Raw genomic sequence first — 57,671 nt, forward strand, 5'->3', positions numbered from 1 at the left:
CTGCAAAGCTCTGTCAGTCAATCCTCAACGGCAATTACTCAAGGGAAAACCGACGTCGATAAAACAGCCAATACGTTCCAGGAAGCCTCTTCCGTGTTTGATGAAATCAGATCATCATCACGCCGCGTAAACGACATGGCGATTCAAACAGCTGCCGCTACAGAAGAGCAAACGGCTGTAGCTGAAGATATCAGTAAAAACCTGCATGGTTTAAACCAGCAGACTGAGTCAGCTCAACAAGTGTCTAAAACAGGTGATGAGATTTCGAAAAAAATCACCAATTTCTCAGAAAACATGATGAACTTGATGGGCCGTTTCAAAGTGTAAGACCTCACAAAAAAAGAACCAGATCATCATGATCTGGTTCTTTTTTAATGCAGAAATAAGAGAATTTCCAGTGCAATCAGGATAATGATAATCCATTCCAGCGTAGAAGAATGTTTGTGGTTCTGTTCATTAGCCAGCATATCCAAAAGCTCATGAATACTTTCCAGCTTCTTATTCAACACATTAATCCGTGCCACCACATCCAGATAGCGTGAAACGATGGTATACAAAGGTTCAAGCTCAGGATAATCCCAGAAAAACTCTGGCGTATCCAGCAGACTATAGTTCAGCAAAATATCACCACGTGCACCAAACAACACACCCCGCGATTTCGCTATAGCTTTTCTGCTCATGGCCACTTTTCCTGTTTTGGCTAATGAGACAGGAATATGGGCATGAGCCTGAATCACTTCCTGTGCCAGTCGTTCAAATTCGGCCAGCTTCACGGATTGTGCTAAAGCGTGCGACACCGCTAACCTCTCCATGCTGTCCTGATTGGCAAAGCTGATTTTATCAGCATGCATTTTGATGGTGTCGGTATGGCTATCAAACGTATACTGCTCAAAATCTGGTACTATTTTGCTATCTAAAACAAATGTTTGAATTTTAGTCAGCAAGGATTGTTTGGTATTTTCAGTCACGCCCCAGAAAACGACAACGCCATAATCAAACAGAAAAGCCTCGCCGGAGTCGAGTTCCAGTTGCATGGCATCGTGCATGCGTATGAAGCGATCATTCTCTTTGAGAAAATGCTCTAAATCGGGCAACACAAATGAACGTCCAATCGCTAACGATTCAATCGATGCTGTGGCAAATTGTGTCATCTTGTACCCCTCAAAAAGTGTTGGCGTACTCTACGCCGAAACGATTGATTTGGGTAGTAAAAACTGTGTTCAAAGACATAAAAATTTACATAGTGATAGCGACCTTTAACACCCCATCACGTTGATGTGAAAATAAGTCATAAGCCTCAACGATATCATCCAGTTTATAACGGTGTGTCACCATGTCCTGCAGATTGACTCGACTGGACTCAATGACACTCATTAAGCGCCGCATACGTTCTTTGCCACCCGGACATAAACTGGTGATAATTTTGTGATCCCCAAGACCGGCACTAAAAGCATCAAGTGGAATAGTTAAGTCGCTTGAATACACACCTAAGCTAGATAGTGTGCCCCCCGGTTTTAAAACCCTTAACGCCGACTCAAAGGTTTGCTGTGTTCCCAATGCTTCAATCACCGCATCCACACCGCGACCTCCTGTGATTTTCATGATTTCCTGGATAACATCCACTTGACGGTAATCGAGTGTGATATCTGCACCTAACTGTCTAGCATAGGCCAGACGTTCATCAATGCCATCAATGGCAATAATCAGACTGGCCCCTTTTAATCTGGCGCCAGCTGTCGCACATAAGCCAATCGGCCCTTGAGCAAATATGGCCACAATATCACCAATCTTAATATTGGCTGACTCAGCACCGGCAAAACCGGTAGACATAATGTCAGGACACATTAATACCTGTTCGTCACTCAAGCCATCCGGTACGGGAGCTAGATTGGCTTGAGCATCCGGTACGACTAAAAATTCAGCCTGTGCACCATCTATCGTATTGCCAAAACGCCAGCCGCCCATGGGCTTATAACCATGATGATGACACCCACCGTCTTGTGCTGGCAGGCCATCCTGACAGGCATAGGAATAGAAGCTTGGACATATTGCGCCAGCAATCACGCGCTGTCCTTCTTCATAACCTTGTACATTTTTGCCCAGCTTTTCGATTGTGCCGACAGGTTCATGGCCAATCGTTAAGCCTTGTTCAACTGGATATTCACCTTTAAGAATATGGACGTCCGTACCACAAATTGTGGTGGTTGTTATACGTATCAAAGCATCGTTATCACCAATATCTGGTATCGGCTTTTCAACGATTTCAATTCGTCCTTTTTCAATAAAGGCGGCTGCTTTCATCTTGCCAGACATATCGACGCTCCTTACATAAGTTGTTCTAAGCTTAGCTATGAGTTATGACATTATCACTATCATCAACAACGTGTTATGACCTGGATCAAGCTAATGAATGTTCGCGTAAACCGTCTCAATAAAGCACCTGACTGACCTACATCAATGTGCATCTATATCCTGTTTTAGAATAGGTCTACATAGAAAAGCCTCAATAGTGACGCTAAGCAATAATTACGTTACTGAACCTAACATCATGAAAAAAAGGACTTAATCACATTAGCACGTGGCAAATCATTGGCTTTGTCTTCTTTAGTATTGTGCTTAATCAGCCAGCGCTAGCACAAAATAACTTATCTAAAAAACCAGTTATTCCTGACTCGATTGTCGGTAAGTACCTGATCTATAAAAGTGGCTCTGTTACCTCTTTTGCACAGAAGAAAACATGGTTAATCACCTATAAAGATGAATTTTATGTGTATAGCCGGAAAGGGACTTCAGGCACCAGTGCCAGAGAGACATACAATTGTCGTGTTATGTTGACCATGAGCGACAAACGTTAGCTAACTTGATATCGAAAAACCGTATCTATAAATGCTGTCGTGGTGACATTCTCAAACCGCCGGTAGATTATGCTATTCAAGCGATTAAAGATTCTAAAACAGGCTTGTTTTACACCGATCGTTGTACTGTCAAACAAAAATGTGTGATTTGGTGAATGTACACCACCATTCCAGTGATAATCGCTGTGCGACTGTGTGAAATATTTAAAAGGTTATGCCCCTGACTTTCTCGATATGTACTTATATTCGTCGAAGAATGCTGCATTTACTGACTCCCGTGGGAGATGATAAGCCAGTAGCATGACATATTTATTTGTCTCATTCGCACGTGAGTACACAGTAAGCGTCGCTTTTTCCCTCGCTGAAATTAGCGTTTTTAGCCTGTCTTATTTATGCATCAACACCGTGACCACTTAATGTATGCAGTTTCGACACAGCCAGTGAAGCAGCTGCGGTTCGGGTTTCAACACCAAGTTTCACAAAGACATGTTCCATATGTTTATTCACTGTACGAGGGCTGGTACCCAAGATTTCACCAATACTTTTATCGGTTTTACCCAATATGACCCAATGCAACACTTCTGCTTCACGTTTAGTCAGATTAAACACCGCTTTTAGAGCTTCAACCTGCGCTGCTTCAGACTCTTCACGTAACAAAATAAGCCATTGTTCCTCATTACGGATATCTGCCGGCGTAAAAATTAAGCGTCCAGTAGGATGATTAATCATCAGTGGTCTTAAACGCTTTTTGCCGCCCTCACTTAGTTGCTGAATCCATTGTTGCAGTTGTTCAGCATGTTTACCTTCATCACTTTTATCATTGAGGTATTTATCGACCAAATCACGAGCGAGCGGGGTTTGCCAGATGATTTTATCGGTGCCGGGCAGTACCGCAATCGCCGCCTGACCAAAAGCATCCAGCGCACCTTGGGTATGACTCATCATTCTTGAGTTTTTGAGATGGGTATTTAAGCGAGCAATGACTTCTATCGGGCTTAAAGGTTTGGTGACGTAATCAATACCGCCGGCAGAAAATCCGGCAACCACATCTTCTGACTCCGTTAATCCGGTCATGAAGATCACCGGTATATGACGTGTATTAATATCCTGTTTCAATCGACGACACACATCAAAGCCACCCAGCTCAGGCATCACCGCATCCAGTAACACAATATCCGGGTAGGCTTCATTACAAATACGAATCGCATCATTGCCATTATTTGCCACCAGTACGGTGTAACCCGACTCGACAAGAGAAGCATGTAAAAGTGCTAATGTTTCAGGCGCATCATCGACCACTAGTACCACAGCATTTTGATTCGCTTCAGTCATTTTGCAGTTTCTCTTTAATAAATTGTTTCATATTCTCCAATTGAAATGTTTCTGCCATTTGACGCATTTCATTAATAAATGATTGACTCGCCATCCCTTGTGATTCGAGCTCATCAATGATTTCTCTCACCCCCATAATGTAGCCCAAATCCAGCATTTCAAGCAGTGATTCTAATACATGTGTTTCAGGGATTATCTTCTCACTATCAATAGACTCATCTGTTTCAGGCACTGTCTCGTCGGCCTGAATCCATTCTAAATGGAGCCTCTCACCAATCCAATTAATCAGCTCCATCAAATTGACAGGTTTAAGGACAAAATCACTCGGTAAGATACCCGATGAATTTTCCAAGTTCCGGTCAAACGCATTGGCAGAAATAATACAGATATGCACATCAGACTGATGCACATTTCGAATCAGATGACAGGTTTCCCAACCATCCATTTCAGGCATCGCCAGATCCATGAAAATGATATCGGGTTTAAAATCAGGGTAGATACGTAAACACTCGGGGCCTGACGCTGCCTCTTTGACTTCAAAGCCTAATGGCGTCAATACATTCATCAACAACTCTCTGTCGATGGGTTCATTATCAACAACCAGTAATTTACGACGTGGCCCTTTGTAACCGACAGGCATACGCATTGCCAGCGAAGGTAATGCTTCATCAAGACGCACAGTTGGTAAAAATAAGCGAATGTAAAAGGTGGTCCCCTCACCCACTTTGCTTTCCAAATCCAATACACCGCCCATCAATTGAGTCAGTAATTTACAAATGGTCAAGCCCAGTCCCGTGCCACCAACCCCCGTTGCGGTATTGCCTCTGACAAAAGGCTGAAAAATATTTTCAATATCTTTTTCATCAATGCCGGGCCCCGTATCTGCCACCTCAATGGATAAGAATTCACGTGCATAACTAAAGTGAATATCGATACCGCCTTCGCGAGTATATTTGACGGCATTACCGATAATATTAATCAGAATCTGGCTGAGGCGTTTATGGTCGGCTCGCACAACCGGAGGTAAGTCATCAGGTATGGTGTAATGAAATCGTAAGCCTTTATTCTTAGCCTGAATTTCAAACATACTGACGATTTGCTGAATATATTCGGGAAAGCGTAAGGATTTAATATCAAACTGCAACTTACCACTTTCAATTCGGGCAATATCCAAGGTGCCCTCAATTAATGACAATAAGTGTTCACCACTGCGTAAAATCACTTTAGTGGCATGTTTATTATTGCCAACGATATCGTCATTATTATCCAGTAACTGTGCATAACCAAGAATGCTATTGAGTGGTGTGCGTAACTCATGACTAATGCCGGTAATATAACGGCTCTTCGCCTGATTCGCCTGCTCTGCTACGACTCGTGCTTGTTGTAATTCAGCATCGGTTTGTTTATGCAGAATGATTTCACGCTGTAATAAATTATTTTGGTTGTTCGATTCCTGCTGAGCCACATTCCGGCTTTGTGAGGTCAATACCAGCCACCACACAATAATGCCGCTCACTAAGACCAGTGTCGAAAATGCTTTGATAAAGCCAAGCTGTATCGCTGGCATGATATGCGCTGAGTATTCTGTGACGGTCAGGGAAATATGGACATAGATAAGACCGAAAATAGACGCCAGAATCAATACCGTCAAAGACATCAATAATAAATAGTGCCCAACACCGCTATGAATATTGCCTGACCAGGCTTTCGGTAATACTTTGCAGATGATGTTTTCCCACTGTGAGGTCAAGCGCCCATGTGGTTTACAAGCATCATTACATCGGGCATCCAAACAGCAGCATAAAGAACAGATTGGCCCCTGATAGGCTGGGCAATAAGCCACATCTTGTATTTCATAGTCACGCCCACAAATACTGCATGTTTCCTTGGTTTTACTCGGGTGAAAGGTAAAAGGTTGGCGGGCAAGATAGTATTTACCCTTGGTATACCAAGCAATTAAAGGTGAAGCGACTAAAGCCGTGAACATAGCAATAAAGGATGAAAATGCCTGCGCCTCTAAACCAAACACACCCAAAAAGGCAGTGACGGAGATCAGTGATGCTATACCCATCGCCCCTACACCAACAGGATTGATGTCGTATAAATAGGCTCGACGGAATTCGACGCCCTTGGGACTCAATCCTAAAGGTTTATTAATCACCAGATCGGCTACCACTGCTGTAATCCAGGAAATTGCTATATTGGAATACAACCCCAGAATTTGCTCGAGCGCCTGAAACACATCAAGTAACATGAGCATAGTAGCTATCAGTACATTGAATAATAGCCAGACAACCCGTCCAGGGTGACTATGCGTCAGGCGGGCAAAAAAGTTAGACCAAGCCAAAGAGCCGGCATAGGCATTGGTAATATTAATTTTAATTTGTGACAGCACCACAAAAAAGACGGTGACCGCCAATAACACATCGGTATTAGCAAACACATAGCTAAACCCCACGTAGTACATATGGGTAGGATTAATGGCTTCTTCGATACTCATCCCTGCCATCAGGGCGAGATAGGCCAATAAGGCGCCAATAAACATTTTGGCCATGCCCATTGAAATCCAGCCTGGGCCTGCCATTAACACACCCAGATGCCATTGGAAGGAGTTCTTTTTTGTCCGTTCCGGCATAAACCGCAAGAAGTCGACCTGCTCCCCGACTTGTGGAATTAATGCCATACCGATAGCGACAGCGGTACCAAACATATAAATATTAAAGTCACTGTCATATCCGGATTCACCGGCAAAGTTCATCAAACCAGAAAAGGCATCAGGTTGCTTTATAAAGATAAATACCAACGGCAAAATCATCATAAACAGCCATAAAGGCTGAGTGAGCATTTGGATACGACTGATTAAAGTGACGCCATGTGTGACGAGGGGGATCACAACCACAGCACAGATGAGATAACTGACATAGAGCGGGATGGTGAAATACAAACTCAAGGCATAGGCCATGATCACCGCTTCGAGAGCAAATAATATGAAGGTGAAGGTGGCATAGACAAAAGATGAAATCGTCGAACCGATATACCCAAAACCAGCGCCACGCGTCAGCAAGTCCATATCCAGACCATATTTAGCGGCGTAATGACTGATCGGTAAGCTGGTTAAGAAAATAATTAAACTAACGGTTAATATTGCCCAAAAAGCATTGGTAAAGCCATAGTTGACGGCAATAGTACCGCCGATAGCTTCTAGAACCAGAAACGATATCGCCCCCAACGCAGTATTTGAGACACGAAAAATGGGCCATTTTCGGAACGAATTTGGCGTAAACCTTAAGGCATAATCTTCCAGAGTCTCGTTAGCTACCCAGGTATTGTAATCACGCCGTATTTTAACAATACGTTGTGGTGCTTCATTCTCAGCAGAAGGAGTGATGGCATCATTCGGTGTCAAATTCATATCCTGACGTTGGGAAGATGCTTTTGCCTGTCCGTTAAACAAACAGCAACTTGGTACAACAAACGATTCAACATCTTAACTGATGCTCATAGTCATTTTATCTACGTAATTCTACGTAGGTAAAAAAACGTCCTGACAATGTCAGGACATTTTTATGGTCAATATAAACAGGCGTGTTTTAAGCTATTAGGAAAAAGGCGCCTGCCACGGCTAATACAGATATTAGCAGGCTTTGTAGATACTGGCCTATACGATCTTTCTGACGGCCCAACAAGAAACCTGTAGCTAACAAACCGGCTGTTGTCAGTGTTAACCCCAGAATAGCCATAAAGCCATGCTCGGCCAGGACTAATTCTTGTCCATGCACAAAACCATGCATCAAACCAAACATACTTGTCAGCATCAGTTGCCATAACGCACTGATTCTGGCACTCAAGAAGAGAATGAGCCCCATTGCCAGCACACTCACAGCTATACCTAGCTCAACCATACTAGACGTAGTCATGAAGGCCCCCATCGTCAGGCCGATCAATAGAAAGATGATAAATAAGGTCGGTATTTGAAAGCGATTTTCAGTGGGTGCACGTGCTGCCCAGAACCCGATTGCTAACATCACTAATAAATGATCTAAACCGGTTAACGGATGCAAAAACCCACTCATAAACCCGACTGCGTCATGGCCTGGGTGTGCCATCGCCGTCAACGGAAATCCGACTAATGCCATTAAAATTAAAAGGCTTTTTTTCATTATCAATTCCTCATCTAAAAATTAGTGCAGCATTAAGCCTTGTTTTTCAATAAACAGGATAATGTCATCCAGACCTTGCTCATCTTTCAGGTTGGTAAAAAAGAACGGACGTTCCCCACGCATACGTTTGGCATCTTCATCCATCACGTCTAAGGAAGCGCCTACCAGTGGCGCTAAGTCTGTTTTATTAATAATCAGCAAATCAGATTTGGTAATTCCCGGCCCACCTTTACGCGGTATTTTTTCACCGGCTGATACGTCAATGACATATAAGGTCAAGTCGGAAAGCTCTGGACTAAAGGTGGCGGCTAAATTATCACCACCGCTTTCAATAAAGACAATATCCAATGGCTCGAAACGTTTACTCAACTGTGCCACGGCTTCCAGATTCATCGACGCATCTTCACGGATCGCTGTATGCGGACAACCACCGGTTTCCACACCAATAATCCGGTCTGCTGACAGGGCTTCATTTCGGGTTAGGAACTGTGCATCTTCTTTGGTATAAATATCATTAGTGACAACGGCTATGTTATAGGTATCACGCAGACGTTTACATAAAGCTAATGTTAATGCCGTTTTACCTGAGCCGACTGGCCCGCCGATCCCCACCCGTAATGGTTCTTTCATTTATACCTCACTTTAAGAACGGAATAATCTCGAATATTGTGTTTCATGCCGACAGCTGGCTATGCTCAATGCGGGACAGAAATTACTCATTTCATCATCAGCACATTGCATAGCCTGTTCAATGACGACCGTAATATTTTCACTAACGGCAACCAGAATTTGTTGACCTGCCACTTGTCCTAATGGAATCGCTTTCATTGCCGCACTGACCTGATTTTCAATCCATGACCAAGCATATACATGCAACGTTTCCGCCAATGATATTTGCCAGTTCACCGCCGTACCCGCATATACAGTAGGAAAACTGGGCTCATCAATGGCAGTGATCACATCTAATTTTGCTTGCGGCCAGGCATCTAAATCCTGTTGCAGACGTAATAAGGAATAGCCCATTTGTCTGGATTCAAGCCAGGTTTCAGCACTGTCTCTACCAGCCTTATAGAAGCTATCCCAATGTTGGATGGCTGATTCATCCATGTTTTGCCATGCCTCAAACAAACGTTTCATCACTGGCAATTCAAATTGCGCATAATAGGTCAGCAATACATCAGATATCCAACGCTGTGCGGTTGGTTTATCCGTCACATCGCCCGATTCAATGGCCCATTCAAAGCCTTGAGAATAACTGTAGGCACCAATAGGTAAAGCTGGGCTGGCCAGTTGTAATAAGCGTGAAAATGCGGCTGTGGTTTTCATGTTAATGATGGTGATGATGTGAATGATGATCATGGTCGTGATCATCGTCATGATGATGGTGATGTCCACCGCCATAAGCGCCGGCCTCGGGTTCAAACGGCGCGTCGGTCTCTTCCACAGTCACACGTAAACCTAACAACATGTCTTTTAACACATAATCGCTTTCCAGCTTCAGCCAGCCATCACCAATTTCTAATGGCACATGGCGATTACCTAAATGGTAGGCTGCCCGCATCAAATCATGTGCAGAATGGGTGGTGACAATCATGACTTTTTGATCAGCCGCTTGTACCTGAATAATAGAGCCATCATCCGCTTGCAAAATATCACCGCCGCGTAAGATTTCTCCACGTGGCATAAATATCGCCGCCTCACGACCTGAAGCCAGATTGACCCGGATACGACTTTTTTGACGTAAATCAAAACTCATCGATACCATGTCATCAAACTCGCTGATGCCGTTATTGCTTAATTTTGTGTGTATTTCAAGCATAGTCTTACTCTAAAAAAGGAAATAGCGTTGTGCCATAGGGAGTTCCGTAGCCGGATCACAAATCAGTAATTCACCATCAGCCAGCACTTGATACGTTTCAGGATCGACACTGATTTCCGGTGTGGCATCGTTTAGCACCATATTTTTTTTGGTCACTTGACGGCAGTTCTTCACGGCAACAAGTGGTTTGGATAAATTCAGTTTTTTCACCTCAGGATTATCCATCGCGGCCTGAGAGACAAAGGTCAATGAGCTTTTCAGGCCCTTACCAAAACTGGCAAACATGGGGCGATAATGAACAGGTTGCGGTGTCGGAATAGAGGCATTGGGATCGCCCATAACGGCTGAGGCAATACTGCCACCTTTTAAGATCAAAGTCGGTTTTACCCCAAAAAAGCAGGTCGCCATAAAACGAGATCAGCAAACTTGCCCGGTTCTATTGAGCCAACAATATGGGAAATACCGTGAGTAATGGCCGGATTGATGGTGTACTTAGCGATATAACGTTTGACGCGAAAGTTATCGGTATTCTCAGCGCCATCTTTGGTATCTTCAGGCAAGGTGCCACGCTGGACTTTCATTTTATGTGCTGTTTGCCAGGTACGCATGATTACCTCACCAACCCGCCCCATCGCCTGTGAATCAGATGACATCATCGCAAAGGCGCCGGTGTCATGGAGAATATCTTCAGCAGCAATGGTTTCACGGCGAATTCTCGACTCAGCAAACGCCACATCCTCAGCAATCGCAGGATCAAGATGATGACATACCATCAACATATCCAAATGCTCATCCAACGTATTCACCGTGAAAGGTCGGGTGGGATTCGTTGATGACGGTAAGACATTTTGTGAACTGATGGCTTTAATGATATCCGGAGCATGACCACCACCTGCACCCTCAGTATGAAACGTATGGATAGTGCGATCTTTAAATGCCGCTAAGGTCGTTTCAACAAAACCTGACTCGTTCAAAGTGTCACTATGAATCGCCACCTGGACATCCATTTCTTCTGCCACACTTAAACAGTTATCAATGGCGGCTGGCGTCGTACCCCAGTCCTCATGCAACTTCAGACCAATCACGCCAGCTTCGACTTGTTCACGCGCTGGTTCAGGTAAAGAGACATTACCTTTACCGAAAAAGCCCATATTCATTGGAAACGCTTCGGCCGCTTCCAGCATTCGATGAATATGCCAAGGTCCTGGCGTGCAGGTTGTGGCAAACGTGCCTGTGGCTGGTCCGGTGCCACCGCCTAACATCGTGGTGACACCTGAGGTGAGTGCTTCTTCAATTTGTTGTGGACAGATCCAATGAATATGACTGTCAATGCCACCTGCCGTGAGAATCATACCTTCACCGGCAATAACCTCAGTACCGGCACCGATAGGAATAGTCACGTTCGGCTGAATATCTGGGTTACCCGCTTTACCGATTTGCCAGATATGGCCATCTTTTAACCCTACATCTGCTTTGATAATGCCAGTCACAGCATCAATAATCAGTGCATTAGTAATGACCGTGTCAGCCACTTCGGCTGCAGACAGTTGTGATTGCCCCATGCCATCACGAATCACTTTACCACCACCGAATTTGACTTCTTCGCCATAGGTAGTGAGATCTTTTTCAACCTCGATCCATAGCTCGGTATCGGCAAGACGAATTTTATCACCCACCGTTGGACCGAACATTTCAGCATAGGCCTGACGAGAAATTTTAACGCTCATGACAAGGCTCCCATGACTTTACCCGCAAACCCGTATACTGTTTGGGCACCTGCCAGTTTAACCAGCTCAATACTACGCATTTGACCTGGTTCAAACCGAACAGCCGTGCCAGCTGTTATATTCAGACGGAAGCCATAGGCCTGATCGCGGTCAAACAACAAGGCATCATTGACTTCATAAAAATGATAGTGCGAACCGACCTGGACTGGACGATCACCTGAATTGGAAACATCAATGAGTTTGGTCTCACGCTGAACATTCAGCTCAATATCACCATTTGCAAAACGCATTTCACCTGGAATCATCTTTGTCACCTCACACTATGGGGTCGTGTACAGTAATTAATTTGGTGCCATCAGGGAACGTGGCTTCCACTTGTATTTCGGTGACCATTTCCGCAATGCCATCCATCACATCTTCACGTGTCAGTAAGGTCGTGCCATAACTCATCAGGTCACTGACACTTCGCCCGTCCCTGGCCCCTTCCATAATCGCTGCGGTGATATAAGCCACCGCTTCCGGATAATTTAATTTCACACCACGGTCTTTACGACGTTCTGCTAATAATGCAGCTGTAAAAATCAGTAACTTATCTTTTTCTCTTGGCGTTAAATCCATTGTCACATCCTATAATTAATCAGGTTGCCCAAATACGTGGGCGTACAGCGCGTGAGTTTGCATACCATGGCCGCAGACAAGACCATAATTGTTCAAAATACTGTCGTGCTTCTTGTGCACAATTGCCGATATAGCGTGCTGTAAAGACTTCAGGGAGTGCGGAAACCCCATACTGCGCTACAGAGTTGAGTGTGACGTGTCGGCATTGCTCCATCACACTATCCGGGATATGACCGGCGGTGACCACAAAACTACCAAACACGGGAAAACCGCGTAATCCAGCTATCGATGTCAGCATAAGACTGTCCGGCTTAAATACCGCGTTCTCTTGCCATATCAAACGATCGTCACGCTTTATCTGCAACACTTGTTGGTAACGCCCATGTTGCCAGTGTTCGCCACTGGCCTGTCGTCCAAGACAACTGATATCCCATCCCGCAAAATGCGCATTTTGGCTCAATTCGACCTGTGTTTTCAGCGTGACATCAGCACCATCAAACACAATATTTTCCTGGGGAAACCACTCGAGAAGACTGTCATCGTGCTGCTCAATAGTCACGGTTTGACTGGCTTGTCGTCCAGCCGACTTATACCACTTGGTCGCACCAGGCGTCGTGATCAAACTCTTTGCAGAAGTTGCCAGCTCAAACAGAAGCTGCAGACGGTCGCCACCCGCAACACCACCTGGAGGATGAATAACTAATGCATGTGCCGGATTAGGCCCTTCGGGATAGAGACATTTTTGAATAGTTAAAGGACCAGAGTGGGCCTTTTTTGCCAGAATCGTCTTACCATTTCGTTCGATAAAACTTAATTGAAGACGAGCATCCCAGCCTGTCATTGCAGTATTTACTTGGGTTCTGTCTATCAATTGCGTCACGCATTCTGTCCTGGTTTCATGCGATAAAAGATAACATGACACCCCCACTCCCTATGCAAAAAAACATTTGGGAATGGGGGCTGCCGATTACACTGTCAGGTATTGTTTAATCTTAGCTGCATCCACATTTTCACGCAGATCTTCATGAATTAAATTACCTTTTTCGATCACCATGATGCGATCAGCGATATCCATAGTAAAGCTTAAAACCTGTTCTGATACGACAATGGTTATCTCACGCATTTGACGAATTTCATTTAAAACGCGGGCGATATCCTTAATGATAGACGGCTGAATACCTTCCGTCGGTTCATCCAATAACAATACTTTAGGATTAGTCACCAACGCACGTGCTATCGCTAATTGCTGCTGCTGACCACCCGATAGATTACCGCCTTTACGATGACGCATTTCATGCAGCACAGGAAACAATGAAAAAATATCTTCCGGTATCGACTTCTGCTTTGATACCTGTAGACCTGTTTCAATATTTTCCTGAACGGTCAGATTAGGGAAAATCATTCGACCTTGGGGCACATAGGCAAGACCATTCGCCACACGTTTGTAGCTTTCCATGCCACTGAGATCTTGCCCTTCCAAATTCACTTTTGTCGACTGACTAGGCAAAATCCCCATTAAAGATTTAAATAAGGTGGTTTTACCCATGCCATTTCGGCCCATAATCGCCAATGTTTCATTTTTTTCAGCTTTAAAACTGATTTCATGAATGACTTCACTCTGGCCATAACTGACTTGCAGGTTTTCAACTTCGAACATGTTTTTATCTCCTCAATACCTGATTAATGGCCCAGATAGACTTCAATGACTTTTTCGTCATTTTGTACATTATCCATCGCACCTTCAGCCAGAATTTTCCCTTGATGTAATACCGTGACCTTACGAGCAATTTTTTTCACAAATTCCATATCATGTTCAATCACAATCACTGAACGGTTTTGACAAATTCGGTTAAGTAACTCGGCTGTTTCGTCACGTTCCTTCGCACTCATGCCTGCCACTGGCTCATCCAGCATCAGTAGTTCAGGGTCCTGCATCAATAGCATGCCAATCTCTAACCATTGTTTTTGGCCGTGACTGAGCACGGCCGCTTCTGTATCGAGCTCGTCCAGTAGTTGGATTTCTTCTGCTATTTGTAAAACAGTGTCACGAACTTTATCGGTCGATTTGAAAAATAAACTGCCAAATACGCCACGGCCTTCTGGATAAGAGACTTCCAGATTTTCATACACACTCAGGTTTTCGTAGATAGAGGGAGTTTGGAATTTTCGTCCGACTCCTGTTCTGACGATTTCGTGTTCAGCTTGTTTAGTGAGTTCATGATTTTTGAATTTAATCGAGCCTGAACTCGCTTTTGTCTTGCCACAAATTAAGTCCAGCAAAGTGGTTTTACCGGCCCCATTAGGACCGATAATCACACGAAGTTCATTTTTGTCGATATACATATTCAATGTATCAACCGCTTTGAAGCCATCAAATGAGACTGTCAGGTCTTCAATCGCTAACAGAAAATCAGTAGAGGTACTCATTATTTAGCTCCTTCCAATTCAGCTTTTTGTTCAAGTGCATCTTTTCCTGCTGCTTTGTCACCATTGCTTTGCAGACGTTTAAGGAAACCAATTTTGCTGGCGTATTTTTCATAAATACCGGCCAGACCATTCGGGAAGAACATCACCACAGCGATAAACAATCCGCCCATCAGGAATAACCAAAGCTCAGGGAAGGTTTCAGAAAATGTCGTTTTACCCACATTGACCAATAATGTCCCGTAAACCACACCAATCAATGACATACGTCCACCCACGGCAGCAAAGATCACCATTTCAATGGAAGGCACAATGCCGACAAACGAAGGTGACATAAAGCCAACTTGCAGGGTAAACATCGCACCACCGATGGCTGCAATCACTGCTGACACACAGAAAATAAAGATTTTGAAGTTAGACACGTCATAACCAGAGAAGCGAACGCGGTCTTCTTTATCTTTCATGGCTAATAACAGACGACCAAATTTACTGGTCAAAATAAAACGACTGATGCAAATGACCGCCAATAATAAAAAGGCATTAATAAAGTAGAGAATATATTTAGAGGAATCTAAACGGATATCCCAACCATTCAGTGTTTTCAAGTCAGTAATACCATTGATACCACCGGTATACCCCTGTTGACCGACGATAAGCACTGTCAGGATAACCGCGATAACCTGAGTGATGATAGCGAAGTAAACCCCACCCACACGGCGTTTGAACATGGAGTAACCAATAATGAATGCAAACACCGATGGCACAATCAAGATAGCCAGTAAGGCAACCCAGAAATGCTCAAATGGCACCCAGAACCAAGGCAGTTCCGTTAACTGGTTCCAGTCCATAAAATCAGGAATACCCGGTGTAGACTGGATAGCTGTACTTTCAGGATCTGAAGCCTCAAGCTTCAGGAACATGGCCATGGCATAACCACCTAGTCCAAAAAACACGCCCTGGCCTAAACTCAAAATACCACCATAGCCCCAAAGTAATACCAGACTAACAGCAGCAAAAGCATACGTTAGATATTTGCCTACCAGATTAAGACGGAATAAATCCAATGATAAAGGCAGGATAATCAAAATTAAGGCTGCGAGAATGGCTAAACCAATAGCGCCATTCTTACCACCCAGAAAACGTTCTACAAAGAAATTCATTATGACCCCCTCGCCTTATTTACGAACTTTACTAGAGAACAAACCTTCTGGACGCATCATCAGAATGATGACCAGTGTCAGCAAGGTCAGTACTTTTGCCATGGAACCGCTGATAAAGAACTCAAGAATAGATTGAGCCTGAGCGATACTGAAGGCTGAAGCGATCGTGCCGAATAAGCTGGCAGCACCACCAAAGACAACGACCATGAAGGTATCTACGATGTACAAAGAACCTGACGTTGGGCCTGTTGAGGCGATGGTTGTGAAAGCCGCGCCTGCCACACCGGCAATGCCGCAACCTAAAGCAAAGGTCATGCGATCAACGCGTGTTGTATTAATACCGACGGCACCACTCATCACACGATTTTGTGTAGTGGCTCGTACATTTAAGCCCCAAGAAGAACGGTACATGAGGATAAAGACACCAATGGTGACCAGGGTGGTTAATCCCAAAACGAACATACCGTTGATGGGTATAAAAATCGTATCTGTTGGCATGTAAGAGCCCATTAACCAATCTGGTAATGTTGGGCTGACTTCACGTGCGCCAAACAGAGAACGGAAAATCTGTTGCATGATCAAACTCAATCCCCACGTCGCTAAAAGTGTATCCAGAGGACGTTTATAGAGATGCCTGATCAGCAGCCATTCGATGAAATAGCCCACTACACCGGCAACGATGAATGAGGCAATGATGGCAAAGAAAAAGTAATAACTCAGAAACTCAGGAAAATAGGTTTCTGTCATGACTGACAACATATAGGTGGTATACGCACCAATTGCCATAAACTCGCCATGGGCCATGTTAATGACGCCCATCTGTCCGAAAATAATTGCAAGGCCCAGTGCCATTAACAGCAGCACACTGAATAAACTCAAACCTGCAAACCCTTGCATGGCCAGAATTGATGTCAATTCTTGTATTGAATAATCGCCCATAACGCTACTCCGAAGGTGATCTAAAAAGAGTGATTGAAACGTGGTTGAAAGAGGGCAAGCTGCTTATGCAGCCTGCCCATCTTGATACTGCGGTCTATTGATAACCTTCTGGGAATGGATTTGGTTCGATCAATTCAGGTGATTGATAAATCACTTTCGCTTGACCGTCTTTTTGCCATTCAGCTACGCGAGTGTAGCTCCACAGATGGTGATTAGGATGAAGCTTTACATAACCTTCAGGTGCAGTTGTTAACTCAATGTCACCTTCTTCTGAAGCGGCAACCACTTTATCAACATCAAAGCTGCCTGCTTTTTCGACGGCGGCTTTCCATAACCAAGGGCCAAGGTAAGCGGCTTGAGTTACGTCACCAATAACACTGTCATCACCATGCATTTCTTTAAATGCTTTGACGAATTCTTTGTTATTGTCGTTATCCAGACTTTGGAAATACTTCATGACTGAATAGAAACCGACCAGGTTTTCACCACCGATACCTAAGACTTCGTCTTCAGTAACAGAGATAGTGACCAGTGTTTGTTTCGCACCATTAATACCAGCCGCGTTTAACTGCTTGAACCATGCAACGTTAGAACCACCGACAACAGCGGCGAAAATAACGTCAGGTTTTTTCAGACGGATTTTATTGATAACCGAACCGAACTGAGTGTCACCTAATGGTTTGTATTCTTCACCGACGACTTTGCCACCTAAAACATTTTCGATATGTTTACGGGCAATTTTCATTGATGTACGTGGCCATATATAGTCAGAGCCAATCAAATAATACGTTTTTGCACCTTTTTCTTTAGCCACCCAATCCAAACCAGCCAGGATTTGTTGAGTCGCTTCTTGACCGGTGTAAATCACATTATGTGATTGTTCCAAACCTTCATAGAACGTTGGGTAGTAAAGCAAACCATTTTGCTGTTCGAATACAGGCAGTGCCGCTTTACGTGATGCAGAAGTCCAGCAACCGAAAACAGCAGCTACATTATCGTTCACCAATAATTTACGTGACTTTTCAGCAAAGGTTGGCCAGTCACTCGCGCCATCTTCCTGAATAATTTCGATTTGACGACCTAAGATACCGCCAGACTCATTGATTTGTTTGATAGCCAGTTTTTCTGCTTCCTGAGCACCGGTCTCACTGATGGCCATGGTGCCAGTCAATGAATGCAGGATACCCACTTTAACGGTGTCATCCGTTACAGCCAAACCTGTGGTATTCACTTCAGCTGTTGGGTAGTCTTCCGCCATTGCTGATGTACTAATGAAGCCAGCGGCTATCATTGCGCCAAGCAAAGCGCCTGTTTTACCTAAGAATTTTCTTCGACTAAAATGTTTCATTGATTAATCTCCAGTTTTAAAACAATGTTTGGTTACTCAGTGACCGAGCATCCAAGGTCTTGCAGTTTTCTTCGTTTGCATCAATAGGCCGTTTCCTTGTTTATTTTCGTTAGAAGATGACGTGTCTTTGTTTGATGTCGAGCAAGTGTGCGTGCCTGAACAACCACAGCTGGAACGTCGAGCCTGTCTGGGGTCGTGTGCCGATTTTTCGTTACGCTCAAACGCTTTCTTTCTGCCACCATCCATCAGGGCCAGATTTGGGGCCGTGATGATACGTGGCGCTAACTCACCACAGTTTTCACAAGTGCAGGGCAAGCTGGATTCGCTCATTTTGCGTAGTGCTGAAAATTCGCCACATTGCGCACATCGGTAGTCATAAACAGGCATCGCACTCTTCCTCTAGTCAATTAAGATGTTTTTGCAGTATCAATGCCTGGGGTCACCAGCTCTAACGGGCCGTCTGGATTAGGCATGATGTCGAAATCAAAGATCTCTGTTGGCAACCACAAGGTCGCACAAGCATTTGGTACATCAACAATACCGCTGATATGACCTTCAACCGGTGCTGTACCAAGAATGGAGACGGCCTGCTGACCGCTGTAACCAAACTTCTTCATGTACTCAATGGCGTTCAAACAAGCTTGTTTGTAGGCCACATTAACGTCCAGGTAATGTTGTTTACCTTGTTCATCAACTGAGATACCTTCGAAAATCAGGTAATCACGGTACTTAGGCTCAACCACACTTGGTTTGAACAGTGGGTTTTTGATGCCATATTTCTTAACGCCGCCTTTGATTAAGTTGACACGGATATCTAAGTAACCCGCCATCTCAATCGCACCACAGAAAGTGATTTCACCATCACCTTGAGAGAAGTGAAGGTCACCCATTGAAAGGCCACCGTCTTTCACATACACAGGAAAATAAATACGTGAACCTTTAGTCAGGTTTTTGATATCACAGTTACCACCGTGCTCACGTGGTGGTACCGTACGTGCACCTGTTTTAGCCGCAGCAGCCGCTTCATCACCTTTTAATCGCCCCATTACCGCTGATTTTTCTTCAGGCGGACATGCAAGCATAGGTACACGGTCAGGATCAGTCGCAATTAAGTCAGCTTCACGCTGATTCCATTCTTCCAGCATTTCTTTTGATGGTAAGCAACCAATCAAACCAGGATGCATAATGCCGGCAAACTGCACGTTTGGAATGTGACGTGATGTCGTGTAAATACCGTGGAAGTCCCAGATAGACTTACTGGCATCAGGGAAGTGGTCAGTTAAAAAACCACCACCGTTTTCTTTAGCGAATAAACCATTAAAACCCCATTGCTGATCTTCAAAGGTGCCGACATCCAAAATGTCTACCACCATCAAATCGCCAGGTTCGGCACCTTCAACACCAATCGGGCCACTTAAATAGTGAACCTGTGTTAAATCGACATCACGGATATCATCCGCACTGTCATTATTGCCAATCTGACCGCCAGTCCAATCCATACATTCAACACGGAATTCATCACCGGGCTTGACCATGGCGATCATGGGTATATCTGGATGCCAACGGTTATGGATTTGACCGTCCTGCTCCCATGGTTTTTTATCTAAATCGAGTTTTACTATCGTTTTCATTTAGTTCCTCCTTCTACTAGAACTGAAGTTGGGTACTGATGACAAAAGCGTCATCATCAGATTGATTCGTGACTTCAAGATTTCTGTAAATGGCTGTGATTTGAGCGTTGTAACCGTCTATGATGTAGTTCACGCCAAAATCTGTACGTTCTGTTTCAATGCCGTTGTCAGCATCAAAATTTTGATAATGAACGATTGGCATAAATTGTCCCCAGCCCACTTTCTCACTGAAGATAAATCCAGCACCTAGCGCGTAGGCTTCACCCTGTTCAGACTCAAACACATCATCAGTGTCGTAGTCGTAATAAGCGGCTTCGAATGAGATGGCACCTGCACCTAGTTTTTTCTCAATTAATAAGTCAGCACCATATTGGCTGTAATCACCGACATCAGTAGTTGACGCTGCGCCATCTTCTTTTGAACGACCAAACACACCAATCGTGAATATGTCTTTAGCCCCTAAATAGTTGCCTGTGCCGTAATAACCCGGCTCTTTATCCCAGAAGCTGTATTGCAAACGACCGGCATACATCAATTCATCGCTTTGATTAGGGTTTGAGGTAGATTCGTTACCTAAGCCACTGTAGAAAAAGATTTTGTCTGCTTCGAAAGCACCGAATGAATAAGCTAGACGTTGGTCTAAGGTTGTACCCACTACTGCTACACCTTCATCACGACCGATGGTGCCACCATTCCAGCCATAACGTGCTGCAATGTTTTGCCAATAACCATCACCTGATGTGTAGTAAGGACCAGCCATGTTGGCACGGCTACTTGGAGATAAGAAACGACCTGTCCAGATCGCAAAATCAGGAGTCAATTGGAAAATACCGGCAGCATCAATGACTTTCATTGACTCATCGCTGTTCATTTCAGTGTTAAACATACCCTTGATGTATTTGTTTAACGCACCTGAGAAATAGAGTCTGGCACTATCTAAGTTGAAGTCATTTGAGCGACCACCGTCATTTGCACCGTCTTCAGCATTGGTATAGCTACCACGCATACCAAAACCGACGCTGACATATTGATCTTCACCAAACGTGATGGTGCCAGCTGCCTGTGACACACTTGGTGCCATCAATGCAGAACTGGCAAGCGCCACTGCGTAGGTGAGAGAGTTGAGTTTCATTTTCATTCTAATTGCCCCTGTTAGCCATCCGAGAAAAGAAAAAGTCGCAAACGTGATGTTCGCGTCAGGAGCAATACTAGTGAGCTGGGTCAGAAGCTTGAATACGTGAAATTGCGTAGAAACAGATCCCACTTGTTCAGGTAACCTGTAGCCATGTTAAAGAGTCATCAAGGAAAGACGGATGTTTCAAAAACGAAAATTTAATAAGGCGCTAGCCGTCACATCACTCGGCATAATGAGTCTTACTCTCACTGCCTGTGGTGAATTCAGTTATAAACGCGGCGCATCCGCTCGTGATTTCCAACAGGAAAAAGATGTGTGTGCTGCCAGCACCAATACAGAGGCGCAGACTAAAAAGTGCTTAAAAGAACATGGCTGGATAGTGCTGGATCTCGACAACAAGGCCAATGAAGCAGCAGCCAAAACCGGCAGTCCCGCTAATAAAGCGGTGATTCATGGAAGTTATACAAAGAGTTCGCCCGATCAATTTATCGCTGAGAAAACGACTGAAACTGACATTGAACCCGCACCACTTCCAGCCGATCCACTACAGCCTGTTGGTGTTAGCTCCTGGTGGAAAGCGGGTGCAGGCCCCGAGCAATTACTTAATGATGGTCAAGCCTGTCAAGATGGCTTGAGTAAAGAGCACCCAATCAACGGTAATTTTAGCCAAGTTACCGTTGGCTTTATTGAGTGTATGGCAGAGAAAGGCTGGAAAGTCTGGCTTAAATAACTCTCTCGTCCTCGGTACCGCCAGTACCCCTTCTAGTACTGGCGGTTTTTTTTATTCTGATATCGTGGCTAACCAGTTTGTACCACCTAATTTACGTTGTTGGGCTAAGTTCCAACGGGCTCTATCAATGAGATGTTGTGCAGGTCTTGCCGGATCATATTTCAACGGACTTGGTAAGGTAGAGGCTAATAAAGCCGCCTGCATATCCGTCAGTTGCGAGGCGCGTTTGCCAAAGTGATACTGACTAGCGGCCTCAATACCAAAGACGCCGGGTCCCCACTCTGCAATATTCATATACACTTCAAGAATGCGTTGTTTGCCCCAGGTTACTTCGATCAATGACGTAAACCAGACCTCAAGGCCTTTCCTCAGCCAACTTCTGCCCGTCCATAAGAACATATTTTTAGCGACTTGCTGGCTAATGGTACTGGCTCCACGTAAGCGGCCACCCTCTTCAGCTTCATTCAAAGCATTCATAATGGCATCGACGTCAAAGCCTTGATGTATCGGGAAACGCTGATCCTCAGAGGTAATGACCGCTAAAGCAGCTTTTTTGGGCATCTCATCCCAGCTTAACCAGGTTTGTTGAATACTGTAATCATCATGCGTCAGCCAACGTTCCAGCATCACCATACTGACGGGTGGGTTCAACCAGCGAAACGGCAGGACAATAAGCAGGCTCAACACTAACCATCCCAGCATGGCATAAAGAAGCCATTTGATAAAAATGCGTTTGATTTTATTCAGCATATCTGCCTTTTTATTGTTTCTGACCCATAGTGGTTAGGCACCTAACGATCATCCTGATATCATTTAATATTGCAACAAAAACTCATCTATCTGATGCTTACTACTTTTTCAATTTTGTTACCGATTTTCGGGTTGATTGCGGCCGGTTTTATCGCTAGAAAAACCGGCGTGCTCGACCCACAGCGGCTAGCGAATTAAACCGTTACGTCGTCTGGCTAGCCCTGCCTGCCTTATTGTTCGACATTATGGCACATAGCCATTGGCAAGCTTTATTTAAGCCTGCTTTTATTTATGTTTATCTGCTTGGTACTGGGGTTATTTTTGTTTTTATTCTGTTGTGGCGGTTAAATCAGGGTAGTCATTTAGCTGACGCCAGTGTTGATGGTGTGGCAGCGGCTTACTCCAATACGGGTTACGTCGGTTTTCCATTGTTATTTTTAGTATTTGGTTCATCCAGTCAAGTGCCCACGACTATCGCATCCATTATTGTGGTGTGTATCTTATTTTCTATTGCCATCATGTTAATAGAAACGGGGTTGCAAGCTGAAAAAGCGCTCCACCATAGAATGAAACATGTTTTTTCTGCGGTCTTCCGTAATCCATTAGTTGTCTCTCCGATTGCCGGCGTGTTGGTCGCGGCTTCTGGGTTGACGCTGCCCAACAGCATTGAAACATTTCTTCATCTGCTCTCAGACTCCGCCAGCCCATGTGCATTAGTGAGTTTAGGGTTATTTTTAGCCAGTAATGTAAACCAAGCTGATAGTGTGGATATGCGAGCAAAACAGATTGCTTGGGTATTAACGTTTACCAAGCTTATCGCTCAACCACTGCTTGTCGCTGTGTTGGCTTTATGGGTGTTTGATATGAATAATACCTTAGCCATGATGGCAATATTATTGGCTGCGCTACCGACAGGTACTGGGCCTTTTATGCTGGCCGAATATTACCAGCGTGATGCATTTATTACGGCTCAGACTATTATGCTCTCTACGCTTATTTCATTAGTCACATTGACGATCTTATTAAACTTGATGTGAAAGGTAGGCGTTCAAACCGGTTTTTTGTACTATTAATGAGCTTATTCACTTTTTACTGGGACGACTTATGAAAAAAATTATCATCGCTGCACTTGTTGCCACATTACTTGGCTGCACGTCCGCATCACCTAAACAATATTATCGTCCAGCTGGCGCAGAGCAACAAGTTGAGGTGTATGGTCGTTTTGATCAAATCAGCTTTGAACACCAAGTGTTAATTAATAACAATGTCGTGATAAATGGTCAGTTATCATATAACTATGATGAAGGCCATTTCAGTGGTGAGTATGACGGTATGACCGTCACTTCAGACTGTAAATGGAAGATGAAAAAAGATTTAATTTGCCTGGTGAAAATTAATAACGAAATGGCTGCTACACTGACATTTTAAATCCAGTTAGTCGTTATAACCTGAGCGTGTTTGCTCAAGTTATAACGGCTTTTTATCATCAGATAGTGCTTTCATTACTTTTTCAAATTCTGCTTTGTTGCGCCTGACAGCAGCCACACACTCAGCATCCAGTTTATTCGCCTGTTGCATTTTTTCCAGTTCAGCAAGGGCATCATCTAAAGGCCACGGTTTTTTGTAGGGGCGTTGGCAGGTCAAAGCATCAAAGATGTCTGCTACCGTTGCAATTCTGGCCTCAAGTGGAATCTGCTTCCCTTTTAAACCTTTGGGGTAACCTGAGCCGTCAATGTATTCATGATGACAGGCTACGATATTTCGCATCATATCGGTATCACGCATATCTACCAGGTTATAGTCATTCAGCACTTGCTCGAGCATCACAATCCCCTTTTCCACATGGGTTTTCATAATGCTGCGCTCTGCATCATCCAATCGACCTGGTTTATTGAGTATGGTGTCAGAAATACCGATCTTGCCAATATCATGCAGTCGGGCAAATATGTGCACATGTTCTATAAACTCATCACTCAAGCGATGTTTTTTTGCCAAATCAGTAGCAATAATTCTGGCGTAACATGCCATACGATCAAGATGTAATCCGGTTTCAAAATCTCTGAAATCAGTGAAATCTCTAGCTGCTCTGACTGTCGCTAACAAGGTATTAACCAGTGATAATTCTTCATTAATCATCATGGATATGAATTGAGCATACAAACTTAACGTAATTTTTTCTGCGTCGCTCAAATGTTGAGGTAGATGTTCAATCTCAAAGCAAACAAACCCAATAAAGCGTTGTGCTTGTTTAATGGGAATAATAGACGCGGCTAAACTTTGTGGATCTTGTTGAAAATGTTGCCAGATGGGATCATCCGTGGCGAATGAGACAAGCTTACCTTCTTCTTGTTGGCATAAGGTAAACAAGGCTTGGTTAGATTTGAGGTAGAGACTTTCATCCATGCCGTGGCTAGCGAAATGATGACTACTCAGAAATTTTTTCAGTGAATCTGTTTTCTCATCATAAAGCAGACAGGATGACTGCGTTATCTGAGGCAAACTCTGTCGCAAACACTCATGCAACACTTCTAATCGCCCATTCAGCGTATCTGGCTTATTCGCTAGTAGTGATATCACTTTTGCATCCATTTCACGCCTCCTGAACACCGCTCTTTTCATTAAGAACAGTTGTATCAATCTATTAATGAGTGCGACAAGAATCCTTCTTGTTAGTTGCTTTCTGTTATTATTCGCCTGCCATCATGGCAATAACGGCTTACTCAATTGTGAGATTGAGCTATCTACATTGATATTTTAGAGATCACTATGCCTGAAATTATAATTGAAAAAAACCCAAGTGAAGCACGTTTGCAAGAGTTAGGTGTTGCGGGTTGGGAAATCTGGGACTGTCCTGTGACTGAATTCAGATTGGACTTCGACGAAACTGAAAAAGCCTATATCTTAGAAGGCGAAATCGTTGTAACACCAGATGGTGAAGCACCTGTTACCGTTGTTGCTGGTGATTATGTTGAATTTCCAGCGGGATTAAAAAGCTTCTGGAAAGTCACAAAAACATTGCGTAAGCATTATAGTTACGACTAGTTTTTCTGAAAAAGGCATCCATCGGGTGCCTTTTTTATTTGTTTAAGTTTAGCTGCATGGCAATATTCCGTGCGATTTGTTTTTCTTCATCCGTTTTTATCACCAAGACAGGTACATCACTCCTCAGATGATGAACGGCTGAAACAGTCTCTTTTAACTTCTGATTGTTTTCAGCATTGATAACGACGCCATATCGGCCTAATTCATCACAGGCCAAAGCACGAATCATGGCTGCATTTTCACCAATGCCGCCAGTAAATATGATGGCATCGACTCGTCCCAGACTAATCATGTAGGCGCCAATATAACGTCGAAGCTGGTGCACATACATTTGAATCGCTAAGCTCGCTTCTTTATCACCCTGCTCAGCTCGATGCTGAATTTCAGCCATATTATGTGAGCCGGTAATCGCCACCAAACCGGATTCAAAATTAAGCTGATGCTCCAGCTGTTCTGCTGAGATACCTGTCTGCTCCTGAATGTATAGAGGTACAGCCGCATCCAAGTCGCCACTGCGATTTCCCATCATAAGGCCCTGTAATGGCGTAAAGCCCATCGAAGTATCAAAACTCTGGCCATTTTTAATTGCACAAGCACTTGCACCATTGCCCAGGTGCAAGGTAATTAAATTGAGTTCATTCAGAGGTTTGTCCAGATAAACAGCGGCCTGCTGAGCTACATATTGATGAGATAAGCCATGAAACCCATAGCGACGGACATCATGATTTTTATACCAGTCATCAGGCACTGCATACCGATAGACATGCTCCGGAATGGTCTGGTGAAAATCGGTATCAAAAACGGCAAATTGTCTGACCTGAGAAAATAATTCCTGGCAGGTTTTTATACCTGCAATATTACCTGGTAAATGCTGTGGTGCCAGATGTTGGTATGACTCAATAGTCGTGAGCACATCTTTGTTCAACTCAACAGGAGCAAAGAATTGAGCACCACCATGAACAACCCTATGGCCTATCACATATAACTGTATGCCCGATGCCCCGTTAAAGAAACACTGCATATCATCTGCAATCACGTGAAAAGCTGCCTGATGATTATTTATTACAACACTAGACTCTGGCTGTTTGACGTTGTCTGAAAAACGTTTATCCACACAAACATGATGTTTTGCGGATGACTCACCAATCCCTTGGATACTGCCTTCTAATAAAACAGCCTCATCCTTGAGCTGAAGTAATTTATATTTAACAGACGAACTTCCACTATTAAGCACGAGAATGACAGATTGCGTTGTCATGGCCTTACTCTTTTATGGTTGAGATATTGCCCCATTTCCAATCACCAAACTCTGGCTTATCGATACCGTATTCATAGGCATATAAGCTACAGCTTATTTGATGATCACGTAATTGTTGTTTTGCATGAGCACCAATACCTTGTAAACGATCTACGCGGTCAATGATGTCCATAGCGATAGTAAATCGATCAATCTGATTACGGATAGCTAACTCGAGTGGCGTATTGATATTGCCCTTTTCGTTATAACCATGAACATGAAAATTGGTATGATTGGTCCGACGGTAAATCAAGCGATGAATTAACCATGGATAACCATGGAAATTAAAGATCACCGGTTTATCTTTTGTAAACAGGCTGTCAAAGTCTTTATCACTCAAACCATGAGGATGTTCACTGTCCGAGATGAGTTTGAATAAGTCGACAACATTAATAAAACGAATCTTCAAATCATCAAAATACTGATGAATAAGATCGATGGCGGCCAGTGCTTCCTGGGTGGGAATATCACCACACCCCACCACCACAGCATCTGGTTCAACACCTTCATCTGAACTTGCCCACTCCCATATTCCCACGCCTTTTGTGCAATGTTTAACAGCTTCATCCGCATCAAGATATTGGAAATGTTTTTGTTTGTCGGCCACGATCACATTCACATAATTTTTGGCCTTCAAACAATGGTCGGCAACAGATAACAAAGTATTCACATCTGGTGGCAGGTAAATACGGCAGACTTTTGGACTCTTATTGAGGACTAAATCTAAAAAGCCCGGATCCTGGTGGGTAAAACCATTGTGATCTTGACGCCAGACTGTGGATGTAATCAGTAAGTTAAGCGAGGATATCGGTGCACGCCATGCGATGTTATTACAGATATCCAACCATTTAGCATGTTGGTTAAACATGGAGTCAATCACATGAATAAACGCTTCATAACTGGCAAAAAAACCGTGTCTACCCGTTAATAAATACCCTTCCAGCCAACCTTCCAGCGTGTGTTCGGATAACATTTCCATAACGCGACCATCTCGTGCCAGTTCGCCACCATCCTGATCTTCGCGTAATAACTCACCCATCCATGTTTTTTTACTCACTTCATAGATATTATCCAGCTTATTCGAGCTGTTCTCATCTGGACCGAAAACCCGAAAATTAGACATATTTTTCTTCATGATATCGCGAAGAAACTGACCTAATGGTCGGGTATTTTCTACCAGACTCTGACCTGGCTTATCGATAGATACCGCATAATCACGAAAATCAGGCATTTTCAGTGATTTTCTAAGCAATCCACCATTGGCATGTAGGCTGGCACTCATTCTTTTGTTACCTTTTGGTGCCAGTGCTTTTAACTCTGGCAGAAGCTGACCATCTTCATTAAATAGTTGCTCTGGTCTGTAACTTTTGAGCCAGTTTTCTAATTGAGCAAGGTGTTCCGGATTGTCTTTAACCCCACCTAATGGCACTTGATGCGCGCGCCAGAAACCTTCGACCTTATGACCATCCACTTCTTTTGGCCCTGTCCAGCCTTTGGGAGTGCGCAGAATGATCATCGGCCAACGCGGTCTTTCATCGCTGCCAGACTCTCTGATACGTTGCTGTGTTTCACGAATGTCCACAATGCACTCTTCCATCACTTTTGCCATGGTTTGATGCATAAGCTCAGGATCATCACCTTCGACAAAATGTGGCGTCCAACCATAACCACGGAATAACTGCTCAATTTCCTCATGTGAAATACGAGACAAAATCGTGGGATTATTTATTTTGTATCCATTTAAATTCAGGATGGGTAAAACAGCGCCATCCGTTTTAGGATTAAGAAATTTATTTGAATGCCAAGAGGTTGCTAACGGGCCGGTTTCTGATTCGCCGTCACCGACCATAACGGCCACAACTAAATCAGGATTGTCATAAGCCGCACCAAAGGCATGTGAAACACTGTATCCCAGCTCTCCCCCTTCATGAATAGAGCCTGGCGTTTCAGGTGTGCAGTGACTTCCTATTCCACCCGGAAAAGAGAAGGATTTAAAAAAGTGTTTCAGACCGTCAATGTCTTCACTTTTATTCGGATAAATCTCTGAGTAAGTGCCTTCCAAATAAACGGGCGCTAATACACCAGGTGCCCCATGACCAGGGCCTGCTAGAAAAATCGCATCCAGATCGTACTTATTAATCAATCTGTTCAAATGGATATAAGAAAAGCTCAAAGCCGGACTGGCACCCCAGTGTCCCAATAGCCGGTTTTTAATATGTTCCGCTTTAAGTGGTTCACGCAGTAAAGGATTGTCTTGCAGATAAATCATGCCTGCGGCAAGGTAGTTACAAGCTCGCCAGTAAGCATCAATGTTTGTCAGATCGTTGGCATCAAGAGGTGTAGCAGACAAAGTGCTGTTCATAGAGTACTCCTTGCTTTATGTATCAGTGCAGACTAGCTAAGTAAGATGACAATGGTTTGACTTACTTAAGCTGACATTTGATAAAAATGATAGTTTCAATCAGCGTACTCTTATTGCTGACTACCATAAAGAGGAATAACGAATAAATTGATGAAGATCAGGAAAGCGTGATTAAGATGAGCGCCTGTTATTCTGCAGGCGCTCAGGTTAGATTCAATCAATAAAAATCAACTGTGGCACTGATTGAAACGGTTCTTGGTGCGCCGAGTGTTATCTGCCCACTGTCATTAGCTGAACTCCAGTAATCACGATCAAATAGATTATCAACACGCGCTCTCAGTGTCAGATCCTGATTACCTATATTAACTAGGTAACGAGCGCCAAGTCCTACCGTGGTCCAATCATCTAGTTTTAGGGTGTTGGCTGCATTGGCATATCGTGAACTGACGTAATGGACTTCACCATCCACTGCCAACCCCTCAATTTGAGGCACTTCCCATTCAGCTCCCATTACGGCCATCCACTCGGCTACACCGATGGCACGTTTTCCTTCAGTAGTGGCATCGCCCGTGCCTTTTTGCTTGGCATCCAGCCAAGTCACACCGCCAAGTAACTTCAAATTATCAGTGGCTTTACCATATAAGGTCAGTTCAATACCTTGATGCTCATTTTCACCAGATTCACGGAAAATATTATCGTTACCAGTTAACGTTCTTGGTTCATCTGTGGTGAAATACGCCAGCCCAGTTCCAAATGTTTCAGTTTCATATTTCAAACCGACTTCTTTTTGCTCTGACACATAAGGAGATAATGCCTCGCCAACGTTGAGTGCTGTAGATGGCGCACTATCACCAGCTACCAAACTCTCGATATAGTTTGCATAAACTGATACTTGCTCCGATAACTTGTATACGGAACCTATGGCTGGTGTTATTTCACTGTCTTCATATGACGTTCTAATACCTGTGTTATATGCATAGTTGTCCACTTTTATCGCTTGATGTCTTGCGCCTAATGTCAACTGCAGTCTTTCATCCATAAATGATAAAGTATCGCCAATGGCAAAGCTGTTGAACTTGGTACGTGTATTTAATGCTGGCGATGCTAAATTATTACCAATAAATGCTGAACCAGAAATTACTGGTTTGTTCATGTATACAGGTGCATAGAGATTAGTATTTGTAGTGTTAAAAAAGTCCATCGCATAGGCATTCTTCGTTTCTAACTGAAAATATGAATATGCTACGACCCAGTCATGGCCAACAACACCTGTATCAAGATGGCCTCTCAAGCCCAGCTCACCGGTATCTACACGATCTTCACGAGTATTATCAAATCTGTAAAAAGTACCATCTCCTGATGCGGCATCTGTGACGGTAAGGTTTGCTAGTGTGTTTGCTTCATCAGAGCGACGCATACCATAGGCAGCCCATGCAGTCACATCATCAGTGAAATCATACTCAGCTCTGAAGGTACCAAATTTATCTTCCTCATTAGAATAGGACCAAGGTTGAGCCCAGTTATCACTGGCATCAGGAGCAGAAGGCACTCTGGATAGCCCTGTAATAGACACATTGGTTCTAGTATGATCCAACTGATTATTTTGATACCCGATATCCGCAGAGAGTCTTAAACGCTCACCTTGGTAATCCAAACCGATATTGAATAAGTTCAGTTCGGCTTGCTCATCATCGATAGACGTTCCACCGTTATGATGTGCGGCATTGACCCTGACACCAAATTCATCATTTTCACCAAAACGTCGCGCGATATCCGCTGCGATATTGCGTTTATCATTCATAGACGCACCAAGCGTAACGCGGTTCAGATCATAGTTAGGTGCGCGTTTAGGTAAAAGGTTAATTGAACCACCTATAGCACCACCTAAAGGATTGGCACCAGTCAGAAATGCCGATGCGCCACGAAGGACTTCTACCCGCTCAAATAGCTCAGTGGCGATGTATTGTCTTGGTAATAAGTTATACAGTCCATTGTAGGCAACCGCATCAGATGACGTTGTAAAGCCACGTATCATGTAGGCTTCCTGAAAATTACCAAAACCACGAGTCACTTGCACAGTAGGATCGTAGCGTAAAACATCCCCAACACTCTGCGCTTGCCTGTCTTGTATAAACTCATTGGTGTAACTGGTAATACTGAATGGGGTATCTAAGTTATCTTTTGTACCCAAAATGCCGGCTCGTCCTCCTTCAGCTACCTGGCCTCCAGCAAAAGCTGGTGCAAGCCCTTCGGCACTGGCATCTGCACTTGCTGTCACTGAGAGTGTATCAAGTTCAATCGGAATATCGGAATTTAGTGTTGAGTCTGCTGAATAAGCAGTATTCATAGTTCCGATCGCTATCAGCATTGATGTACAAATTAATTTACGTCTCATACCCCATCCTCATAAATAATGACGGCATATTACTCTTACGCAATCAAACTGTAAACGATATTGATTGTTATTTATATTTAAAAATATTCAAGATAAGTCATGATTTTATTTCCGAAAGGCTAAAGACTGTTGTAGTATTTATATATCAACTCAGGGACTTACCGTGACAGATAAACTAGCGCTGCACACTAGGCTTGAAAAGGACTTAACAGAAGACTGGCAAGCCATTCTCGACATTCTTGCAGAATTTATGCAGGTGCCTGTTGCACTGATCCTCCAAGCTGATAACCAGCAAGTTAATGTCTATGCGAGAAATCAAAGTAAACGTAACCCATTCAGACTAAAGCAAAATCTACCTTCGGGCTCGAGTCTATTTCATAAAAAAGTCATTGAAACAAATCAGCAACTTAGCGTGCTGGATGCCAGCCAAAGTAAAGAATGGGCCAAATCTAAAGAACTTCAGTACGGTCTCATCAACTATCTGGGTTTCCCACTACACTGGCCTGATGGTGCCAAATTCGGAATCATCTGCGTAATGAAAACAGATGCTGAAGCCTATACAACAAAGCAAAAGCAAGTCATATTACAAATCAAAAAAATTGTTGAGTCCCACCTTGAACTGGTTTGGCAAAATCAACAATTACAAGCCCAATCAAATAACCTTCAATATCTCGCCTATACTGACGATTTAACAGAGAGCTGGAATCGTCGCGCCTTCATCAATGAGAGTAATAAAGAACTGAAACGCAGTCACAGAAGCGGTCACATTGTTTGTCTGCTTATGATGGACATTGATGATTTTAAAGACATCAATGATGCTTTCGGTCATGAAGTGGGCGATGAGGTACTCAAACTATTCAGCCATTGCATTCAGGCAACGAAACGCCCCTATGACATTTTTGGTCGTATTGGTGGAGAAGAATTTGCCATATTGCTTCCTGAAACGGGCTTAAAACAGGCGACTCATCTAGCAGAACGCATTCGCAAAAAAGTGTCAGAGATTTTTTATTTCACCCAAGGCCAGTCCATAAAGATCACTGTCAGTATTGGTGTTCATCAAGTTGATGATAAAGAAACAAATATTCTGGTGGCATTGAATCAAGCGGATAAACTACTCTACGCCGCTAAACATTCAGGAAAAAATACTGTGATAGCAACGTCACTTTGACTCAACCCCAGGTCGCATTCCACATTGCTCTAACAAACGTTGCCAAGACTGAGTGTGACGCTCTACGGCTTGATGTAACTGCTGCCAGACACCGGTAGTTGTGTCAGGATCTAAATTTTCCTGCCGGTAGGCATTAAACTCATCCGATACTGTGTTGTGCCCTTTTACATGTGCAAGTCTGTTCAATAGCGGAAAAATCTCATCGCTCTGCTGAGTGACTGCCGCCAAATAAGGTTGCACTTTCCCAATATAAATATTGAAGAAAAAGTGACGCACGATTTCAGCTTGAGGTGTCACGCGCTGTTGATAGCACAGCGCTTTCCCGGCAAGTCTTGCTTCTATGATCTGAGTTGCATCATTTAATCTCGCTGTTAACAACTGAGCACTTTTTAACAATTTGCCAGCATGATGGCTGTATAGCCATTGTTGCTGTATTTTGCCTAATTGTTGTAAATCTGTATCGAGATGCTGATTATCTATCTGTTGTTTTATCTTCAGAAGTTTTTGTAACCCTGTTGTCGTTGAGTGGTTTGAGCTAGTGTCAGTCGGTAAATATCCTTTTGAATATGTCATCAATTCCGTTATTTCTTCTGTCGACCAAACTGCGTTCCAAAAAACCAGAGGAAGCGTTACACTTTTCTGTGCTATGGCCTGTTTGAGAATATCTCGAGTTTGCTCATCATCAAGTGTATTTAAACAAAGCTTGGCCGAATGAATAAACTTCATTTCATAGCGAAGTCGATTTATGGGTAGCATGACACGCCCCAAAATAGAATTTCGCTCAGCAACCACAACCTGTAATTCACAACCATATAAAGATAAAAACTCCAGCATATTCACGTCTATCTGGGGCACGTCGAGCATTCGTTGCTTTTTATCAGGCAGTTTTGTTAAGGCAGGTAACTTAGAAGTTGAGACAGGTTGATCTAACACTCTGGCCAGACGGACTAAGTATTCATCCATCATAGAATCTGGCTCGTTGAACTTATCACATGCCGTCATCAACAAAACCAGACTAAGAAGAGAAATGACCTTTTTATTCAATAGGTTCACTATGACAAAGTTGGGCTTAAGCAGGTTAGATATAGCTTGTAATGAACTAAAATCATGTTATCGGACAGGTCAGGAAATTTGCTGATGTATGCCAAACATCAGCAATGGCTGCCCTGCTTGGGTGTGGGAGATGACCCGACCTTTAGTCAGCACATGTACTACTTTTCCGTTTCGATGCAACATCCTTATCGTACATTCAAAAAAGTCTGTCTCACCTTTCAAATGCCTTTCTAATTGCTTTCCGACGTTGAGTACATCATCAGGGTGACAATGCTCCTTCCAGGTGTCCATTGTCATCGGCAATAGCTCAGTTAAATCATAGCCTATCATTTCTGCCCAATTCTGGTTATAGACAGCCTCTCCCGTTTCGATATTCCACTGCCAGCTCCCCAATTTCGCACTCGATAGCACTGTTTCCAATCGTTCGGCTTCTTGACGTAACTGTGTATGTGCCTCTTGTCCAACGGTCTTATCGACTATAAAACCAATGATTTTTGATGGATTATCAATCGCGTCACGCTCCACATAAAAACTGCCGTGCAGATAACGTATGCCATGTTGAGTAAAAATGCGAAATGTCAGCTCAAAACGCTCCTCAAATTGGGATGCTTGTTCCAAGTCCATAGATATGCGGTCACGATCCAATTCATGAACCATTAGCAACCATTGCTTGTATGAGCCATCAAATGTGTTGTTTTTGATTTCATAAATGGAGAGTAGCTGCTGATCCATATAAACTTTGTCTGAATAAAGGTCCCACTCCATGACGCCTATCTTGGCGATATGTGTGGCCATGAGTAGCCGCTGTTCTGATAGGTTACGGCTGGCATGAGCTTCTGAGGCTTGTTTTGTCGCCCCAGCCCCTTGCCTTGCCAAAAATGAAATGAAACTAAATATAGCTACACCAACAAGCGTACAGATGATGGCTATCAACACAGGTTGATAGCGTTCTGATAAGGTCGTGAAATCATCATGACTATAAACAAACAAGCGCCAGTTTCTCTCTCCAATATTCAGCTCAAACATGTGTGAGAACGCTTTTTCATTTTCTTTTTCATGATAAAAAGCGTGTTCAGTGTCAGCATTTTTGTATAACAACGTGTATGCGTCATCACTGAAATCATAAATCTCAAAATTTAACGTTTGTTGTCCTCGGCCTAAAATACCCTGCATGAAATCCTTCATCCTGAACGCGGCATAAACAAAGCCCTGGATTGCATCTCTACGTTCAACAACAGAACCGGTGGCCTTATTATGTTGATACACAGGCACATACATTAAGAACCCATGCTGCTTTTCTTCATTTGTCTCCTGTTCAAGGATAACCGGGCCAGTCGCTACTGCTTGTTTAGTATCTCTGGCTAAAATCATCGCCTGCCTTCGAACAGGCTCTGAAAACATATCAAACCCAAAAGCACGTTGGTTACGCCAATCAAAAGGTTCTATGAACACAATCGAACTATACTGTTCGCGTTTACCTGTGGGCTCGAGAGTGTAATCAGGAAACCCTTCTTCCCGGATGGATTGGATATGTTTAGTAAGGGATTGAGAAGGAATCATCTCGGCGTAACCAATCGCCTGTATGCCAGGAAAGTCTCTCTGCAATTGAATCGTATCGACAAAATGACGCCAATCTGTGCGGGTCACTTGAGTACTGGCATCAAATAATCCTTTGCCACTACGAAGTGCCAACTCATAATCACGCATCCGTTCCGATATGGCCTGAGCAACGTAACTAGCTTCATAATTAAACCGCTGATTCACCTTGTTATGAACAGTAGTGAATAACAGATAACACAGCCATGTACTGATCAACAGCCATAGTGATAGTGCCAGCCATGCTGATGGTGGATGCTTTTTGATGTGCCTGGAAAAAAACGTTTCCATTACTTTTAAGTTACCACCCAATAAAGAGATAAGTCATATCTACAAATAGCCGTTTTACTCAGTATGACGATGAGTTGATGATGAAGCTAGCTACCCAAACTAAGAGCACTTTTTTTTACAGAAAAATCCTTCTGCAAAAATGACATCGATCATTTCATCATTTTGTCACAATAAAACGGCATAAACTATCAGTGACCAGCAGGGATTCGTGTTTTCTGAGATAGGTCGAGATCAGTTGTTGAGGCTTCTTATCTTGACAGGCAAAAATATTTTTGACACGGCTCTGTATTGTCTATACATTGAACATAGCTTGAAAGTTGATCTGAATATTTATTTTTCATTTCGAAGCATTACCATCAGTAGCTCGTCCTGTTTGTTAATAAGTACTCTGCACACTTCCAGCTATACCAAAAAGTCTCAATTTGGGACTTCAATTATTTATTAAGAAATTAGGATTATTTATGTCTACAACTACTGGTACTGTTAAATGGTTTAACGAAGCTAAAGGTTTTGGTTTTATTGAACAAGAGTCTGGCCCAGACGTTTTTGCTCACTTCAGCCAAATCAAAGGTGACGGTTTCAGAACCCTGAATGAAGGTCAACGTGTTGAGTTCACAGTAACTCAAGGTGCTAAAGGCCCTCAAGCAGAAAACATTACTGCTCTGTAAGACATTATTTTTACAGAAAAGAAAAAAAGCCCCGTTATTCGGGGCTTTTTTTTGCCTGCTGTTCTACTCCACAACCTGTTTGGCAAAATGTTTATATTCACGACCAATCTGTTGGGCTCGGCTATCAGGAAATACATGGGGCTCGCCCAGCTCTAACGCCTTAATAATGGCCTGTGCGACAACACTGGGGGTTCTGCGTCACTCACCCCTATCGATTTCGCCATATCCGTATCGACAGGTCCCGGATGAACACTCAAAACAACCGTTCCTTGCTGACCCAGCTCGTGCCTGATGGCTTGAGTTAGAGAGTATGCGGCGGCTTTAGATGCCGCGTATGTCGCAAAAGCTGGCACACATCTTAGTGATGCAATTGAGTTCAGTTGAACAAATGCACCACCACCGTTGTTCTTTAATAACGGAGCAAATGCTTGTGCCATTCTCAACAAGCCAAATACATTGATATCAAATTCATTCTGTAAGGACTCAATGGCGGCCGAGTCTAAAATAGCGGCTTTATTTAAAATACCTGCATTATTGATAACAACATCCACATCCTGTGCGTTTGCCGCTGCAGCATAAATGGAGTTAGGTTGATTAAGATCGAGAAATATAGGTGTGACGCGATCAGCATAACGCATTTCAAAATCATCTACCGAACTCAAATCTCTTACCGCAAGGTAGACTTTTTCAACACCATAATCGAGTAGTGTCTCTGCGATAACTCTACCTATCCCTCTATTAGCGCCAGTGATAAACACAACACGATGTTTTAAACCAAATCCTGCGTTCATTTTTTATCCCTGTTAATGGTTTCCACTTGCTGACTGACGGAATCCAATAAAGTTCAGGGTTTAAATAGTTGCCATATGAAAATCAGTCAAATACATTGTGTCCGAGATAAATAGAAAGGTACCCCATGGATATCGAACACTACCAAAGTCTGATCGAACAATTTCTGAGTCAATTAATGCATTGGTTAAGTAGTCCAAAATTTTATTCACAAATTGGATTAATCATACTGGCTCTGCTCATTGGCTTGTCAGTGAATCGTTTCCTTCGCAATCTGTCCCCTCTTCTCAGAGAAAGACCAACGGAAGGGCCTATTCTTCAAATTCGTCAAGGTATATTCAGACTGAGAGAACTTATTCTGCCACTTATGCTGGTGTTATCTATGTCTGTAGCCGCTGACATCAGCCAAGCTGTGATTGGTCAAGCCTGGCTGGTTAAACTCAGCTTAAGCCTTGCCGTCATTTTTATGCTTTACACCATTATCACCCGGTTCGTTGAGAAACAGCTTTTTAGAAAACTCGCTTTATGGTTCATTTTGCCTATTGCTGTTTTGCACGTATTTGGCTGGCTAGATGAAGTTGTCGCTTACCTTGAAACAATCTCACTGCAGATCGGCAACTTTAAAATCTCTGCTTATGGAGTAGCCAGAGTTCTCATCTTTGGTTCGGTTTTATTTTGGTTAGGTCGACTTTCCAACAGTGCCGGTCAGCAAATCATTCGGAATCAGCATGATCTGGATATTGGTACAAGGGAGGTGTTTGCGAAGTTATTTCAAGTAGGACTCTTCTTTGTCGTCTTTCTACTGTTACTTCAAATCATGGGCATTAATTTGACCGCATTGGCCGTGTTCGGCGGTGCGCTTGGTGTTGGTCTAGGGTTTGGACTTCAGGCCATCGCATCCAATTTTATCTCCGGTATCATTCTTCTATTGGACCGCTCTCTGAGCGTGGGTGACTTTGTTGAGATGGAAGATGGTCGCTGTGGCACCATACGTGAACTCAATATGCGTTCAACGACCTTAGAAACCTATGACGGCAAAGACATCATGGTGCCCAACGAACAATTTATTACGACCAGCTTCACCAATTGGACACACAAAAATACCAAACAACGCTACTCATTGGAGTTTCAGGTTGCCTATAAAACAGATTTACACCAGCTCTTTGAACTGGTTCGAGAAACAGTGGGAAGTCATCCACAAGTGATGAGTGGTGAGGATATACCTATTGAAGAAAGACCAGATGCCGAAATAAAAGGCTTTGCTGACTCTGGCATAGATATTCTGGTCGAATTCTGGATGCAAGGCATTGATGATGGTCCCAACAGGGTTGGTGCTGACCTACTGTTGATGATTTGGGATATTCTGAAACAAAACGATATCGAAATTCCCTTCCCACAACGAGAAGTTAAAATTATTAATCAATAATTGCCAGGATATCCTTAACATTAAAATGCTTGTGCGCAAGCATTTTAATGTTATTATTTAGTCACTTGGTCAATACCAGTCTCACTTTATTATTGGGAGTTTTTTATGAAATATACACCGTTCATTGCTCCCATTCTTGTCACCGCCGTTATCGCTCTAAATCAGACTTTTGCTTGTGATAGCCAGTCATCCTGTAAAAGTAATGCAAAAACATCGTCCCCTGCTCAAAGACTGGCAGAAAGTTGCTATCGACAATGGTTAACTCTCGACTGGACACTGGCAAATGCAGAAATGCTAGCAAGGGACAATCTCGCTTTTAATGAGGGTGTGAGAAATATCTGTCAGGCTAGGGCTGAACTCTTCTTTGAAGGGTATGAAATAAAGCCCTTTATCGCAGATGATTCACAGCAAGAAGTCTTTCCACTGGTTTTTCGTCCAAATGTCGATACAATAAAATCACAAATTCGTCTCAATTTACCGAAACTCAGACTGATATAATGAGTCTGAGATATGGTATATCTTTTTTTATCCAAAAAATTGTCATTTCATATAAACAACTGAGAATAAATCCGATTTGCGTTGCTTTGATTACTCTCTATAATGAGCAATCTTGAGTTGTTATAGACTTAAGCGAATCAATCAACGGCTACTAAGCCTTATTGCATCGTGGCAATGTTAATAAGCAAATTTTTTAAGGAATCAACGCATGTCAAACTTTGATAACTTGAGACTCGATAATCAACTGTGCTTTGCTTTATATAGTGCTACGAACAGCATCACACGATTTTATCGCAGTCTGTTAAATGAATATGATCTCACCTACCCCCAATATCTGGTTTTAGTTGTTTTGTGGGAAAAAGATGGTGTCGCCATTAAAGATGTGATGAAACAACTGAAGTTAGACTCAGGTACATTATCTCCCATCATTAAACGGCTTCAGGCTGCTGAGCTGGTTGAGAAAGTTCGCACAGATGAAGATGAAAGGGTTGTTCGACTTTTCTTAACGAACAAAGCGAGACAATTGGAGCCCCATATCGCTGAAGTTCAAAATAAAGTGGCATGTAAAACTAATTTGTCATCAACAGAGTTTTTTGACTTATTAAGCACCCTGAATCAACTCACCAATGATCTCAATCAACGTGAAGAAACTACTGAGAAAATGACCTAAAACTTTATTTGATATACATGGACAGTGAATTTGAATAAAAGCCACAGCGTTAATAAAGGAATAAATAACATTAATAAAACAAACTCAGCAAGCAGATAGACAGCTGCTTTAACTGCACGATCTGCCTGCTCCCTGACTTGCTGAAGTTTTGCTTCTATATCTAACTGGCCTTTCAGACTGTTAAACCAGCCTTTTGATTTTTTCTGTTGTTGCTCACTCAATGTTTCCACTTCATTCTGGGTCTGTTCCAAGACAATAACAGCTTCTTCCCTCTGAGATGCCAATAACTCATGCACCGTTGCACTAGCCATCACTGATACAGGTATCAATAACCTGAGAATAGATAAAAACAATACTGTTTTAAGAAAAACAGGTGTGTGTTGCTGTGATGTTTTAGCTAAAAAATAACTCGCCGCCGCTATCAGTGCTAATGTTGCAATCGCTATTCTCAAAAATGCTTGATCAGATAAAAATAAGATAATTTGCTGAATGCCGAGTGAAGCTGAGGCAGCTAATAACACACTTGAGAATTGTTCTATTAGGTCATTTAAAGGATCGAGTATTTGTCCCGGTGCTAATGTCAGCCCGACGCCCATGGGTTCTATAGAAACTTCAGTTCCCTGAGCAACAGAGATGACACCATTTAAGCCTCTTGCCAAAGCATAGACTGACAAGGTGACCGTCATCATTTTTTTAAGCTGATGATCAGTCGACGTTGCAACAGGAAAGCAAGCCAAAATTAAACAAACACAAAGCAGTGATAATGACAATCGATGTTTGTTTAACATATTCAACTCATCTCTCAGCGAACACAATTTCGACCATTATTTTTCGCTTGGTAAAGTGAAACATCTGCCCGGGCAATTAACTGACTCATTGTTTCCTGCTGTTGATACTCTGCTACCCCAGCACTCACTGTAATTTGACGTTTTTTACCATTGTATTCAAATACATGCTGGGCAATCGCTTCGCGAATGTTGTTTGCGAGTTTAATGGCTTGATTTTGATTACAATCTTGCAACATTAAAACGAATTCTTCGCCACCCCAACGACATACCACATCTTCTTCACGAACCTGTTGGCGCATAATGCCAGCCACTGCGGTAAGTACATAGTCACCATACTGGTGACCATGATTGTCATTAACTTGTTTGAAGTGGTCAATGTCAATCAGTACGAGTGATAAAGCTTCCTGGTGTCTTTTACCCCTGGCAACAGCCTGTGTAAAGAATGAATCAAATACTTGCCTATTGATTGCACCTGTAAGCTTATCCTTGGTGGCCATGGTTTCAAGACGACCCTGATATCCTCTTGACGCTAAATGCAAAATAAAAAGCACAATAAGACTTATGGCAAATGACACCATAAGGTTTAGAATCAACGCGTTTTCGACTTTTTCTGTACTCGGGTCGTTAACCTGCTCGACAATCAGATACCAGTCAAATTCGGGCACTAAACGGCTATTGAGATAAATGGTACTGCCATTCACCGTGTTAAAAGAAAATGATGAACTGGGCGTCGTGAGAATACGTGTAAATACCTTATCCAGACCTTCTTTATTCTGAATATGAAGTTCCTTACTGTACTTGCTGCTTTGCAGCATAACTTGACCTTGTCGGTCTATAAAATAGATTTCTCGACCGTAGCGCTGTTGATAATTTTCAATAAGCTCTTCTACAACCAGTAGAGATAATCCAACACCTATCACCCCAATAAACTCCCCCTTCTTATCGAGGACACGATAATTGACAAAGATACTCAGTCGGTTCGGTTCAGCTGTATCTCGATCAATATTGATGAGATAAGGTTGATTGGCGTTTTTTGCTTTGTAATACCAGGCATCAGCCTCAACGTCTTCTGATACTTTCTTCAAGATGCCTGTTGGGTGGTAATAATTCTGCGTTTTACTAGACACAAAAAATGCCGTGATGGTGTTGTACTTCTCTTGAATCTGGCTAAGGTAACTTTGCATTTTTTCTGGTTCAAGCTCACCTTCATTGACCCAATCGAATACAAAAACATCATTGGCCATCAAAGAAGAAATCACCAGTGGATGGAGCAGGTCTCGCTGAATTTCTGAATAGATATTATCACTGGTCAGCGGAAGCATCTCTTGTTGCAGACGTTGTGAGATCGAACTTCTGGCAACAAAGTAACCAATTAAACTTGTTGCTAAAAAGCCCATTAAAACGATGATGCTAATAATGAGTGTGTAAAGACGCTTACGATTTTTCAAAGAGAAGACACCAAAAATAAATGGTCAATAGTATTCAAGCTTTCACATTATTTCCAATTTTTTAGTCTAGGTCGAAAGGATAATCACGTTCATCCTTGTCATTCACAGTACTCATTTTTCTATGATGTCTGACACCCAGAGCAAAACTGATTAGCAAAAGAATATAAAAGACGTCTAGGTCATCTTGTTTGAATAAACTGATGATGGCCCAGAAAACAGGAATATAAAAAACAACGCTGGAGAGAACAGCAGTCCACATAGGTAAATCCCTACGTGCAGCAAGGTATACATAACGGCTGAAAAGCCCGGATAAAAAACCGCCAAAAATTGCCAAGCAAAGATAAAGCACCATACCAATAGTATTCACATGGGACATACACTACCTGCTGACTATTGAAACGACAAAGGAACAGAGTACACCACTCCCTATGACTCTCTCACTATATATGCATTAGTGGTGCGTTTACACTGCCGTCGGCAATGATAGGCTTTGTTGGAGTTTATGTTTATTTTTTACGACATCGGCCAGTGTATACTCATCCAAGACTGCAAAAAATGCTTTTTGCGCTTTTCTTAGCGCACTAAAAAGTACACAAACCGGCTCAATTGGACACTGACAGTTGGTACCAAAGCATTCCAATAATTCCGGATTTTCAATCTTTCGCAGAAGCAATCCAATATTTATTTCTTCTGCTGGCAAAGCTAATTTCAGACCACCGCCCCTGCCACGCTGGCTGATAATAAGTTTTTCTTGCACCAATCGTTGCGCCACTTTTGCCAGATGATTTGTAGAAATACCATACCGTTCAGATGCATCTTTGACCGTAGCCGGTTTTTCCTGACTGTGAATCGCTAAATACATCAAAAGTCTCAGCGCATAATCTGAATGAGAAGTTAGCTGCACAGCACTGTACCTTGAGTTATTTTATGTGTCATTCCGTTCTTCCTTCTGTAGAAGTCATCAGTAAATCACAGACATAAGCAATTTTTCAGCCATCGGTGTGTTAATCATAAAACATTGCAAGTTATCTTCTCATGTTACTCCATTATACCGAGCTTAGCAGGCTAACTAGTCAGTGTTTGTGCCAGCATCTGTTTGCCATTCACCAAACTTTTGGTTCACAAATACGCACTTAAAAAGTGCATTTGAATCAAATACGTGCTTCACGGCAAATTCACGATACACAATCAATGATGTTCGCTAAAAAAGGTGAAAATATGCGTCTAAGTATTACAGGAATTATTGTCATGATGATGTTATTGAGCGGTTGCCAAAAAAGTCATCCACCTATCGAACCCGTCTCTTATGTCGACATAGACCGGTTTATGGGTGATTGGTACGTAATCGCCAATATCCCCACCTTTATTGAAAAAGGGGCACATAATGCCATCGAATCTTATGAGTTGAATGATGACGGCACAATTCAGACCACATTCACGTTTCACGAAGGCAGTTTTGACGGTGAATTAAAAACCTATCACCCCAAAGGATTCATCACGGATGAACAAACTAACGCTATCTGGGGAATGCAGTTTATCTGGCCTATAAAAGCAGATTACCGAATCATGTACCTGACAGAGGATTACTCTCAGACTATCGTCGCACGTAATAAGCGGGATTATGTCTGGATTATGGCCAGAACGCCGACCATTCCAGAAGCGGATTATCAGCACATGCTAAAACTGATCGAGAACGTCGGTTACGATATTAGTCAAATCCAACGCGTTCCACAGCAGTGGCCAGAGAAACAGGCTGACAAGTAAACCCTAGTCGGGCCGAGCTTCAATGGCCAAATCGTCAACCGTATCGACAATTGCTGCATATAAGTCACGAGTAGCTGCAATGGTGACTTCTTGGACCTGCTCAGCAGAAAGCTGCTTTCCATTGTTCAAACATAGAGGACGCGTGGCTGTGGCATCTGCCACAATGGTCACATTGTAACCACGATTAAAACCGCCATGAGCAGTCGAGTTCACACACATATGTGTCATGAAGCCAGCTAGGATAATATTTTCTATGCTTCGTTTTCTGAGTGCTTCATCCAATGATGTCTGAATAAATGCATTGGGAAAACTTTTTTCAATGACATATTCACCATCAATCGGCGCCACCTCATCGGCAATAGCACCCAAGCGGCTATTCAGATCATACGGTGAACCTTTTCCACCATCATGCTGGATATGAAAAACAGGAACGCCATGTTCACGTGCAAGCTCGAGTAATTTTTTTACTTGCTGAAGCGCTGGTTCAACATTATCCAACTTCAATACCCCTTCCCTGTAGGTATTCTGACAATCAATCAGTATGAGCGCAGACTCACTTAATGCTGAAGGTTCATGGCTTATCCCAATGATATCTCGTAAAGTCTTCATATGCATTCTCCATGGATAGCGTCAACTGAACATAGCATATCTACCGCACACATAACATGCTAACTTGCATAAATTTTTCCAATCGCTATTATTCCGCAGCTAGCCAAGATTTATATTTAAACAGGAGTAAAAATGGCCTCAGCCCTTACCCAAAGAACCCATCGTTTTGCGGCTATTTTTCTTAACATTAAACAGAACAAGATCTTTGAAACGATTGTTGTTGCTGTCATTCTTTTTTCAGCATTAATGATAGGGGCAAAAACTTACAATATCCCCAGTCAACTGCTCACCGTCATTGTCTGGCTGGATTATGGCATTACCATCTTCTTTCTTATCGAAATCAGCATTCGCTTTTTTGCTGAAACCAACAAGCTGAATTTTTTCAAAAGTGGTTGGAATATATTCGACACCATTATTGTTGTGATCAGCTTGATTCCCATAGAGGATAGTGAACTGGCTCTGGTAGGCCGTTTGGTAAGGATCTTTCGTGTTTTGAGGATGGTATCGGTCATTCCAGAGTTGCGAACACTCTTAAACTCATTGCTAAGGGCCTTGCCACAACTTGGTTATGTGGCGCTGCTGATGTTTATTATCGTATATATCTACGCTGCAGTTGGCACTACTTTCTTTGCCAGTGTGAATGAAACTTTATGGGGTGATATCGCAGTTTCGATGCTGACATTATTTCGAGTGATGACCTTTGAAGACTGGACAGATGTCATGTATGAAACAATGGAGTTCTATCCATTTAGCTGGGCCTTCTACATCAGCTTTATCTTTTTAAATGCTTTTGCTTTTTTGAATATGTTGATTGGTATTGTTGTGAATGTGATGGAGAAAGAAAATGCTGAACAATGGCAACAAGAGCATGCTGGTGAACCCACTATTCAGGATTTATCTAGACAGTTAGATGAGTTGAAACAACTTATCGAAAGTAAACGATGAAAAAAGGGAGCCTAGGCTCCCTTTTCTTCATCTTGAGGCTATTTATTGACCTAACGCACGTAACATCCAAGCCGTTTTTTCATGGACTCGCATACGATCAGAGACTAATGCTGCAGAGGACTCGTCATCCGCTTCTTGCGCAAGTTTAAGTGCTTTACGACAAGTTTTAACCACTTGTTCATGACCATGGGTCAGTATATTAACCATTTCTTTTGCTTCTGGTACACCTTCAACTTCTTTGATCGAGCTTAGTTCAGCAAATGATTTGTATGTACCAGGCGCTGCCACATCTAATGTACGAATGCGTTCAGCAATGTCATCCACCGCGGCCGCCAGTTCGATGTAGTGTTCTTCAAACATCAAATGTAATTCCCGGAATTGAGGACCGGTGACATTCCAATGAAAGTTGTGGGTTTGTAAATAAAGAGTGTAAGAGTCTGCCAGTAAGCTTTTTAAGCCATCCGCAATATCTTGTCTATCCTGCTTATTGATACCGATATCAATTTTACTCATTAATGAGCCTCCTTATTATTAAATGGACATATATAGTCACTACGAACGCTGATTCGTTCATATGAATTACATATAACTACATCATAATGACTGTACAGGAAATGTGAAACAGTTTATTTCCATATACATAATCGGAAATACCGATGAGTTAATCATCGATTTTATCTATTCACTTGATTGATTTAAATCATTGTACATTCGTCAAAACGTAAATAATAATTATTCTCAACAAAGGAGAGTAGTGATGAAAAAAACAATGAGTTTTGCTGTTGTACATTTCACTGTGGCATTTACTGTTGGTTACGTGATGACAGGTAGTGTCTTGGTCGGAGGCACGATGGCCTTAATTGAACCGGCTATCAATACGTTTGCCTTCTACGCCCATGAGAAAGTATGGACTAAAATGACACACTCACACTCTGATAACAAATCATCAGCGGATTTTAGTACAAAAAATTTGGTAAAGTCTGGCCCAATGGAAGTATGAGATAACAGTAGTGCAGCTAGCCAACCAGTTAACTATTTTTAAGGCTTTTTTTATATTGGGTTTGACTGCATTTGGCGGTCCTGTTGCTCATATTGCCTATTTCAGAACACAGTTTGTCGAGAAAAGACAGTGGTTATCTGACCCAGAGTTCTCACAGTTGCTCGCCATAAGCCAGGCTTTGCCTGGCCCGGCAAGTAGCCAGCTGGGATTTGCTATTGGTTTATATCGTGGTGGTATGTTGGGCGCGGTGATTGCATTTATTGCTTTCACTTTGCCATCAGCCCTGCTTCTTGTGCTGTTTGCTTTGTCGATATCATCAGCATCATTTCCGTATAGAGAAGCGGCACTACATGGCTTGCAGCTCGTTGCATTGCCGGTTGTGGCTGATGCGGTATGGAAAATGACTCGCCAGCTCTGCCCTGACCTTAACACCAAACTCATCGCCCTACTCAGTCTGATCTTTTTATTGACCCTACCCTCTAGCTACAGTCAGTTTTTTGTGATGCTAATTGGTGGCATAGCTGGTATTTTTCTCCTTTCTTCGACTGAACATAAGCAGACATTTTCATTCAATTTGTCTTATGGCAAAACAACGTCTGTCGTAATGTTAGTCGTTTTTGCTCTACTCTTTTTAGCGCCCGTTCTTGCTATCGATAATCCCTTGTTTCACGTCATGACGATTTTTTACCAGACGGGTGCCACTGTTTTTGGTGGAGGACATGTTGTGCTTCCGCTACTGGAAAACAGAATTGTAGATACAAACTTAATAACTTCTGAACAATTTTTATCTGGATACGGTGCTGCTCAGGCTATACCGGGCCCATTATTCACACTTTCCGCTTACTTAGGGGCGTTATTACCAGGTGAGAATGGTGGTGTACTTGGCGCGCTACTCTCCTTATGCGCCTTATTTCTGCCAGGCTTTTTATTGCTGTTAGCACTTCTACCCTTATGGCAGTCATTGCAAAATAATAGCGTGATACAAAAAGCACTGGCCGGGATAAACGCGGCGATGGTCGGGTTATTAGCGGCGGCGCTCTACCAGCCAATCTGGCAACATGTTGTTCTGTCTTTTGCAGACATCATGATTGCGACAACTGGCTTTATCTTGTTACATATTTATCGTTTATCGCCTGTTGTTATTGTTGTATGGTGTCTCGCTGGCAGCATTCTCAAGAGTTTTTTATGAATTCCACGCGTATCAGGCAAGCACAACAAGCGGACATCATTAGCATCACCGATTTATTAAATCGCTGTGCTGAACATATGCATCAACAAGGTATGGCACACTGGCTTGGTGTCTACGATGCAGATTCAGTCAAAGAGAATATGATGACCAAGCAGGTCTATGTATTGGAAAAAGATGAACAGATTCTTGGTTGTATCGCGATGGGCACAGAAAAAGCCAGTTACTATCATGAGTGTTGGCCTGAAGCGCCTTTGGCAGATATTTATATCACACAATTAGCTGTTTCTCCTTTGGTTCAAGGCTCTGGATATGGCAAACAACTCATGCAATTTTGTCTCGATAAAGCCGGTGATACATCGGTGCAATTAGATGCCGTCGATCATTACCCAGCTTTACTTAAGTTTTATAAGGATCTGGGGTTTCGTATTATCGCAACAGGAATAGGTTTAGGTGATAAACGTCACTTGTTTGCCTACCCCAATTAACGCATTTCCTGATTAGGAACTCCCAGTCGAAATCTCAGTCATTCATTTAAATGATGATGGAGATAAATATGGTTTACGCGTTACAAGAACACACTGTGTCATGCCCTTACTGTGGTGAAATGATTTCAGTCATCATCGATGGCTCTGTCGACTCACAGGAATATATCGAAGACTGTGAGGTATGTTGTCGCCCTATCACTTTTAGCGTGGAAGTTGATCATGAAGGCATTCATGTCCAGACATCACATGAAAATGACTAAGAAGTGACTTTAGTCCACAATAGACAATAATAAATCCTATTTGATATTCAATATCAATTACACTAACATGCTGATTCGCTCTTGATGGCAATCACGCATCCATTCTTTTTATACCTAGCCGATAACAAACCAAAGACCTCAACCTCTCCATGCGAAAATTCTGGATCGAGTTTCACCGAATCAGTGGTTTAATTCTTATTATTCCACTTTTACTACAGAGTATTAGTGGGTCTATCATTGTTTTCGATCATGCTATTGATGAATGGTTAAATCCGCAACTCGTCCTTTCCGGCCAGCTCAATGCTCCTCCTGCACCACTCTCAGACATTTTGTATGCAGCCCTCCATGCCGTGCCCGATATCGCGCATATCAACTCACTGCGAGCACCACGTAACGATAAGGCCATGTATACCGCCTTTGTGGAAATGAAATCGCAGTCACCACTGCATGGCAAAACTATCGAAGTGATGATTCATCCCTACACAGCAGATGTGGTATCAGTGCGTGAATGGGGCAGTTATTTCACATCAATGATTTACCTTTTCCACTTCACCTTTTTATTGGGTGAATCGATGGAGCTGGTGCTGGGCTTTTTAGCCATATTGATGTTAATCAACGTCATTGTTGGTGTTTATTATGGCTGGCCTCGTAGTAAAAAAGCCTGGAACTGGTTGCTGGCACGCACCCAAAAGGCCACCTCAACTGTTGGGCGCTTTCGACGAACTCATATTGCGCTAGGGCTAATGTCTCTACCGATTTTTATTACCCTCATCGTGAGCGGTATCAGCCTGATATTTCCTGATCAAACAAAGTGGCTTTTAAACCGTCCTGACAAAGCATCGCCAAATGTTAAGTGGCTCGCAGATGAACCTGTCCAAGCTGACAAGTGGCTGGTCAGTGCAAAACAGCACTGGCCTGATAAACAATGGCAACGGATTATTCCGCCAACGGAGCAGAATCCAAGCGTTGAAATCCGCTTAAACGCAGAGAATGACCCTCGCCAAACATCTGGTAGTTTTGTGTTATGGCTGAATCCACAAACCAATGAGGTGTTAGCAGAACAAAACTATAATGACATGACGGTCAGACAGAAAAGCGCTTTTTGGTTATTCCCTTTACATAGTGGTGAGGCCTTCGGGCTCACTGGACGAATTTTAGTGTTTGCTAGTGGCTTATTTACGGCTATTTTGAGTATTGCAGGAGGGTGGTTATGGTACCGACGCAAATTCAAGCGTCAGCACCAAAAACGAACTACTTAATCCACACTTGTTTGGCATTCACAAACTCTTTTATGCCATGCGGTCCTAACTCGCGGCCATAACCTGACTTTTTAATACCACCACTAGGTAAGCGAGGATCTGTCTTCACAATCCCATTGATAGCCACTTGACCGGCATTAATTTTCATCGCAAAGTCTTTCGCCATTTCAGCATTATTGGTCCAGACACCCGCCCCCAGTCCAAACTCAGTATCATTTGCTAAGACAAGCGCTTGTTCAGCTGATTCAGCCTTAATGGCACACATCACGGGGCCAAATGTCTCCTCCTTAAATGCGGTCATATCTGCCGTGACATCAGCTAAAAAAGTCACCGGATATGCGAAACCTTTGCCTTCGGGCAGCTCACCTCCTAATAGACAACGCGCCCCCGCCTGAATAGTCTCAGTGACCTGGCGATGCAGGTTATCCCTTAAATCAGCACGTGCTATCGGCCCAATATCGGTAGTTTCTTCCAATGGGTCGCCCATACTTAATTTTTCCAGACGTGTTTTTAATTTATCAATAAAGTCGTCGTAAACAGGGGCTTCAATAATAATGCGCTTTGCTGCAATACATGACTGCCCAGCGTTAATAATACGAGAAAGCGTTGCCACGTCGGCAGCCTCATCCAGGTTCGCATCCGCCAGCACGATCAGCGGATCGCTCCCCCCAACTCGAGCACTGAAGGTTTGATTTCTGATGCTGCCATGGAGGCGACCTTGGCACCAGCTCCAGCTGATCCGGTAAACGAAACCGCCGCAATATCTGGGTGACGAATCGCTTTTTCGACCAATGCTGTCTCCACCGGTAAGTTGACCATAATCCCTACAGGCGCACCGGCTTCTTTAAATACCTGCTCGATCGCCTGAGCACAGCCAGGTACATTCGGGTCATGTTTCATGACACAGGTATTACCCGCCATTAAAGCCGGGGCGAGATAACGAAAGGCCAACCAAAGTGGTGCGTTCCACGGCAGGATACCCAGCAAGGTACCTAGCGGCTGGTAACAGACATAACTCTCAGTCGCATCAGAGGGTAACACTTCATCACTCAGGTAGGCTTCTGCATGCTCTGCATAAAATTCTGCACACCATGCGGCTTTTTCTACTTCAGGCCCACCTTCTTTGACAGGCTTACCCATTTCTTCCGCCATGAGTTTACTGAGTAACGGCTTATTTTGTCTCAGTGATGCGGCGACCGATCTCAATACTTCTGCTCGTTGTTTGATAGGCATGGTTCGCCACGAATCAAATGCATTGACGGCTTTAGCAATGGTGATATTGACGCCTTCTTCATTCAGCGAATCGTAGTTATGAATGTCTTGTCCAGTGTATGGATTCGTTGCAGTTAACATCTCCACCTCATTTCGATTGTTTAGCTTTCGGTTTTGACTTGTCATCAGACTCAGTCTGACGGGCCTCATTGATATCCACTAACTTTTTATCTGCTTGATCAGGCTTTACCGTGAAATCACGATCCATGGTAAAAAAGGATTTACAGCCATCTTCAGTCACATAAATGGTGTCTGAAATACCGCAGGTTTTATCGCCATCCACACCCCACATCCAGGGGATGATGTGGAAAGTCATTCCTTCTTCCAAAATTGCTGACTCACCTTGTTTCAGACTACAGATATAGCCTTCATCCCAGCTAGGAGGAAAAGCAATACCAATCGAATAACCTGAACGTGTCACCAGACGAGCACCAATATCATTATCAGAAATAATATTACGGACCATATTGTCGACATCTGACACGGTCATACCCGGCTGAACCGTTTCATGTACTGCACTCAAGGCTTTTTTCATGGTTTCCTGAGCTTTGTACATTGAGTCAGATAACTCGCCCAATACCGCGGTGCGCATCATGGCCGTATGATAACGACGGTAACAGCCACCGACTTCCAGAAACACATGCTCTCCAGGTTTGACCGTTCTCCCCTCCCAGGTGGCATGTCCGATCATGGTCCGAGGCCCTGATGTGACATAGGGCATGACTGCCGGTGGTTCCCCACCTGCTTTGAACATGGCAGAACTAATGGCAGCGCCAATGTCATTTTCAGTGACACCAGCCCGGGCAGCTTCAAGACCGGCCTTCATACCTGCTTCTGTCGCTTTGGCGGCACGATGCATTAATTCAATTTCAGCGGCTGATTTTCGAATGCGACCTTGCTCGACAATGCCAAAACAATCCAGTAGTTTGCCTTCGGTCAGCGTGGTGTGAATAAAGTCTTGTTGATAAGCGGGGAAAAAGTAACTATTCCGCTCATATCCAATGCGTTTATCTGATAGCCCAAATTCGCGTAAGGCATCCACCAGCATTTGAATAGCATCACCTGTATCAGGGTAAGGCCGAGTTCGCTCTACCCAAGTTCTGGCAATAATATTGGACTCCTCCATCGCCCGGGTGATCATGAAGGGCTCCTGCTCTAGCGGCACGACCAGAGCTTGAAAGAAAGAGTACCCAGTAGTCTGATAATCCGTCATATACATAATATTTTCCGGATCGGTAATCACCACAGCATCTAAATGACGTTGAGCAATTCTGACCCGTAACTCACTCAGACGGCGTTCATATTCCTCGAAGGGAAAGGTCATATCATCGCGTTGTCTCATGCTGCCTCCTCCATGACTTTTTGTGTCGTATTCACCAGCACTTCTAATCCAGCTTGAAGATCATCTTCTGGAATCGTCAAAGGTGGAATCAGCTTGACCACACGTCCACCTGTACCACAACTGGCAATCAGCAAACCAGCTTTAAAGCATTCATCTACAATCGCTTTTGCACGCTCACCAGTTGTCACATCCAAACCTATAATCATGCCCTTACCGCGAACCTGTATTTGCTGAAACTGTTCTTCTAAGGGTGCCAGTGCCTGATACATTATTTCGGCTTTTTGCCTGACTTCCTGCATCAGATCATCATTGTCAAAATAGGTCAGGGCTTCTTTACCAGCTACAAATGACAAGCTCTGTCCACGGAATGTCCCAGTATGCTCACCCGGCGCCCAGTACTCATCGACTTCTGGTTTAATCAGGTTCATCGCCATCGGTGTTCCCATTCCGCCAATACCTTTGGCAAGACATATAATGTCAGGATCAATCTCGATATCATCAAAGCTGAAGAATGAACCTGTTCTTCCCATGCCGACCTGAATATCGTCAACTATTAATAAAGCACCAACATCTCTTGCTAGCTTGGCAAGCACTTGCAACCATTCCTTTGTGGCGACGTTAACGCCACCCTCAGCTTGAACTGTTTCTAAGAGAAAAGCTGCGGGTGGCGTAATGCCGCTGGAGGTATCAAGGTATAGATTACGCATTCGATCCAATTCAGCCAAGCCGCCACCCGACTCTTCATCTTTATCAAAGGGATAGTGCGTAACATGATTAAGAGGCACGCCAGCGGCTCCTCTAAAATATCTGTTAGCTGTAGCTGCAAGTGACCCAAGAGTCATACCATGGAAACCGTGAGTAAACGCGACGATTTCCTGTCGTGAAGTCACGCGTCTTGCCAGCTTCATCGCAGCTTCAACTGCATTTGTTCCCGTGGGACCGACAAACTGCATCTTATGGGTCATACCTCTCGGTTTCAGAATGGTATCTTCAAATTTTTCCATAAATTCACGTTTGGCTGTCGTTTGCATATCTAAAGCGTGAGTCACACCACCGGACTGAATATAGTCCACCACGGCCGAAGTCATACGCTCATTGTTATGGCCAAAATTCAGTACACCGGCACCAGCAAAAAAATCAATGTATTCCTTACCCTCTTCATCGGTTTGCCTTGCATTACTGGCTTTATCAAAAACAACAGGATAGACACGACAATATGCACGGATATTGGACTCACGTTGTTCAAATATACTCATTTACTACCTCCTGGTTTGTGATATCCACTGATAATCAGCGAACGATGTAGTCAGTTATTCTGGCAAGGGCGCACCGACCAAACGCGCATAGAGACGAGTGACCAAAGGAATGAGCTGGTCATTGAAATCATAAAAAGGGCTATGACAGACTGATTGATGTGCTGGACCATCATCCGCCCCCACCAGAGCAAAGGCACCGGGGATTTCGTTTAAATAATAACTGAAGTCTTCAGACGCCATGATGGGCACAAGTGTCTCCGTTTCCATTCCGGCCTGGCCGTATTCAGCCAACCAGTGCTCTCGCACATTCTGAGCTTGCAAGCCATGATTGATAGTCGCTTCATAACGGGGATAAATATTCACCTCACAACACACACCATAACTGGCAGCAGTTTGTTGACTTATCTCGACAATTAAACGATTTATTACATCGCGAGTTTTTTGATCAGGTACACGGATACTTCCACCTAACACAGCTTTATCGGGTATCACCGTCGCTGCACTGGGTGCTTCTATAGATGAAACGTTCACCACAGCAGCTTGTTGTGGAGATAAATGACGGCTAACAATTTGTTGTAACGCCATGGTAACGGCACTGGCGGCCAGCACCGGATCACGACATAATTCTGGCTGACTCGCATGTCCTCCCTGACCAGTCAGAGTAATATCAAACGTGCCATTACCACACATCACGATACCGTCTGGACAAATGAGCTTACCAAAAGGCATTGCTGGCCAATTATGCCAGCCATATATTTCATCTATGCCATTCAAGGCGCCATCTTCAATCATCTTCTTGGCACCATGCCCACCCTCTTCCGCAGGTTGAAACAAAAGGGTGACTGGAGCTGGAAGTTGATCTTCAACCGACTTTAACCAGGCCGCACTCGCTAATAACGTTGCGGTATGACCATCATGCCCACATGCATGCATACAACCTTCATGTTGGGAAACCCAGTCATGTTGCGTTCTCTCAACAATGGGAAGTGCATCCATGTCCGCGCGAAGAACGATATGTGGTTTATTTTTGCTATGCGGGTTCAGTCTGGCCAAGGTGCCAAATTCTGCACAAGGTTCCCAGGGTATACGAAGCAAATCCAGCTGCTCCCTAATTAAGCGTGCTGTTTCTACTTCATGCCAACCTAGCTCAGGTTGGCTGTGTATTTGTCGGCGCAATTGCTGCGCATGATTGATCGCTTGTTGCCAGATGGACACCATCTTGCTCCTTTGCGTTTTGTTGACTCAAAACAGTGCATGTTTTGATGAAACGAGAGTGGTTAAGCACCTGATTAGGTAATTTACGTGTTAAACATGACCACTTTCAACTCTGACAAAGCTAAAGCAAGGCTTGTTCCATTATTTATTTTCCAGTCCATGTAGCAGACAAAACAAAAACTAGACGACTGGTCTAATATATGAAATGATAACAACATGACACAAACAAACAAACCACGCTCAACGGATACCAGACATCAGATCCTCAGTACTGCTCAGCAAATCATTCTTGGTAAAGGGTTCGCTGCTGTAGGCTTGAATGAAATATTAAAAGCAGCCAATGTGCCCAAGGGGTCTTTTTATCACTACTTTGAGTCAAAGGAACACTTTGGAACGGCCTTACTTGAGCATTATTTTGAACAATACATCGCTGGACTGGATACCCAATTAAAGGCTGATAAACGCCCTGCTGTTGAACGTCTCATTGCCTACTTCGAGCAGTGGAAATCCAATCAATGTAATGACACCAGCATGGACAGATGTCTGGTAGTGAAATTAAGTGGAGAGGTAACTGACTTATCTGAGAGTATGCGACTCACATTAAAAAAAGGTACTCAACAAGTCATTGAGCACCTTGCCATGTGTGTACAAGCAGCCAAAGATAATGATGAAATTAAATTAACTGCAGATGCTCAAACAGTCACAGAAGAACTCTATTATTTATGGATAGGTGCCACCCTGATGACAAAAGTTAATCACACCCCGGCTGCGCTTGAGTTAGCAATGAGTGCCACGCTGAGTAAGCTCGGACTCCCAAATCACAACTGATCATCATAATTATATTTATCCAATTCATAGACGACTGGTCTATTAAAGATACTCAGAGGTATGACAGATGAATAATTTCAACTTTTATAATCCAACACGCATTGTTTTCGGACAGGGCCAGATCGCTGAACTGACCAATCTAGTTCCCGAAGATGCAAGAGTTTTAGTTTTATTTGGCGGGCAAAGTGCACGTAAAAATGGCACATTAGATGAGGTTCTAATGGCACTGAATGGACGCCATGTGGAGGAGTTTGGCGGCATTGAAGCCAATCCCAGTTACAGCACGCTAATGCGTGCAGTTGAGCAAATTCGTCAGCATGAATTGAACTATTTATTAGCTGTGGGTGGTGGCTCAGTCATAGATGGAACCAAGTTTGTCGCTGCTGCGGTTCAGTGCGAAGGCGATGCATGGCAGGAAATACTAGTGAATCATGCCACAAATATTGATAAAGCCTTACCATTTGGCTCCGTACTGACCTTACCTGCTACGGGTTCAGAAATGAATGCCAACTCTGTGATTACACGTTATGAAACTCACGAGAAACTGGCCTTTAGCAGCCCGCTGGTGTATCCGACATTTTCAATACTGGATCCTACTAAGGCCTATACCCTCCCCCCAGACAACTCGCCAATGGTGTAGTGGATGCCTTTACGCACATTATGGAGCAATATCTGACGTATCCAGTAAATGCGGCGGTACAGGATCGTTTCGCTGAAGGTTTATTGCAAACACTGATTGAGATTGGACCTAGTTTGCTTGAAACACCCGATGACTATGACCTTCAAGCTAATTTTATGTGGACTGCTACCTTAGCTTTAAACGGCTTGATTGGAGCTGGTGTGCCGCAGGATTGGGCAACGCATATGATCGGTCATGAAATTACCGCTCTGCATGGCTTGGACCATGCTCAGACATTGGCGATTTTATTACCTAGTGTGCTTCACGAACAGCGTACAAAAAAATCCGACAAATTACTGCAATATGCACAGCGGGTATGGGGCTTGGAAGATGGTAGCGATGATGACCGAATTAACCTTGCCATCACAAAAACCCGCGATTTTTTTGAACGAATGGGGGTAAAAACGCATCTGACTGATTATCAGATCAGTGCCGATGCGATTCCAGCGATGGTCCAACAGCTTGAGCAGCATGGTCTTACACAGCTTGGTGAACACAACGATATCGATCTGGAAAAAAGCCAACACATTATACAAGCAAGCCTATAAATACAAGGAGCGCTTTATGACAAAGACTATTCAATTTTCTGAGGCCGGTGAGCCATCTGTTTTATCTATTATTGATGAATCTGTGCCTGCTCCCGCGGCAGACGAAGTGCAGATTAAAGTCCATGCTATTGGTCTTAACCGTGCTGAAGCTATGTTCCGCCGTGGCCAATATCTCGAAGCACCGACATTCCCTGCACGCATAGGCTATGAATGTGCTGGCACAGTCAAAGCGGTTGGCGAAAATATTAAACACATCAAAGTGGGCGATGCGGTCAGTACTATTCCCAATTTCTCTATGAATCAATATGGAAGCTATGCAGAGCTGACAAATATGCCGATCACGGCTGTCACCCCACATCCTGAAAATTTAAGTTGGGAACAAGCGACATCAGTATGGATGCAGTATCTAACAGCATATGGTGCCCTGATTGATATTGCCAAAATGAAAGCCGATGATTTTGTCTTAATCCCTGCTGCATCCAGCAGTGTCGGACTCGCAGCGATACAGTTATGTAACTTGATGGGTGCCACGCCAATCGCCATGACTCGAACGGCTGATAAAGTCGAACAACTTCACCAGCTTGGTGCCGAGCACGTGATTATCAGTGAACAGGATGATGTGGTTGATGCCGTCATGGCCATCACTGAAGGTCGTGGTGTGAATATCGTATTCGATCCGGTAGCTGGCCCTATGCTAAGTACGTTAGCTGAAGCTTGCGCCCCACTAGCCATGATTTTTCAATATGGTGCACTGAGCGCAGACCCCACGCCTTATCCATTATTCACTGCATTACAGAAAGGCCTCACGATTCGTGGCTACACCTTATTTGAGTTTACCAGTGCACCAGAGCGTTTAGCTAAAGCCAAAGAAAAAATCTTTGACTGGTTAAAACATTCCCAG

The 57,671-nt window shown here is 43.4% G+C and carries 57 protein-coding genes and 2 pseudogenes (2 of these 59 running past the window's edge); 21 read left to right on the forward strand and 38 right to left on the reverse strand.

The annotated features are described in order from the left end of the window. Positions 1 to 327: the end of a methyl-accepting chemotaxis protein gene (locus tag QUE24_RS00870; RefSeq protein WP_286304822.1), read on the forward strand. It extends 1,290 nt beyond the left edge of the window; 327 of the gene's 1,617 nt are visible here — the last part of the coding sequence; its start codon lies beyond the left edge, outside the window; the stop codon is at positions 325 to 327. A 44-nt stretch (positions 328 to 371) separates the two neighbouring features. Here the strand turns inward: QUE24_RS00870 and QUE24_RS00875 are convergent, their stop codons facing one another. From QUE24_RS00875 to QUE24_RS00975, 20 genes and pseudogenes are all read right to left on the reverse strand, one after another. Beyond that, on the reverse strand, positions 372 to 1,151 hold the full coding sequence (locus tag QUE24_RS00875) for an RMD1 family protein (RefSeq protein ID WP_286304823.1): 780 nt from the start codon (positions 1,149 to 1,151) through the stop codon (positions 372 to 374). Between the two features lie 85 nt (positions 1,152 to 1,236). Continuing rightward, positions 1,237 to 2,313, reverse strand: coding sequence for an NAD(P)-dependent alcohol dehydrogenase (locus QUE24_RS00880; RefSeq protein ID WP_286304824.1), 1,077 nt, complete (start codon positions 2,311 to 2,313; stop codon positions 1,237 to 1,239). Between the two features lie 932 nt (positions 2,314 to 3,245). Further along, the gene (locus tag QUE24_RS00885; protein WP_286304825.1) at positions 3,246 to 4,187 is read right to left on the reverse strand and encodes a response regulator transcription factor; all 942 of its coding nucleotides are present in this window, start codon (positions 4,185 to 4,187) and stop codon (positions 3,246 to 3,248) included. Beyond that, positions 4,180 to 7,593 (reverse strand): hybrid sensor histidine kinase/response regulator, encoded by a 3,414-nt coding sequence (locus QUE24_RS00890; protein ID WP_286304826.1) that lies wholly within the window; start codon positions 7,591 to 7,593, stop codon positions 4,180 to 4,182. Before QUE24_RS00890 ends, QUE24_RS00885 begins: the two co-directional genes overlap by 8 nt. A 184-nt stretch (positions 7,594 to 7,777) precedes the next feature. Continuing rightward, positions 7,778 to 8,347, reverse strand: coding sequence for a HupE/UreJ family protein (locus QUE24_RS00895; RefSeq protein WP_286304827.1), 570 nt, complete (start codon positions 8,345 to 8,347; stop codon positions 7,778 to 7,780). 21 nt (positions 8,348 to 8,368) lie between these two features. Next, the gene (gene ureG, locus QUE24_RS00900) at positions 8,369 to 8,977 is read right to left on the reverse strand and encodes an urease accessory protein UreG (protein WP_286304828.1); all 609 of its coding nucleotides are present in this window, start codon (positions 8,975 to 8,977) and stop codon (positions 8,369 to 8,371) included. A 12-nt stretch (positions 8,978 to 8,989) separates the two neighbouring features. After that, positions 8,990 to 9,748: an urease accessory protein UreF gene (locus QUE24_RS00905; protein ID WP_286304829.1), complete on the reverse strand. Its 759-nt coding sequence runs from the start codon at positions 9,746 to 9,748 to the stop codon at positions 8,990 to 8,992. Continuing rightward, entirely contained in the window at positions 9,675 to 10,166 is a 492-nt protein-coding gene (gene ureE / locus QUE24_RS00910) for an urease accessory protein UreE (protein WP_286304830.1), read from the reverse strand. The genes QUE24_RS00905 and ureE overlap by 74 nt, the downstream gene beginning before the upstream one ends. Before the next feature lie 9 nt (positions 10,167 to 10,175). Beyond that, positions 10,176 to 11,893: pseudogene (gene ureC, locus QUE24_RS00920) on the reverse strand (urease subunit alpha). Continuing rightward, positions 11,890 to 12,198: an urease subunit beta gene (locus QUE24_RS00925; protein WP_286304833.1), complete on the reverse strand. Its 309-nt coding sequence runs from the start codon at positions 12,196 to 12,198 to the stop codon at positions 11,890 to 11,892. Before QUE24_RS00925 ends, ureC begins: the two are co-directional and overlap by 4 nt. A 10-nt stretch (positions 12,199 to 12,208) precedes the next feature. Then, complete coding sequence (locus tag QUE24_RS00930) at positions 12,209 to 12,511, reverse strand: urease subunit gamma (RefSeq protein WP_284451955.1); 303 nt, start codon at positions 12,509 to 12,511, stop codon at positions 12,209 to 12,211. A 19-nt stretch (positions 12,512 to 12,530) separates the two neighbouring features. After that, the gene (locus QUE24_RS00935; RefSeq protein WP_286304834.1) at positions 12,531 to 13,391 is read right to left on the reverse strand and encodes an urease accessory protein UreD; all 861 of its coding nucleotides are present in this window, start codon (positions 13,389 to 13,391) and stop codon (positions 12,531 to 12,533) included. An 87-nt stretch (positions 13,392 to 13,478) separates the two neighbouring features. Beyond that, positions 13,479 to 14,168 (reverse strand): urea ABC transporter ATP-binding subunit UrtE, encoded by a 690-nt coding sequence (urtE, locus tag QUE24_RS00940; protein ID WP_286304835.1) that lies wholly within the window; start codon positions 14,166 to 14,168, stop codon positions 13,479 to 13,481. A 23-nt stretch (positions 14,169 to 14,191) separates the two neighbouring features. Then, entirely contained in the window at positions 14,192 to 14,938 is a 747-nt protein-coding gene (gene urtD / locus QUE24_RS00945) for an urea ABC transporter ATP-binding protein UrtD (RefSeq protein ID WP_286304836.1), read from the reverse strand. Continuing rightward, positions 14,938 to 16,095, reverse strand: coding sequence for an urea ABC transporter permease subunit UrtC (gene urtC / locus QUE24_RS00950; RefSeq protein WP_286304837.1), 1,158 nt, complete (start codon positions 16,093 to 16,095; stop codon positions 14,938 to 14,940). Before urtC ends, urtD begins: the two co-directional genes overlap by 1 nt. Before the next feature lie 15 nt (positions 16,096 to 16,110). Next, a complete protein-coding gene (gene urtB / locus QUE24_RS00955; protein ID WP_286304838.1) occupies positions 16,111 to 17,034 on the reverse strand; it encodes an urea ABC transporter permease subunit UrtB in 924 nt (307 codons plus the stop codon). A gap of 94 nt (positions 17,035 to 17,128) precedes the next feature. Beyond that, positions 17,129 to 18,382: an urea ABC transporter substrate-binding protein gene (gene urtA, locus QUE24_RS00960; protein WP_286304839.1), complete on the reverse strand. Its 1,254-nt coding sequence runs from the start codon at positions 18,380 to 18,382 to the stop codon at positions 17,129 to 17,131. Positions 18,383 to 18,418: 36 nt separating this feature from the next. Continuing rightward, positions 18,419 to 18,769: an FmdB family zinc ribbon protein gene (locus QUE24_RS00965; RefSeq protein WP_286304840.1), complete on the reverse strand. Its 351-nt coding sequence runs from the start codon at positions 18,767 to 18,769 to the stop codon at positions 18,419 to 18,421. A 20-nt stretch (positions 18,770 to 18,789) separates the two neighbouring features. Then, the gene (gene fmdA / locus QUE24_RS00970) at positions 18,790 to 20,013 is read right to left on the reverse strand and encodes a formamidase (RefSeq protein WP_286304841.1); all 1,224 of its coding nucleotides are present in this window, start codon (positions 20,011 to 20,013) and stop codon (positions 18,790 to 18,792) included. 16 nt (positions 20,014 to 20,029) lie between these two features. Continuing rightward, positions 20,030 to 21,151, reverse strand: coding sequence for a porin (locus tag QUE24_RS00975; protein WP_286304842.1), 1,122 nt, complete (start codon positions 21,149 to 21,151; stop codon positions 20,030 to 20,032). Positions 21,152 to 21,326: 175 nt separating this feature from the next. On the opposite strand from QUE24_RS00975, the gene QUE24_RS00980 reads away from it, so the two are divergent. Next, positions 21,327 to 21,878: a hypothetical protein gene (locus tag QUE24_RS00980; protein WP_286304843.1), complete on the forward strand. Its 552-nt coding sequence runs from the start codon at positions 21,327 to 21,329 to the stop codon at positions 21,876 to 21,878. A 51-nt stretch (positions 21,879 to 21,929) separates the two neighbouring features. Here the strand turns inward: QUE24_RS00980 and mtgA are convergent, their stop codons facing one another. Continuing rightward, the gene (gene mtgA / locus QUE24_RS00985; protein WP_286304844.1) at positions 21,930 to 22,628 is read right to left on the reverse strand and encodes a monofunctional biosynthetic peptidoglycan transglycosylase; all 699 of its coding nucleotides are present in this window, start codon (positions 22,626 to 22,628) and stop codon (positions 21,930 to 21,932) included. Between the two features lie 233 nt (positions 22,629 to 22,861). Between mtgA and QUE24_RS00990 the strand changes: the two genes are divergently transcribed. After that, positions 22,862 to 23,665, forward strand: coding sequence for an AEC family transporter (locus QUE24_RS00990; RefSeq protein ID WP_286304845.1), 804 nt, complete (start codon positions 22,862 to 22,864; stop codon positions 23,663 to 23,665). A 67-nt stretch (positions 23,666 to 23,732) separates the two neighbouring features. Further along, entirely contained in the window at positions 23,733 to 24,056 is a 324-nt protein-coding gene (locus QUE24_RS00995) for a hypothetical protein (protein ID WP_286304846.1), read from the forward strand. Positions 24,057 to 24,095: 39 nt separating this feature from the next. Here the strand turns inward: QUE24_RS00995 and QUE24_RS01000 are convergent, their stop codons facing one another. Further along, a complete protein-coding gene (locus tag QUE24_RS01000; RefSeq protein WP_286304847.1) occupies positions 24,096 to 25,217 on the reverse strand; it encodes an HD-GYP domain-containing protein in 1,122 nt (373 codons plus the stop codon). Positions 25,218 to 25,394: 177 nt separating this feature from the next. Here QUE24_RS01000 and QUE24_RS01005 point away from each other — a divergent pair, with 177 nt between their 5' ends. Further along, positions 25,395 to 25,670 carry a cupin domain-containing protein gene (locus QUE24_RS01005; protein ID WP_007145314.1) on the forward strand — a complete coding sequence of 92 codons (276 nt, stop codon included), beginning with the start codon at positions 25,395 to 25,397 and terminating at the stop codon, positions 25,668 to 25,670. A 34-nt stretch (positions 25,671 to 25,704) separates the two neighbouring features. On the opposite strand, the gene QUE24_RS01010 is transcribed toward QUE24_RS01005, so the two are convergent. The 3 genes from QUE24_RS01010 to QUE24_RS01020 form a co-directional block, all read right to left on the reverse strand. Continuing rightward, positions 25,705 to 26,928, reverse strand: a complete 1,224-nt coding sequence (locus tag QUE24_RS01010; RefSeq protein ID WP_286304848.1) for an acetate/propionate family kinase — start codon at positions 26,926 to 26,928, stop codon at positions 25,705 to 25,707. Between the two features lie 4 nt (positions 26,929 to 26,932). Then, complete coding sequence (locus QUE24_RS01015) at positions 26,933 to 29,329, reverse strand: phosphoketolase family protein (protein ID WP_286304849.1); 2,397 nt, start codon at positions 29,327 to 29,329, stop codon at positions 26,933 to 26,935. A gap of 217 nt (positions 29,330 to 29,546) precedes the next feature. Further along, entirely contained in the window at positions 29,547 to 31,724 is a 2,178-nt protein-coding gene (locus QUE24_RS01020) for a TonB-dependent receptor (protein WP_286304850.1), read from the reverse strand. A 163-nt stretch (positions 31,725 to 31,887) separates the two neighbouring features. On the opposite strand from QUE24_RS01020, the gene QUE24_RS01025 reads away from it, so the two are divergent. Further along, positions 31,888 to 32,892, forward strand: coding sequence for a sensor domain-containing diguanylate cyclase (locus QUE24_RS01025; protein WP_286304851.1), 1,005 nt, complete (start codon positions 31,888 to 31,890; stop codon positions 32,890 to 32,892). Here the strand turns inward: QUE24_RS01025 and QUE24_RS01030 are convergent. Beyond that, positions 32,884 to 33,936 carry a DUF3080 domain-containing protein gene (locus QUE24_RS01030; protein WP_286304852.1) on the reverse strand — a complete coding sequence of 351 codons (1,053 nt, stop codon included), beginning with the start codon at positions 33,934 to 33,936 and terminating at the stop codon, positions 32,884 to 32,886. The two genes, QUE24_RS01025 and QUE24_RS01030, sit on opposite strands and share 9 nt — an antisense overlap. A gap of 78 nt (positions 33,937 to 34,014) precedes the next feature. Next, positions 34,015 to 35,832 (reverse strand): CHASE domain-containing protein, encoded by a 1,818-nt coding sequence (locus tag QUE24_RS01035; protein WP_286304853.1) that lies wholly within the window; start codon positions 35,830 to 35,832, stop codon positions 34,015 to 34,017. A 461-nt stretch (positions 35,833 to 36,293) separates the two neighbouring features. Between QUE24_RS01035 and QUE24_RS01040 the strand changes: the two genes are divergently transcribed. After that, positions 36,294 to 36,500 carry a cold-shock protein gene (locus tag QUE24_RS01040; RefSeq protein ID WP_007145321.1) on the forward strand — a complete coding sequence of 69 codons (207 nt, stop codon included), beginning with the start codon at positions 36,294 to 36,296 and terminating at the stop codon, positions 36,498 to 36,500. 152 nt (positions 36,501 to 36,652) lie between these two features. Here the strand turns inward: QUE24_RS01040 and QUE24_RS01045 are convergent, their stop codons facing one another. Continuing rightward, on the reverse strand, positions 36,653 to 37,291 hold the full coding sequence (locus tag QUE24_RS01045; protein WP_286304854.1) for an SDR family oxidoreductase: 639 nt from the start codon (positions 37,289 to 37,291) through the stop codon (positions 36,653 to 36,655). Positions 37,292 to 37,416: 125 nt separating this feature from the next. Here QUE24_RS01045 and QUE24_RS01050 point away from each other — a divergent pair, with 125 nt between their 5' ends. From QUE24_RS01050 to QUE24_RS01060, 3 genes are all read left to right on the forward strand, one after another. After that, on the forward strand, positions 37,417 to 38,715 hold the full coding sequence (locus QUE24_RS01050; protein ID WP_286304855.1) for a mechanosensitive ion channel family protein: 1,299 nt from the start codon (positions 37,417 to 37,419) through the stop codon (positions 38,713 to 38,715). Between the two features lie 105 nt (positions 38,716 to 38,820). After that, the gene (locus QUE24_RS01055; protein WP_286304856.1) at positions 38,821 to 39,213 is read left to right on the forward strand and encodes a hypothetical protein; all 393 of its coding nucleotides are present in this window, start codon (positions 38,821 to 38,823) and stop codon (positions 39,211 to 39,213) included. A gap of 208 nt (positions 39,214 to 39,421) precedes the next feature. Next, positions 39,422 to 39,883, forward strand: coding sequence for a MarR family winged helix-turn-helix transcriptional regulator (locus tag QUE24_RS01060; protein ID WP_286304857.1), 462 nt, complete (start codon positions 39,422 to 39,424; stop codon positions 39,881 to 39,883). Here QUE24_RS01060 and QUE24_RS01065 read toward each other — a convergent pair. The 4 genes from QUE24_RS01065 to QUE24_RS01080 form a co-directional block, all read right to left on the reverse strand. After that, complete coding sequence (locus QUE24_RS01065) at positions 39,880 to 40,671, reverse strand: hypothetical protein (protein ID WP_286304858.1); 792 nt, start codon at positions 40,669 to 40,671, stop codon at positions 39,880 to 39,882. The two genes, QUE24_RS01060 and QUE24_RS01065, sit on opposite strands and share 4 nt — an antisense overlap. 14 nt (positions 40,672 to 40,685) lie before the next feature. Next, positions 40,686 to 42,119, reverse strand: coding sequence for a sensor domain-containing diguanylate cyclase (locus QUE24_RS01070; protein WP_286304859.1), 1,434 nt, complete (start codon positions 42,117 to 42,119; stop codon positions 40,686 to 40,688). Positions 42,120 to 42,180: 61 nt separating this feature from the next. Beyond that, the gene (locus QUE24_RS01075) at positions 42,181 to 42,495 is read right to left on the reverse strand and encodes a hypothetical protein (protein ID WP_286304860.1); all 315 of its coding nucleotides are present in this window, start codon (positions 42,493 to 42,495) and stop codon (positions 42,181 to 42,183) included. A gap of 87 nt (positions 42,496 to 42,582) precedes the next feature. Then, positions 42,583 to 43,023 carry an RrF2 family transcriptional regulator gene (locus QUE24_RS01080; protein ID WP_286304861.1) on the reverse strand — a complete coding sequence of 147 codons (441 nt, stop codon included), beginning with the start codon at positions 43,021 to 43,023 and terminating at the stop codon, positions 42,583 to 42,585. 314 nt (positions 43,024 to 43,337) lie between these two features. Here QUE24_RS01080 and QUE24_RS01085 point away from each other — a divergent pair, with 314 nt between their 5' ends. Beyond that, positions 43,338 to 43,883: a lipocalin family protein gene (locus QUE24_RS01085; RefSeq protein ID WP_286304862.1), complete on the forward strand. Its 546-nt coding sequence runs from the start codon at positions 43,338 to 43,340 to the stop codon at positions 43,881 to 43,883. Between the two features lie 3 nt (positions 43,884 to 43,886). On the opposite strand, the gene QUE24_RS01090 is transcribed toward QUE24_RS01085, so the two are convergent. Beyond that, positions 43,887 to 44,492, reverse strand: a complete 606-nt coding sequence (locus tag QUE24_RS01090; RefSeq protein ID WP_286304863.1) for a cysteine hydrolase family protein — start codon at positions 44,490 to 44,492, stop codon at positions 43,887 to 43,889. 132 nt (positions 44,493 to 44,624) lie between these two features. On the opposite strand from QUE24_RS01090, the gene QUE24_RS01095 reads away from it, so the two are divergent. Beyond that, positions 44,625 to 45,437, forward strand: a complete 813-nt coding sequence (locus tag QUE24_RS01095; RefSeq protein WP_286304864.1) for an ion transporter — start codon at positions 44,625 to 44,627, stop codon at positions 45,435 to 45,437. A gap of 42 nt (positions 45,438 to 45,479) precedes the next feature. On the opposite strand, the gene QUE24_RS01100 is transcribed toward QUE24_RS01095, so the two are convergent. Next, entirely contained in the window at positions 45,480 to 45,950 is a 471-nt protein-coding gene (locus QUE24_RS01100) for a Dps family protein (RefSeq protein ID WP_286304865.1), read from the reverse strand. Positions 45,951 to 46,194: 244 nt separating this feature from the next. On the opposite strand from QUE24_RS01100, the gene QUE24_RS01105 reads away from it, so the two are divergent. The 5 genes from QUE24_RS01105 to QUE24_RS01125 all read left to right on the forward strand — a co-directional run bounded on the left by QUE24_RS01105 (position 46,195) and on the right by QUE24_RS01125 (position 49,630). Continuing rightward, positions 46,195 to 46,437 (forward strand): DUF2061 domain-containing protein, encoded by a 243-nt coding sequence (locus QUE24_RS01105; RefSeq protein ID WP_286304866.1) that lies wholly within the window; start codon positions 46,195 to 46,197, stop codon positions 46,435 to 46,437. Positions 46,438 to 46,447: 10 nt separating this feature from the next. Then, entirely contained in the window at positions 46,448 to 47,626 is a 1,179-nt protein-coding gene (chrA, locus tag QUE24_RS01110; protein WP_286304867.1) for a chromate efflux transporter, read from the forward strand. After that, a complete protein-coding gene (locus tag QUE24_RS01115; RefSeq protein WP_286304868.1) occupies positions 47,623 to 48,111 on the forward strand; it encodes a GNAT family N-acetyltransferase in 489 nt (162 codons plus the stop codon). Before chrA ends, QUE24_RS01115 begins: the two co-directional genes overlap by 4 nt. Positions 48,112 to 48,179: 68 nt before the next feature. Beyond that, positions 48,180 to 48,371: a CPXCG motif-containing cysteine-rich protein gene (locus tag QUE24_RS01120; protein WP_286304869.1), complete on the forward strand. Its 192-nt coding sequence runs from the start codon at positions 48,180 to 48,182 to the stop codon at positions 48,369 to 48,371. A gap of 149 nt (positions 48,372 to 48,520) precedes the next feature. Continuing rightward, positions 48,521 to 49,630: a PepSY-associated TM helix domain-containing protein gene (locus QUE24_RS01125; protein WP_286304870.1), complete on the forward strand. Its 1,110-nt coding sequence runs from the start codon at positions 48,521 to 48,523 to the stop codon at positions 49,628 to 49,630. Here the strand turns inward: QUE24_RS01125 and QUE24_RS01130 are convergent. The 4 genes and pseudogenes from QUE24_RS01130 to doeB2 form a co-directional block, all read right to left on the reverse strand. Further along, a pseudogene (locus QUE24_RS01130) lies at positions 49,623 to 51,052 on the reverse strand (NAD-dependent succinate-semialdehyde dehydrogenase). The gene QUE24_RS01125 and the pseudogene QUE24_RS01130 overlap by 8 nt on opposite strands. Next, positions 50,991 to 52,244, reverse strand: a complete 1,254-nt coding sequence (gene doeA / locus QUE24_RS01135) for an ectoine hydrolase (RefSeq protein ID WP_286304871.1) — start codon at positions 52,242 to 52,244, stop codon at positions 50,991 to 50,993. Before doeA ends, QUE24_RS01130 begins: the two are co-directional and overlap by 62 nt. Further along, positions 52,241 to 53,500 carry an aspartate aminotransferase family protein gene (locus QUE24_RS01140; protein WP_286304872.1) on the reverse strand — a complete coding sequence of 420 codons (1,260 nt, stop codon included), beginning with the start codon at positions 53,498 to 53,500 and terminating at the stop codon, positions 52,241 to 52,243. Before QUE24_RS01140 ends, doeA begins: the two co-directional genes overlap by 4 nt. A gap of 54 nt (positions 53,501 to 53,554) precedes the next feature. Beyond that, positions 53,555 to 54,718 (reverse strand): N(2)-acetyl-L-2,4-diaminobutanoate deacetylase DoeB2, encoded by a 1,164-nt coding sequence (doeB2, locus tag QUE24_RS01145; RefSeq protein WP_286304873.1) that lies wholly within the window; start codon positions 54,716 to 54,718, stop codon positions 53,555 to 53,557. Between the two features lie 213 nt (positions 54,719 to 54,931). Here doeB2 and QUE24_RS01150 point away from each other — a divergent pair, with 213 nt between their 5' ends. The 4 genes from QUE24_RS01150 to QUE24_RS01160 form a co-directional block, all read left to right on the forward strand. Beyond that, positions 54,932 to 55,543, forward strand: a complete 612-nt coding sequence (locus QUE24_RS01150; RefSeq protein ID WP_286304874.1) for a TetR/AcrR family transcriptional regulator — start codon at positions 54,932 to 54,934, stop codon at positions 55,541 to 55,543. Between the two features lie 67 nt (positions 55,544 to 55,610). Continuing rightward, complete coding sequence (locus QUE24_RS15915) at positions 55,611 to 56,183, forward strand: iron-containing alcohol dehydrogenase (RefSeq protein WP_434013669.1); 573 nt, start codon at positions 55,611 to 55,613, stop codon at positions 56,181 to 56,183. Beyond that, the gene (locus tag QUE24_RS15920; RefSeq protein WP_434013670.1) at positions 56,183 to 56,770 is read left to right on the forward strand and encodes a dehydroquinate synthase/iron-containing alcohol dehydrogenase family protein; all 588 of its coding nucleotides are present in this window, start codon (positions 56,183 to 56,185) and stop codon (positions 56,768 to 56,770) included. Before QUE24_RS15915 ends, QUE24_RS15920 begins: the two co-directional genes overlap by 1 nt. A 16-nt stretch (positions 56,771 to 56,786) precedes the next feature. Continuing rightward, positions 56,787 to 57,671 carry the 5' portion of a zinc-dependent alcohol dehydrogenase family protein gene (locus QUE24_RS01160; RefSeq protein WP_286304875.1) on the forward strand. 105 nt of this gene lie beyond the right edge of the window, so the window shows 885 of its 990 coding nt (coding positions 1–885); the start codon lies at positions 56,787 to 56,789; its stop codon lies off the right edge, out of view.

Origin of the sequence: Methylophaga marina (assembly GCF_030296755.1) — a bacterium.
GTDB lineage: Bacteria > Pseudomonadota > Gammaproteobacteria > Nitrosococcales > Methylophagaceae > Methylophaga > Methylophaga marina.

Coding starts and splice junctions, on each gene's coding strand:
- QUE24_RS00875 (WP_286304823.1), bottom strand. CDS start 1,151: ATGACACAATTTGCCACAGCATCGATTGAATCGTTAGCGATTGGACGT.
- QUE24_RS00880 (WP_286304824.1), bottom strand. CDS start 2,313: ATGTCTGGCAAGATGAAAGCAGCCGCCTTTATTGAAAAAGGACGAATT.
- QUE24_RS00885 (WP_286304825.1), bottom strand. CDS start 4,187: ATGACTGAAGCGAATCAAAATGCTGTGGTACTAGTGGTCGATGATGCG.
- QUE24_RS00895 (WP_286304827.1), bottom strand. CDS start 8,347: ATGAAAAAAAGCCTTTTAATTTTAATGGCATTAGTCGGATTTCCGTTG.
- ureG (WP_286304828.1), bottom strand. CDS start 8,977: ATGAAAGAACCATTACGGGTGGGGATCGGCGGGCCAGTCGGCTCAGGT.
- QUE24_RS00905 (WP_286304829.1), bottom strand. CDS start 9,748: ATGGCGGTGGACATCACCATCATCATGACGATGATCACGACCATGATC.
- ureE (WP_286304830.1), bottom strand. CDS start 10,166: ATGCTTGAAATACACACAAAATTAAGCAATAACGGCATCAGCGAGTTT.
- QUE24_RS00925 (WP_286304833.1), bottom strand. CDS start 12,198: ATGATTCCAGGTGAAATGCGTTTTGCAAATGGTGATATTGAGCTGAAT.
- QUE24_RS00930 (WP_284451955.1), bottom strand. CDS start 12,511: ATGGATTTAACGCCAAGAGAAAAAGATAAGTTACTGATTTTTACAGCT.
- urtE (WP_286304835.1), bottom strand. CDS start 14,168: ATGTTCGAAGTTGAAAACCTGCAAGTCAGTTATGGCCAGAGTGAAGTC.
- urtD (WP_286304836.1), bottom strand. CDS start 14,938: ATGAGTACCTCTACTGATTTTCTGTTAGCGATTGAAGACCTGACAGTC.
- urtC (WP_286304837.1), bottom strand. CDS start 16,095: ATGAATTTCTTTGTAGAACGTTTTCTGGGTGGTAAGAATGGCGCTATT.
- urtB (WP_286304838.1), bottom strand. CDS start 17,034: ATGGGCGATTATTCAATACAAGAATTGACATCAATTCTGGCCATGCAA.
- urtA (WP_286304839.1), bottom strand. CDS start 18,382: ATGAAACATTTTAGTCGAAGAAAATTCTTAGGTAAAACAGGCGCTTTG.
- QUE24_RS00965 (WP_286304840.1), bottom strand. CDS start 18,769: ATGCCTGTTTATGACTACCGATGTGCGCAATGTGGCGAATTTTCAGCA.
- fmdA (WP_286304841.1), bottom strand. CDS start 20,013: ATGAAAACGATAGTAAAACTCGATTTAGATAAAAAACCATGGGAGCAG.
- QUE24_RS00975 (WP_286304842.1), bottom strand. CDS start 21,151: ATGAAAATGAAACTCAACTCTCTCACCTACGCAGTGGCGCTTGCCAGT.
- QUE24_RS00980 (WP_286304843.1), top strand. CDS start 21,327: ATGTTTCAAAAACGAAAATTTAATAAGGCGCTAGCCGTCACATCACTC.
- mtgA (WP_286304844.1), bottom strand. CDS start 22,628: ATGCTGAATAAAATCAAACGCATTTTTATCAAATGGCTTCTTTATGCC.
- QUE24_RS00995 (WP_286304846.1), top strand. CDS start 23,733: ATGAAAAAAATTATCATCGCTGCACTTGTTGCCACATTACTTGGCTGC.
- QUE24_RS01000 (WP_286304847.1), bottom strand. CDS start 25,217: ATGGATGCAAAAGTGATATCACTACTAGCGAATAAGCCAGATACGCTG.
- QUE24_RS01005 (WP_007145314.1), top strand. CDS start 25,395: ATGCCTGAAATTATAATTGAAAAAAACCCAAGTGAAGCACGTTTGCAA.
- QUE24_RS01010 (WP_286304848.1), bottom strand. CDS start 26,928: ATGACAACGCAATCTGTCATTCTCGTGCTTAATAGTGGAAGTTCGTCT.
- QUE24_RS01015 (WP_286304849.1), bottom strand. CDS start 29,329: ATGAACAGCACTTTGTCTGCTACACCTCTTGATGCCAACGATCTGACA.
- QUE24_RS01020 (WP_286304850.1), bottom strand. CDS start 31,724: ATGAGACGTAAATTAATTTGTACATCAATGCTGATAGCGATCGGAACT.
- QUE24_RS01035 (WP_286304853.1), bottom strand. CDS start 35,832: ATGGAAACGTTTTTTTCCAGGCACATCAAAAAGCATCCACCATCAGCA.
- QUE24_RS01040 (WP_007145321.1), top strand. CDS start 36,294: ATGTCTACAACTACTGGTACTGTTAAATGGTTTAACGAAGCTAAAGGT.
- QUE24_RS01045 (WP_286304854.1), bottom strand. CDS start 37,291: ATGAACGCAGGATTTGGTTTAAAACATCGTGTTGTGTTTATCACTGGC.
- QUE24_RS01050 (WP_286304855.1), top strand. CDS start 37,417: ATGGATATCGAACACTACCAAAGTCTGATCGAACAATTTCTGAGTCAA.
- QUE24_RS01055 (WP_286304856.1), top strand. CDS start 38,821: ATGAAATATACACCGTTCATTGCTCCCATTCTTGTCACCGCCGTTATC.
- QUE24_RS01060 (WP_286304857.1), top strand. CDS start 39,422: ATGTCAAACTTTGATAACTTGAGACTCGATAATCAACTGTGCTTTGCT.
- QUE24_RS01065 (WP_286304858.1), bottom strand. CDS start 40,671: ATGTTAAACAAACATCGATTGTCATTATCACTGCTTTGTGTTTGTTTA.
- QUE24_RS01075 (WP_286304860.1), bottom strand. CDS start 42,495: ATGTCCCATGTGAATACTATTGGTATGGTGCTTTATCTTTGCTTGGCA.
- QUE24_RS01085 (WP_286304862.1), top strand. CDS start 43,338: ATGCGTCTAAGTATTACAGGAATTATTGTCATGATGATGTTATTGAGC.
- QUE24_RS01090 (WP_286304863.1), bottom strand. CDS start 44,492: ATGAAGACTTTACGAGATATCATTGGGATAAGCCATGAACCTTCAGCA.
- QUE24_RS01095 (WP_286304864.1), top strand. CDS start 44,625: ATGGCCTCAGCCCTTACCCAAAGAACCCATCGTTTTGCGGCTATTTTT.
- QUE24_RS01100 (WP_286304865.1), bottom strand. CDS start 45,950: ATGAGTAAAATTGATATCGGTATCAATAAGCAGGATAGACAAGATATT.
- QUE24_RS01105 (WP_286304866.1), top strand. CDS start 46,195: ATGAAAAAAACAATGAGTTTTGCTGTTGTACATTTCACTGTGGCATTT.
- QUE24_RS01115 (WP_286304868.1), top strand. CDS start 47,623: ATGAATTCCACGCGTATCAGGCAAGCACAACAAGCGGACATCATTAGC.
- QUE24_RS01120 (WP_286304869.1), top strand. CDS start 48,180: ATGGTTTACGCGTTACAAGAACACACTGTGTCATGCCCTTACTGTGGT.
- QUE24_RS01125 (WP_286304870.1), top strand. CDS start 48,521: ATGCGAAAATTCTGGATCGAGTTTCACCGAATCAGTGGTTTAATTCTT.
- doeA (WP_286304871.1), bottom strand. CDS start 52,244: ATGAGACAACGCGATGATATGACCTTTCCCTTCGAGGAATATGAACGC.
- QUE24_RS01140 (WP_286304872.1), bottom strand. CDS start 53,500: ATGAGTATATTTGAACAACGTGAGTCCAATATCCGTGCATATTGTCGT.
- doeB2 (WP_286304873.1), bottom strand. CDS start 54,718: ATGGTGTCCATCTGGCAACAAGCGATCAATCATGCGCAGCAATTGCGC.
- QUE24_RS01150 (WP_286304874.1), top strand. CDS start 54,932: ATGACACAAACAAACAAACCACGCTCAACGGATACCAGACATCAGATC.
- QUE24_RS15915 (WP_434013669.1), top strand. CDS start 55,611: ATGAATAATTTCAACTTTTATAATCCAACACGCATTGTTTTCGGACAG.